This is a genomic window from Brinjal little leaf phytoplasma (assembly GCF_978563805.1).
Genome location: NZ_CEAFKD010000001.1, coordinates 57,672 through 115,342, shown reverse-complemented (window position 1 = coordinate 115,342; position 57,671 = coordinate 57,672). Strand labels below are relative to the sequence as shown.

43 protein-coding genes and 1 tRNA gene (2 of these 44 cut by a window edge) are annotated in these 57,671 nt (G+C 22.6%); 10 read left to right on the top strand and 34 right to left on the bottom strand.

Annotation, left to right across the window (positions count from 1 at the left end; genetic code table 11):
• From ACTCUI_RS00505 to ACTCUI_RS00415, 19 genes are all read right to left on the bottom strand, one after another.
• Positions 1–851, bottom strand: the 5' portion of a protein-coding gene (locus ACTCUI_RS00505; protein WP_463430726.1) for an AAA family ATPase. It extends 811 nt beyond the left edge of the window; 851 of the gene's 1,662 nt are visible here — the first part of the coding sequence; it begins with the start codon at positions 849–851; its stop codon lies off the left edge, out of view.
• The gene (locus ACTCUI_RS00500; RefSeq protein WP_463430724.1) at positions 848–1,711 is read right to left on the bottom strand and encodes a 5'-3' exonuclease; all 864 of its coding nucleotides are present in this window, start codon (positions 1,709–1,711) and stop codon (positions 848–850) included. Before ACTCUI_RS00500 ends, ACTCUI_RS00505 begins: the two co-directional genes overlap by 4 nt.
• A gap of 57 nt (positions 1,712–1,768) precedes the next feature.
• A complete protein-coding gene (gene ffh / locus ACTCUI_RS00495) occupies positions 1,769–3,118 on the bottom strand; it encodes a signal recognition particle protein (protein WP_463430722.1) in 1,350 nt (449 codons plus the stop codon).
• A 10-nt stretch (positions 3,119–3,128) separates the two neighbouring features.
• Entirely contained in the window at positions 3,129–4,115 is a 987-nt protein-coding gene (gene ftsY / locus ACTCUI_RS00490; protein WP_463430720.1) for a signal recognition particle-docking protein FtsY, read from the bottom strand.
• 81 nt (positions 4,116–4,196) lie between these two features.
• Positions 4,197–6,134: a type I DNA topoisomerase gene (gene topA, locus ACTCUI_RS00485; protein ID WP_463430718.1), complete on the bottom strand. Its 1,938-nt coding sequence runs from the start codon at positions 6,132–6,134 to the stop codon at positions 4,197–4,199.
• A 56-nt stretch (positions 6,135–6,190) separates the two neighbouring features.
• Complete coding sequence (gene ylqF, locus ACTCUI_RS00480; protein WP_463430716.1) at positions 6,191–7,045, bottom strand: ribosome biogenesis GTPase YlqF; 855 nt, start codon at positions 7,043–7,045, stop codon at positions 6,191–6,193.
• 29 nt (positions 7,046–7,074) lie between these two features.
• Positions 7,075–7,818: a hypothetical protein gene (locus tag ACTCUI_RS00475; protein ID WP_463430714.1), complete on the bottom strand. Its 744-nt coding sequence runs from the start codon at positions 7,816–7,818 to the stop codon at positions 7,075–7,077.
• A gap of 96 nt (positions 7,819–7,914) precedes the next feature.
• A complete protein-coding gene (gene tilS, locus ACTCUI_RS00470; protein ID WP_463430712.1) occupies positions 7,915–9,186 on the bottom strand; it encodes a tRNA lysidine(34) synthetase TilS in 1,272 nt (423 codons plus the stop codon).
• Between the two features lie 40 nt (positions 9,187–9,226).
• Positions 9,227–10,981: an aspartate--tRNA ligase gene (gene aspS, locus ACTCUI_RS00465; protein ID WP_463430710.1), complete on the bottom strand. Its 1,755-nt coding sequence runs from the start codon at positions 10,979–10,981 to the stop codon at positions 9,227–9,229.
• Positions 10,982–12,250, bottom strand: coding sequence for a histidine--tRNA ligase (gene hisS / locus ACTCUI_RS00460; protein ID WP_463430708.1), 1,269 nt, complete (start codon positions 12,248–12,250; stop codon positions 10,982–10,984). It abuts the gene before it with no gap.
• A 6-nt stretch (positions 12,251–12,256) separates the two neighbouring features.
• Positions 12,257–14,497, bottom strand: coding sequence for a RelA/SpoT family protein (locus ACTCUI_RS00455; RefSeq protein WP_463430706.1), 2,241 nt, complete (start codon positions 14,495–14,497; stop codon positions 12,257–12,259).
• 84 nt (positions 14,498–14,581) lie between these two features.
• Positions 14,582–15,730: a tRNA 2-thiouridine(34) synthase MnmA gene (mnmA, locus tag ACTCUI_RS00450; RefSeq protein ID WP_463430704.1), complete on the bottom strand. Its 1,149-nt coding sequence runs from the start codon at positions 15,728–15,730 to the stop codon at positions 14,582–14,584.
• A gap of 36 nt (positions 15,731–15,766) precedes the next feature.
• Positions 15,767–17,533, bottom strand: coding sequence for a nitrilase-related carbon-nitrogen hydrolase (locus tag ACTCUI_RS00445; protein WP_463430702.1), 1,767 nt, complete (start codon positions 17,531–17,533; stop codon positions 15,767–15,769).
• Positions 17,534–17,655: 122 nt separating this feature from the next.
• On the bottom strand, positions 17,656–18,405 hold the full coding sequence (locus tag ACTCUI_RS00440) for a YitT family protein (protein ID WP_463430700.1): 750 nt from the start codon (positions 18,403–18,405) through the stop codon (positions 17,656–17,658).
• A 93-nt stretch (positions 18,406–18,498) separates the two neighbouring features.
• On the bottom strand, positions 18,499–19,587 hold the full coding sequence (prfB, locus tag ACTCUI_RS00435) for a peptide chain release factor 2 (RefSeq protein ID WP_463430698.1): 1,089 nt from the start codon (positions 19,585–19,587) through the stop codon (positions 18,499–18,501).
• A gap of 31 nt (positions 19,588–19,618) precedes the next feature.
• Complete coding sequence (gene secA / locus ACTCUI_RS00430) at positions 19,619–22,138, bottom strand: preprotein translocase subunit SecA (protein WP_463430765.1); 2,520 nt, start codon at positions 22,136–22,138, stop codon at positions 19,619–19,621.
• A gap of 289 nt (positions 22,139–22,427) precedes the next feature.
• Entirely contained in the window at positions 22,428–23,771 is a 1,344-nt protein-coding gene (locus ACTCUI_RS00425; RefSeq protein ID WP_463430696.1) for an FAD-dependent oxidoreductase, read from the bottom strand.
• A 144-nt stretch (positions 23,772–23,915) separates the two neighbouring features.
• Entirely contained in the window at positions 23,916–28,484 is a 4,569-nt protein-coding gene (locus tag ACTCUI_RS00420) for an exonuclease domain-containing protein (protein WP_463430694.1), read from the bottom strand.
• 186 nt (positions 28,485–28,670) lie between these two features.
• Positions 28,671–28,757, bottom strand: a tRNA-Leu gene (locus tag ACTCUI_RS00415).
• Between the two features lie 574 nt (positions 28,758–29,331).
• On the opposite strand from ACTCUI_RS00415, the gene pdhA reads away from it, so the two are divergent.
• The 8 genes from pdhA (at position 29,332) to acpS (ending at position 37,408) form a co-directional block, all read left to right on the top strand.
• Complete coding sequence (gene pdhA, locus ACTCUI_RS00410) at positions 29,332–30,432, top strand: pyruvate dehydrogenase (acetyl-transferring) E1 component subunit alpha (protein ID WP_463430692.1); 1,101 nt, start codon at positions 29,332–29,334, stop codon at positions 30,430–30,432.
• Between the two features lie 126 nt (positions 30,433–30,558).
• Positions 30,559–31,545 (top strand): alpha-ketoacid dehydrogenase subunit beta, encoded by a 987-nt coding sequence (locus ACTCUI_RS00405; RefSeq protein ID WP_463430690.1) that lies wholly within the window; start codon positions 30,559–30,561, stop codon positions 31,543–31,545.
• Positions 31,546–31,575: 30 nt separating this feature from the next.
• Positions 31,576–31,806, top strand: a complete 231-nt coding sequence (locus tag ACTCUI_RS00400) for a biotin/lipoyl-containing protein (protein ID WP_463430688.1) — start codon at positions 31,576–31,578, stop codon at positions 31,804–31,806.
• A gap of 39 nt (positions 31,807–31,845) precedes the next feature.
• Positions 31,846–32,595 carry a dihydrolipoamide acetyltransferase family protein gene (locus ACTCUI_RS00395; protein ID WP_463430686.1) on the top strand — a complete coding sequence of 250 codons (750 nt, stop codon included), beginning with the start codon at positions 31,846–31,848 and terminating at the stop codon, positions 32,593–32,595.
• Positions 32,596–32,638: 43 nt separating this feature from the next.
• Complete coding sequence (lpdA, locus tag ACTCUI_RS00390) at positions 32,639–34,018, top strand: dihydrolipoyl dehydrogenase (protein WP_463430684.1); 1,380 nt, start codon at positions 32,639–32,641, stop codon at positions 34,016–34,018.
• Positions 34,019–34,126: 108 nt separating this feature from the next.
• Positions 34,127–34,888 carry a TatD family hydrolase gene (locus ACTCUI_RS00385; RefSeq protein ID WP_463430682.1) on the top strand — a complete coding sequence of 254 codons (762 nt, stop codon included), beginning with the start codon at positions 34,127–34,129 and terminating at the stop codon, positions 34,886–34,888.
• Positions 34,889–35,028: 140 nt separating this feature from the next.
• On the top strand, positions 35,029–37,044 hold the full coding sequence (gene ligA / locus ACTCUI_RS00380) for an NAD-dependent DNA ligase LigA (RefSeq protein WP_463430680.1): 2,016 nt from the start codon (positions 35,029–35,031) through the stop codon (positions 37,042–37,044).
• A gap of 19 nt (positions 37,045–37,063) precedes the next feature.
• A complete protein-coding gene (acpS, locus tag ACTCUI_RS00375; protein WP_463430678.1) occupies positions 37,064–37,408 on the top strand; it encodes a holo-ACP synthase in 345 nt (114 codons plus the stop codon).
• Positions 37,409–37,444: 36 nt separating this feature from the next.
• Here acpS and ACTCUI_RS00370 read toward each other — a convergent pair whose 3' ends face one another.
• Entirely contained in the window at positions 37,445–38,374 is a 930-nt protein-coding gene (locus tag ACTCUI_RS00370) for a hypothetical protein (protein ID WP_463430676.1), read from the bottom strand.
• A 376-nt stretch (positions 38,375–38,750) separates the two neighbouring features.
• Here ACTCUI_RS00370 and ACTCUI_RS00365 point away from each other — a divergent pair, with 376 nt between their 5' ends.
• Together ACTCUI_RS00365 and ACTCUI_RS00360 are read left to right on the top strand one after the other, a co-directional pair.
• Complete coding sequence (locus tag ACTCUI_RS00365) at positions 38,751–39,269, top strand: DJ-1/PfpI family protein (RefSeq protein WP_463430674.1); 519 nt, start codon at positions 38,751–38,753, stop codon at positions 39,267–39,269.
• A 559-nt stretch (positions 39,270–39,828) separates the two neighbouring features.
• The gene (locus tag ACTCUI_RS00360) at positions 39,829–40,878 is read left to right on the top strand and encodes a GNAT family N-acetyltransferase (RefSeq protein WP_463430672.1); all 1,050 of its coding nucleotides are present in this window, start codon (positions 39,829–39,831) and stop codon (positions 40,876–40,878) included.
• 6 nt (positions 40,879–40,884) lie between these two features.
• Here ACTCUI_RS00360 and citX read toward each other — a convergent pair whose 3' ends face one another.
• From citX to uvrC, 14 genes are all read right to left on the bottom strand, one after another.
• Complete coding sequence (gene citX, locus ACTCUI_RS00355; RefSeq protein WP_463430670.1) at positions 40,885–41,427, bottom strand: citrate lyase holo-[acyl-carrier protein] synthase; 543 nt, start codon at positions 41,425–41,427, stop codon at positions 40,885–40,887.
• A 29-nt stretch (positions 41,428–41,456) separates the two neighbouring features.
• Positions 41,457–42,992: a citrate lyase subunit alpha gene (citF, locus tag ACTCUI_RS00350; RefSeq protein ID WP_463430668.1), complete on the bottom strand. Its 1,536-nt coding sequence runs from the start codon at positions 42,990–42,992 to the stop codon at positions 41,457–41,459.
• A 57-nt stretch (positions 42,993–43,049) separates the two neighbouring features.
• Positions 43,050–43,934, bottom strand: a complete 885-nt coding sequence (locus ACTCUI_RS00345) for an aldolase/citrate lyase family protein (RefSeq protein WP_463430666.1) — start codon at positions 43,932–43,934, stop codon at positions 43,050–43,052.
• 20 nt (positions 43,935–43,954) lie between these two features.
• The gene (gene citD / locus ACTCUI_RS00340; protein ID WP_463430664.1) at positions 43,955–44,260 is read right to left on the bottom strand and encodes a citrate lyase acyl carrier protein; all 306 of its coding nucleotides are present in this window, start codon (positions 44,258–44,260) and stop codon (positions 43,955–43,957) included.
• On the bottom strand, positions 44,253–44,915 hold the full coding sequence (locus tag ACTCUI_RS00335; protein WP_463430662.1) for a bifunctional 4-hydroxy-2-oxoglutarate aldolase/2-dehydro-3-deoxy-phosphogluconate aldolase: 663 nt from the start codon (positions 44,913–44,915) through the stop codon (positions 44,253–44,255). The genes citD and ACTCUI_RS00335 overlap by 8 nt, the downstream gene beginning before the upstream one ends.
• 148 nt (positions 44,916–45,063) lie before the next feature.
• Positions 45,064–45,945, bottom strand: a complete 882-nt coding sequence (locus ACTCUI_RS00330; RefSeq protein WP_463430660.1) for a triphosphoribosyl-dephospho-CoA synthase — start codon at positions 45,943–45,945, stop codon at positions 45,064–45,066.
• Between the two features lie 24 nt (positions 45,946–45,969).
• A complete protein-coding gene (locus tag ACTCUI_RS00325) occupies positions 45,970–47,439 on the bottom strand; it encodes a 2-hydroxycarboxylate transporter family protein (protein WP_463430658.1) in 1,470 nt (489 codons plus the stop codon).
• Between the two features lie 429 nt (positions 47,440–47,868).
• A complete protein-coding gene (locus ACTCUI_RS00320; RefSeq protein ID WP_463430656.1) occupies positions 47,869–48,171 on the bottom strand; it encodes a thioredoxin family protein in 303 nt (100 codons plus the stop codon).
• Between the two features lie 129 nt (positions 48,172–48,300).
• The gene (locus ACTCUI_RS00315; protein ID WP_463430654.1) at positions 48,301–49,236 is read right to left on the bottom strand and encodes an HD domain-containing protein; all 936 of its coding nucleotides are present in this window, start codon (positions 49,234–49,236) and stop codon (positions 48,301–48,303) included.
• A gap of 37 nt (positions 49,237–49,273) precedes the next feature.
• Positions 49,274–50,158, bottom strand: coding sequence for a CCA tRNA nucleotidyltransferase (locus ACTCUI_RS00310; protein ID WP_463430652.1), 885 nt, complete (start codon positions 50,156–50,158; stop codon positions 49,274–49,276).
• 34 nt (positions 50,159–50,192) lie between these two features.
• A complete protein-coding gene (locus ACTCUI_RS00305; RefSeq protein WP_463430650.1) occupies positions 50,193–51,074 on the bottom strand; it encodes a DegV family protein in 882 nt (293 codons plus the stop codon).
• Positions 51,075–51,507: 433 nt separating this feature from the next.
• Positions 51,508–53,484: an excinuclease ABC subunit UvrB gene (gene uvrB / locus ACTCUI_RS00300; RefSeq protein WP_463430648.1), complete on the bottom strand. Its 1,977-nt coding sequence runs from the start codon at positions 53,482–53,484 to the stop codon at positions 51,508–51,510.
• 26 nt (positions 53,485–53,510) lie between these two features.
• A complete protein-coding gene (gene uvrA, locus ACTCUI_RS00295) occupies positions 53,511–56,324 on the bottom strand; it encodes an excinuclease ABC subunit UvrA (RefSeq protein ID WP_463430646.1) in 2,814 nt (937 codons plus the stop codon).
• Between the two features lie 43 nt (positions 56,325–56,367).
• Positions 56,368–57,671 carry the 3' portion of an excinuclease ABC subunit UvrC gene (gene uvrC, locus ACTCUI_RS00290; RefSeq protein WP_463430644.1) on the bottom strand. 442 nt of this gene lie beyond the right edge of the window, so only the last 1,304 of its 1,746 coding nucleotides appear in the window; the start codon falls outside the window, past its right edge; the stop codon is at positions 56,368–56,370.

The following is a 57,671-nucleotide window of genomic DNA, read 5'->3' as shown; positions in this document are numbered from 1 at the left end:
GTTTTTAGAATCTTGTTTTTATTTAAAAAAAATTCAATAAGTTTTTTTATTTCTTTTTTATTAGGATGTCCTAAATAAATTTTTTTACCTAAGCGACCTTCTCTAACTAAAGCATCATCTAATAATTCTTCTCTATTGGTAGAACCAAAAACAATACCATATGGTTCATTATTGGATTTAAATCCATCTATTTCGCCTAATAGAGCATTTAATGTGTTTTCTGCTTCAATATTACCAGCATTTCCATCAGAACTTCTTTTTCTACCTATCGAATCTATTTCATCAATAAAAATAAAAAAATATTTTTTATTTTCTGTATTAGCTTCTTTTTTAGCAGTTTCAAAAAGTGTTCTAATACGTAAAGCACCTAAGCCTACATATTTTTCTACTAAATCCGAACCGTTAACAATAAAAAAAGGAGCATGTTTTTTAACAGAACCAGCTAAACATTTGGCTAAATAAGTTTTCCCTGTACCGGGCGGCCCATGCAACAAAAATCCTCTCGGAATATTTTCATTTGTGTTTTCGATATTTTCAATTAAGTCTTTTATATCTTTTTTTATAGAATCAGAACCACAAAAATCTTTATCAATTGTTAATTTATTATTTTGAACTTTTTTATCCAATGCCCATTGTGTGTTTGAATGATCATTTGAAAATAAATTTTTATTATTTTTCATTTGATTTATAAGTCCGAAAAATAGAAGAATCATTAAAATATTTAAAATAATACTACTAATTTTTTGAGCTAATGACAAAAAATCCTTTTTATTTTGTTGAATGAATATTTCAGGTTCTTTTTTTGGATTGAATTCTTTATTTGGTCTTGGAAATTGCGGTTCGAAATTCATAATTCAATATTTCCTTTTTTTAATTTATATTTTTCTAAAAAAGTTTTTAATAAAAATATATTTTTATTTTGAATTTTAGTTTGAGTATAATCAAAAGATAAAGGAACGAATTTGTTAATAGTTACTAAAACACGATTAAACAAAATTTCTTTTTTAAATTGAATCAATTTAGTTCTTATTTTTGAATTTATTTGTTCTAAATTATTAAAAATGTTTTCTAAATTATTAAATTTATTTAATAATTTAGTAGCAGTTTTAGGTCCTATTGAAGGAACACCTTTAATATTATCTGAACTATCACCTGTTAGACTTTTAAAATCAATTATTTGATTTGCTTTTAAAAAAAATTCATTTTCTAACATTTGAGAATTATAATAAATAACTTTTGTTAAACCTTGTTTAATTAAACCAACTGTAATATTACAATTTATTAATTGAAGTAAATCTTTGTCACTAGATAAAATAAGAACAGAAATATTATTTTGACTTGCTTGATTAGCGATGGTACCAATAATATCATCTGCTTCATAACCATCTTGAGAATAATGATGGATCCCTGATAACGTTAAATATTCTTTTATTAAATGGATTTGATTAATTAAAGATTCTGGCGTTTTTAGACGACCTTTTTTATAATCTTCATAAAGTGTATGTTTTTGCGTTTTATGTTTAGAATCGAAAGCAACGCAAATATGATTTTCGGTTTTTTCTAAAATTTTTTTAAACATATTGATAAAAACTATTAATGCGTTTATATCTTCGCCTTCATTTTTTTTCATTAATTTGACTTTTTTATAATAAGTAGCGTAATAAGCTCTAAAAACTAAAGAATTACCATCTACTAGAACTATTTTACGCATATTTTTATATTTCATCTCCGTAAATAAATGTTTATCAAAAAAATAAAAGTATTATTTTTAATTTAAAAATTTATTTAATAAATCTTCAGGATTATTTATTTCATTTGAATCTAAATTCCCTATTTGTTTAGATATTTGTTTTTGTTTTTGAATAAAAATTATTAAATTATTTATGTCACTCATTTGATTACCTGATCCTTTAATAATTCTTGCTCTTCTTCTATTATTTTCTTCAATTAATTTAGGGTTTAATTTTTCTTCTTTGGTCATACTTTGAATAATAGATTTAAATTTTTTAATAACATCATTTTCTAAAAAAGGCATTTGTTTTATTTTAGAACTGATCCCTGGCATGAAATTTAATATTTTTTTCATAGATCCTATTTTACTCAATAAATTAAGTTGTTTCATTAGATCATTATAATTATAATCATTTTCTAAAATTCTATTTAAAACCTGTTTATCTTGTTTTGTATTTATTTTTTCTTTTACATTTTCCATTAGAGTTAAAATATCACCCATACCCAAAATTCTAGAAATCATACGTTCTGGATGGAAAATTTCAAAATTATCATCATTATGTTTTTCTGAATAAGAAGTGAATTTGATAGGTAATTTAGTGACATATTTCATTGATAAAGCTGCCCCACCTTTAGCATCTGAATCCATTTTTGTTAAAATGATTCCTGTAGCTTTTATTTGTTGATGGAAATTTTTAGCTATATTAACAGCTTGCTGGCCTAAAAGTGCATCAGCTACAATTAATATCTCTGAAGGATCACATTTGTGTTTAATATTTTGTATTTCTTTTATCATTTTAGGCTCAATAGTTAAACATCCAGCTGTATCAATGATAACTACTTCAAAATTATTTTGTTTAGCGTATTTTATACCATTTTCAATAATATTTAAAGTTTTTTCATTTTCTTGAGAAAATACTTCAATATTAATTTTTTCTCCGATAGATTTTAATTGTTCTATCGCTCCGAATCTATAAGTATCAGCAGCAATTAATAAAGTTTTTTTGTTAAGTTTCTTTTGTATAAAAAAAGATAATTTTCCGGCCGTTGTTGTTTTACCGCTTCCTTGTAAACCTATTAAAAGAATAATATCTAAATTTTTATTTAAATTTAAAGCGGTATTTGTGTGACCTAAAATAATTGTTAAAATATTTTTTATAATTTTGATAATTTGTTCTTGTGGTTTAATCCCTTTAATAATTTCTTGTCCTAAGGTTTTTTGTTTTATTAATTCATTAAATTCGGTTATAACTTCGTAACTAACATCTGATTCTAATAAAGCTAAACGAATATCTTTCATTATGGCTTCAAAATCTTGTTCATTAATAAATTTTTTGCCTTTAATTTTGTTTATTATTTTAGAAAAACCATTACTTAAAAAACTCATTTTATTTCGTTTATAACCCTTTCTCATTGCTATTAATTTCAAAATTATAATCAAATAAAGTATCAATGTAATGATTAATATCAAATTCTATTAAATCATTCTTTTTTTCGCCAATGCCTATATATTCAGTGGGTAAATTATAAATATGTTTTGTAGTTAAAATTAACCCCCCTTTACCTATTCCATCCAGTTTAGTTAAAATAATACCTGTTAAAGGGACTACTTGGTTAAATACTTCTATTTGTTTTAATCCGTTTTGTCCAGTCATAGCATCTAAGATTAGAAAAGTTTTATGAGGGCCTTCAGGAAATATTTTACCGATAACTCTTTTAATTTTTTCTAATTCTTTCATTAAATTGACTTTATTTTCTAATCTTCCTGAAGTATCACATAAAATTATATCAAAATTATTATTGTTTGCGTAAGTTAAAGCTTCAAAAAATAGACTTGAAGGGGATATATTCCCTTTTTTATAAAAAATTTCGTTATTTGTTTTTTCTCCCCATATTTTCAATTGTTCTATAGCACCAGTTCTAAAAGTGTCACCAGCAACTAATAAAACTTTTTTGCCTTTTTCTTTAAATTGGAAAGCTAATTTTCCAATAGTTGTTGTTTTGCCTACTCCATTCGCGCCAACAAATAAAAAAACTTGTTTTTTGTTTTTTGTGCTATTTATATTTTTTTGTTTTATGCATTCATTACCTTTTTGATAAAAAGATATAAGTTCGTTTTTTATTAAAGTTAATAATTGTTCAGATTTTGAAATTTTTTTTTCTTGAATTTTTTGTTTGAATTGTTGAATCAAATAATAAGAAGTTTTTACTCCTATATCTGATTTAATAAATAAAATTTCTAAATCATTTAATAAAGATAAATCAATATTTTCTTTTTGTAAAACAACTTGAACCCATTGATTAAAATTATATTCTAATTTTTGTATTCCTAATAAATTTTGTTTATTTTTTTTTTTAAAAATTTTTTTTATGATATTAAACATAAATACACCTTTTTTTTATATATTATTTTAAAGAAATTTATTGAAATTTAAATTAATAATTTTGATTATTTGTTTTTGCTTTTATTTTTTTAAATTTATAATGTTTTTACATTTAGGAAAAGCACTACAACCTAAAAAATCACCATATTTTCCTTTTCTCTTAATTAAGAAAGAACCACATAATTCACATTTTTCTTCAGTTAATAAAATATTTTTGTTTTGTTTTTTTAAACTTATAATATTTTTACATTTAGGAAAAGCACTACAACCTAAAAAATCACCATATTTTCCTTTTCTTTGAGCCAAAAAAGAACCACATAATTCACATTTTTCTTCGGTTATAATTGGTTTAGGTTTTTCTATTTTTTGTTGTGCTATTTCACAAAGTTCTTGAAATTTTTTATAAAAATTTTGTAATAAATCTAATTTCTTTATTGTACCAAAAGAAATTTCATCTAATTTTTTTTCCATTTTAGCTGTATATTCCACATTTATTATTGAGGAAAAAAATTGATCTAAAGTTTTTTTTGTTAAAATACCTAATTCTGTACAAACCATTTTTTTATCTTCAATAACAACATAATATCTTTTTTTTAATATTTCAATAATTGAAGCATAAGTAGACGGTCTACCAATTTTTAAATTTTCTAATTCTTTAATTAAAGAAGCTTCTGTGTAATGAGAAGGAGGATTAGTCATTTTTTTTATTATTTGAATTTCTTTAGGTTTATATTCTTTATTTATTTCTAAAGGAGGTAACATAATTTTGTTAAATGGATTTTTTGATATTTTATAATAACCTTCAAAAATCATTTCATTTGTTTCTGTTAAAAAAAGATATTTATCTACTTCAAAGAATAATTGAGTTTTATTAATTATAGCTTCTGACATAAAACAAGATAAAGTACGTTCATAAATTATATTATATAAAGCTAATTCATATTTATTAAGATATTGTTTTAAACTTTCAGGAGTTTTATTTATGTCAGTGACTCTAATAGCTTCATGAGCATCACTAATATTTTTATTTTTTATATTTTTTGTTTTTTGTATATTACCTACATATTCAGAACCGTATTTATTTTGAATAAAATATTTAATTTTTTTTTCAAAATCAGAAGAAATTCTAACAGAATCAGTTCTCATATAAGTAATTAAACCCATTCTTGCATTATTTATATCAATTCCTTCATAAAGTTTTTGAGCTGTTATCATTGTATTTTTAGCGCTCATAGAAAGATTTTGAAAAGTATATTGTTGTAGAGTGGACGTAATAAAAGGTTTAGGAGGTGTTTTTTTGATTTTTGTATTTTTAATATTTTTTAATAAAAAATTTTTATCTTTGATTTTATTAAAAATTTCAAGCGCTTCTTTTTCTTTTATTTTATGCTTTTCAGTTTGAATTATTAAATTGGATTGAAAATGTTCAAAATGTGCTTTAATTAAGTTATATTCTTCTCGGATGAATTTATTACGTTTTTCTTCTAATTCGACAATTAATTTTAAAGCAACTGATTGAACTCTACCTGCTGATCGAGATTTAATTTTTCTAATGATTCTAGATAATTTAAAACCAATAATTCTATCTAACATTCTTCTAGTTTCTTGAGATTCTACTAATTTTTTATTAATACTACAAGGAGATTTGAATGCTTTTTGGACTACATCTTGAGTGATTTCGTTAAATAAAATTCTATTTTTATCTTTTTCATCTAATTTTAAAATTTGTGATAAGTGCCAAGCTATTGCTTCGCCTTCTCTATCTGGATCAGTTGCCAAAAAAACTTTTTTGTTTTTAGTTTTTTGAATTAATTCTTTTACTATTTGTTTTTGTTTTTCTATTATTATATAATCTGGTTTAAAGTTATTTTTAATATCTATACCCAAACGTTCTGTCCCTTTTAAAGATAAATCTCTAATATGTCCTTTAGAATGCAAAACTAAGATATCTTCACCGAGATAATTATTAATAGTTTTAGCTTTGGAAGGAGATTCTAAAATAATTACTTCTTTTTTCATAATATGAATCAACTTTCTTTTTTTAGATATATCTTTTTTTATTTTACTTTATATATCTATAAAAAATCTTTAAAATTAAGATCATAATTAATTTTCGGCATTTTATTACTTTGAATTTTTTTAAAAATCATTGATAATAAGTTATTTTTTTGGCGAAGATCATAATCATTGGAATAAATATTAGGATACATTTTATTTATTAAAATTTGTAATAAATCGTCTTTTTCTAATTCGAAATTCTTTAAATTAAAAATTGTTTTTAAATTATTAGGATATTTTGTTTTTAAATATTTTAATAAATAATCTATAATTTCTTCTTTTATGAATATATTTTCTTTTATACAACCACAAATAGCCAAAGAATAACCTATTTCTTTATATTTAAATTTAGGCCATAAAACACCTGGAGTATCTAGTAATTTCATATTATTATCTAAATTAATCCATTGCATTTGTTTTGTAATACCTGGCAAATTTGATGTTTTAGTAATTTTTTTACCTGCTAAACAGTTAATTAAGGTTGATTTGCCTACGTTTGGTACTCCTATAATCATAAATTTTAAAAATTTTTTTATTTTTTGTTTTTTATAATTTAAAATTTCTTTAATTTTAGGATATATTTTATGAGTATTTATTTTTTTTTTAGCATCTATGTTTAGAGTATGAAATATTTTTTTTTTATGAAAAAAATTTAAAAAAAAACTATTTTGTTCTAAATCTGCAAGAGAACTTTTATTGAATAAAATTAAAAAAGGTTTATTGTTTAAACATTTTAAAAGTTCAAAATTCATACTTGAAAAAGGAATTCTTGCGTCTAAAATAATCAAAATACAATCTACGAATTTTAAATTTTTTTGAATATCTTTCAAAGTTTTAGACATATGGCCTGGAAACCATTGAATATTTATCATAAATTTAAAACCATTCTTTATTATTTTTATTATAAATTATTTTTTTTTATCTCTATCTCTTCTTCTAATTCATTTAAAATGTCATTTATATTTTGTGTTGGTGTGAACATTTTTTTACTATAGATTTGATAAATTTCTTCTCCTATAATTAAAATAATTGCACATCCAATCTTATCAAGAATTTTACTATAAGCGAGTTTAATAAAAATTTTTTTCGCCCAATGAAAAGGATTAAAACAATTTAAAGTATTAGATACAAAATTTAATATTTTATTAGTTTTTTGATATTTTTTCAGATATTTTTTATCTATTAATTTTTGTTTTAAAACAAAAATTTGTCTTAAAGTCATTTTGCGAAAATAGAATATAATTTTTTTATCAAATAAATTTTCTAATCTGTCATGTAAATATTTTATTAAAGTTAAACCTTCTTCGATAGTAATTTCTAAATAAGGAAATGGCGAATTAGGATAAAAAATAGAAGAAGCTTCTAAAATTAAATTTTTACAATTATTTAACAAAGACGGCATATAATCGTTTGGATTCTTTTTAATATCTTTTCGAAATATTTTTTGTTTTTTTTTTATTAATTTATTCATTTCTTCGTTGGATAATTTATCATTTTTAATATCTTTTATTTTATTTTTTTGCTTATTTAAGTTTTTTAAAACAGAATATAAATATAATAAACTGAATATTGTAAAACCAATGATTAAACCCGCAAAAAAAGCAGTAAATATTTGAAATTTTATTAACCAATCTGTAGCTATCACAAAAACTCCTATTTATATAATTCTAAAAAATATTTCTTAGTTTCTTTTATTTTTTAAAAAATATTTTGAATTTAAAGCAATTATATTATATATTTGTTATTTTTCTTTTTTTAAACCAAAATAAAGATATTTTTTTTGACCGAGCGTAGAATTTAAATATAAATTCGGAATCCAAATAATAATATTTTGTTGATCAACAATTAACCAAATTTTATCTCTTTCCATTAAAGGAATTTTTAAATTAATAAAAAATTTTTTTAATTTTTGTTTTCCGAAAGAAAATCTTAAAATATCACCTGGTTGTCTTTTTCTTAAAAAAAAAGGAGGTTTGATATTGTTTGGATCATATAATATTTTTTTAATTAAAAAACAAAAAGATAAAAAATTTTTCTTATTTGAATAATATAACAAAGATTTTAAACATTTATTATTTTTTTCTTGTTTTCTTTGTTTTTTTTGCCAAAAAAATTTATTATATTGTTTTATAAATAACCATTCAGATGATAATGAATCCCAAGTTATATTAGGTTTTTGATCATTTTGTAAACCTTTGATAATATTATTTATTAAATCAAAATTTTTATTAATTTTTTTTTCTTCTAATAAAAATAAAATGATATCTTTTTGAATAACAATATCTAATTTTAAAAAAGATGTTAAATTGAAACAAAAATTATTTTGATTTTGTTCTAAAAAATCATGAGTTTTTTTTCTAATAAATATGTTTATTTCTGTCATTTGAAGATGAAATTTTTTAATATTTTTTAAAAAATTATTCATTTCTTTGAAACAAGGTATAATTTGATTTCTTATCTTATTTCTAGTATATATATTTAAATTATTAGTATAATCTTCGAAAAAAGTAATTTTTTTGTTAGAAGCATAAGATAAAATATCCTGTTTGGAAATATATAATAATGGTTTTACAAAATAAAAACCATTATTAAAATATGATGTTTGCATTCCGCTATATCCTAAAACAGAACTACCACGAGCGATTTTGAATAAAATAGTTTCGGCTAAATCATCTAAATGATGTGCTGTGATTATATAATTGGTTTTATGTTTTACAGCAATTTGTTTTAATTTTTCTTGTCTTAATAATCTAGCTTTATTTTGGAAATTTTTTTCTTCTATGTTTAATTCGAAATAATAAAAAGATATTTGTTTTGAACAACAATATTGTTCGATTAAAATTTTATCTTTTAAGGAGTCTTTTCTTTTTAAATGGTTAAAATGTACCACGATTAAATTATACTTGGAATGATATAAATAATCCAGTAATACCATAGAATCCACTCCTCCACTTACAGATATAATATATGTATTTTTTTTATCGAATTTTAAACATAGAGAAGAAAAAATCATAATATTAGGTCCTTTTTTTTAAGACTTTGAAATTATTGTATTATTTATATTTATTTTCTATTTTTTTTAATTTTAAAATTTCTAATTGTTTTTCGTCAATTAAAGTAGGACTTTGCATCATTAAGTCTTGTCCGCTCTGAGTTTTAGGAAAAGCAATTACATCTTTAATATTATTTGTTTTAGTAAATAACATGACTAAACGATCTAATCCTAAAGCGATACCGCCATGAGGAGGAGCGCCATATTTTAAAGCTTCATTAAAAAAACCAAAATTTTGTTCAATCTCTTCTTTTTTTAAACCTAACTTATTAAAAATAAATTCTTGAACTTTATATTGATAATTTCTTAACGAACCACCACCTACTTCATGACCATTCCAAATTAAATCATAAGTTTGCGCTTTAACTTTATCAGGGTTTTCATATAATTGTTGGACATTTATAGGAGCAGTAAAAGGGTGATGCATAGAATAATATTTCATTTCTGATTGATCAAATTCTAATAAAGGAAAATCGACAACCCATAATAAAGATTCTTTTGTAGGGTCATATAAATTTAAATTTTGAGCTAACTTATTTCTTAAATAACCTAAAGATTTTAATATAATGTCATTATTTCCATTATCTAATTCTGGATTGTTTTGTGATATAATAAAAAAACAAATTTCTTCTTCTAAAAAAGAATTTTTTGTAATAAAATTACTTAAATAACCTTTTAATACATTGTTTTGTCTTTGTATGATTTGTAAATTTAAAGAAAACATTTGTTGAATTAAATTTTTATATTCATCAATTTTTTTTCTGGAAAAAAATTTTTTGTATTCTTTAATACTTATTTTAATACCTTTAATTATTTTTGTATTATTGTTTTCATGTATGAATTTAGTATCAAAATAAGGTGTTAAATTTTCAATTAATAAATCAAATCTTAAATCTGGTTTGTCTGTTCCATATAAATTTAGAGCTTCATTATAAGTTATTTTGGGTAAAGGCGTTTTTAAAGTTTTGTCGAAAATAGAATGAAAAAGATTTTGCATTATTTCTTCTATTAAAGTCATAATTTCTTCTTTAGTAAAAAAAGAGGTTTCGATATCTATTTGAGTAAATTCTGGTTGTCTATCAGATCTTAAATCTTCATCACGAAAACAACGTGCTATTTGAAAATATTTTTCAAAACCAGCAATCATATATAATTGTTTAAATATTTGCGGTGATTGAGGCAAAGCATAAAACTTGAAAGGATGAATACGGGACGGAACTAAATAATCTCTAGCTCCTTCAGGGGTAGATTTAGATAAAATAGGGGTTTCTAACTCTAGAAACTCATTGTCTAAAAGAGTTTGTCTTATGTTTTGGGTAATTTGATGACGTTTTATTAAATAATTTTTTTGTTCTGTTTTCCTTAAGTCTAAATAACGATATTTTAAACGGTGCTCTTCTGATGCTTCTGTTTGTTCAAAGACGTTTAAAGGTAAAGTATGAGCTTCTGAAAGAATATTAATTTTTTCAATTAAAATTTCTATTTCTCCTGTTTTTAAATCCAAATTTTTATTTATTCTTTCTTTTACCCAACCTATAACTTCGACTACAGTTTCTATTTTCATAGAAATTATTTTATCATATTTTGGATGATTTTTATCAGCAACTAATTGTATGATTCCTGAAAAATCTCTTAAAATTAAAAATATTTTTGCACCAATATTTCTTTTTCTGGCCAACCAACCTTTGATTAAAACTTTTTGTTCTTTTTGTTTTAAAGTTATTTCGTTATTAGAAAAAATATATTTTGTTTTCATTTATAAGTTTAATCCCTCTTTTAAAAAATTGATTATTTTATTTTTATTTATAGTAAATGTTGTTTGATCAGAAATATTTTTAATATTAACTTTATTATTTTCCATTTCTTTTTGCCCTATAAAAATAATATATTTAGGTTTTAATTCTAATATCTTGCGTAATTGTTTTTTAAAATTGAATATTTTATAGTTCATTTCGGATTTTATATTGTTTTGTCTGATTTTTCTTAATAAGATAAGCGTATCTAACATAATCATTTCATTTAAAGTAAATAAATAAACATCTAAACCATATTTTGTTTTATAATTTTCAAAAAACATATTTTCGTCTAAAATATCCATTAATCGTTCTATTCCGAAAGCAAAACCAATACTCTTAATTTCATAACCACTAAATTCTTTTATAAGATTATTGTAATTACCACCACCACCTAAGATATATTTTTGTTTATTTATATGAGAGAAAATAGAAATTTCGAAAACAAGATCAGTATAATAATCTAAACCTCTCACTAATTGAAAATCTATTTCAAAATTAATTTGGGCTTTACGTAAAATATCTAAAGTTGTTTGAAATTTGTTTTTAGATTCATGAGTCAAATAATTAAATATAATAGGTGCTTCTTTTAAAATTTTTTTAGTGGAACATTCTTTGCAGTCGAAAATTCTTAAAATATTTTGATCTTTTCTTGTTAGGCATAAATTACATAATTCATTTTGATGTTTTGTTATATAAGGTTTAAAATCATTTAAGAAACGGTTACGTGATTCTAAATCCCCTAAACTATTAATTTTTATTTTAGCTTCTTTTAAATTAAGTATATTTAAAAGATCACTTAGTAAAAAAAATATTTCTATTTCTGATAAAAAATTTTGAATTCCAATAACTTCAACTCCAAATTGATGAAACTGACGATAACGTCCTTTTTGGGGCCTTTCGTAACGAAAAAAAGGACCATAATAGTAGAATTTCGTTAAATCATTTGTATTATAAAGTTTATTTTCGACATAACTTCTAGCAATAGAAGCTGTTCCTTCTGGTCTTAAAGCAATATTTCTACCTTTTTTATCTTTAAATTGAAAAATTTCTTTCATAACCATTTCAGAATATTGAGCAGAACGTTGAAATAATTCACAATATTCTAAAATAGGTGTTCTGATTTCTTGAAAATTATATTTTTCCAAATATATTTTAATTTTATTTTCTAAAATTTTCCATTTTTCAATTTCAAAGAATAGTAAATCTCTAGTACCTTTAATTTTTTGCATAATCTTTTAATTGATTCCTCTATAAATTTGATAAATATTAGGTAATTGTGATAAAGTAGAAATTAATTTTTCAATTTCTTTAATATTATGAATTAAAATTTTTAATTTAATTTTTGTTTCTGATGATTTATCATTAACAATATTTATTTTTAAAATATCAATTCCTAATGCGTTAATTTTTTTATTAATATTTATTAAAAGTGTAGAATTACGAGAACCTATTAAAAAAATCCAAGCAAAATATTTTAATTTAGGATTATCATTGTACCAATGAGCATCAATAATTTCGTTTGAATCATATTTTGTTATATTAGGGCATGTTTTACTATGAATATTAATACCTTTTCCTTTAGAAATAAAACCTATAATATCTTCGTTAAATACAGGAGTACAACAATTAGCTAATTTTAATTTAATATTTTCTACTCCTTCAATAAAAACTCCACTATTATTGCAATAAGATACTTTATTATTATAATTTTTTATTATTTGTTTTTCGCAAATATTTTTATTTTTTTCTAAGGATAAATTAATTTTATTAATTACATAATTACAATTAATTTTTGTATTAGCGATAGCAATATATAAATCATTAATATTTTGAATATCTTGTTTATGACAAAATTTAGTTAAAAAATTTTTATCAATTGTAAAGTTTATTTTTTTATTATTTAATTCTTTTTTTAAAATCTCTTGACCTGTTTTGATTAAATATAGATTTTTTTGTTTTTCTTGATTTAAAACTTTTTTGATTAATTTTTTAGCATAAGTAGTTTTGACAATTTTTAACCATTCTTTGTTAACACGAAATAAATTTTTATTAGTTGTGATAGAAATAATATCGCCATTTTTTAAAATATAATCTAAAGGAACAATTTTCCCGTTCACAATAGTTCTAGTCATTCTATATCCAATAGAGGAATGAATAAGAAAAGCGAAATCAATTGGTGTTGAACCTTTCGTTAATTCATAAACTTCTTGTTTAGGAGTAAAAACATAAATATTTTCGGTTAAAATATCATTTTTAATAGCATTTACAAAATTTTCAGGATTTTTATTTAAATAATCATCGGAATCTTGAGTTATTTTAATTAATTCTTTATACCATCTTAATTTTTTAGCGATTTCCAATTGTTTATCTTGTTTGGAATATATTTTATTTTCTTTATATCCCCAATGTGCAGCAATCCCTTTTTCGGCAATTTCATCCATTTCTTTAGTTCTTATTTGTAATTCGAATAAAGTACCATCTTTAGATAGAACAGTATTATGCAATGATTGATATAAATTAGGTTTAGGAACGGCAATATAATCTTTAAATCTTAAAGGTAAAGGTGAGTAATGAGAGTGAATAATGCCTAAGCAACGATAACATAAATCTACTTCGTTTACAATAATACGAATAGCCAATAAATCAAAAATTTCTTCTAATCCTACTTGTCTTTGCTTCATTTTTTTATAAATGCTATAAATATTTTTGCTTCTACCGCTAATAGAAAAATTTGTAATATTAGATTGATTAAACAAAATTTTAATATTGTTAATTATTTCTTGAATAGATTTCTCTCTTTGATTTTGTTTCATATTGATTAAGTTAGATATTTGATAATATTTTTCAGGTTGAATATAACGAAAAGAGAGATCTTCTAATTCTGATTTTATTTTAAATAAACCTAAACGATGAGCTAAAGGAACATAAATAGTTAAAGTTTCTTGTGAAATGCGTATTCTTTTATCAGGTTTCATTATTTTTAAAGTTTTCATATTATGAAGCCTATCAGCTAATTTAACAAGTACCACTCTAATATCATTTGCCATAGCTAAGAACATTTTTTGTTGATTTTCGATTTGTCTTTGTTGTTGATTAAATATAAGTTTAGTTAATTTAGTGGTTCTTTTTACTATATGCGCTATATCTTCACCTACATATGATTTTAGTTCTTCAAAAGTTAAATCTGTATCTTCTAAAACATCATGCAGTAATCCTGCCATTAAAGTATTAGGTTCACTTTGTAAATCAGCTAAAATTTGAGTCACATGAATAGGATGAATAATAAAATTTTCTCCCGTTATTCTTTTTTGATTTTTATGTTTTTCTTTAGCCAATAAATAAGATTTATTTATTTGACTTAAAATATTTTCATTTTTTATATATGACTTAATTTTAGATATTAATTCTTGGAATATTTTTTGTTCTTCTTGATTTAATTCATTTTTGTTATTAGATTGATCTTTCGATAATAACACACAAAAACCACCTTAAAAATTTTTTGAATGTTTTTTAAAAAAAAAGAAGAATAAATTATTTATAACGAATCATAAAATAAAAACTTAAGCGTATAATAATTTTTTATTTTGATAATAAACTTCCTTTATTACGCCAGCACCTAAACAAAAATCTTCTTTATAAAAGGCACAAATTTGTCCAGGTGTAACTAATTTAATCTTTTGTGGATAACAAACTTTAATTATATTTTCGCTTAAAAATATAATTTCAACTTCTTGATCAGGCTGACGATATCGAAATTTAGCTGATATTTTCATTTTAGCATTTTTTTTATAAAAATAACATCCACAATCTCTCCAAACTATATTTGTAACCAAAGCTGCATCACTATATAAATAAGGACTTTCAGGATTTTGATCTACATAAAGAGTGTTAGTTTTTAAATCTTTACCTACCACAAACCAAGGATTTGGATTCTCTTTTGTTACTTTTAAATTTAATCTTTTTCTTTGGCCGATAGTATATTTCATTACACCTTCATGTTCTTTTAAAAAAACACCGTTTGTATCTTTGATAGGTCCTTTTTGTGATTTTATATAATTATTCAAAAAAATAAAAAAATTTCTTTCTCCGATAAAACAAATACCGGTAGAATCTTTTTTATTAGCAGTGATTAGTTTTGCTTGAAGAGCTATTTGCCTTACTTGTTCTTTTGTTATTTCACCTAAAGGAAAAATAATTTTATTTAATTGTTCTTCTTTTAATTGAGATAAAAAATAAGTTTGATCTTTGTTTTTATCTAAAGCTTTAGCTAAAATTTTTCTTTTATTTTTATGAATAATTTTGGCATAATGACCCATAGCTATATAATCAGGTTTAAATCGCTCTACATATTTGGTAAAAATTGAAAATTTAATTTTATTGTTGCATAATACATCAGGATTAGGAGTTAAATTTTGTTTTATATCATTTAAAAAAGAAGTAAAAACTTGATTCCAATAATTTTCTGAAAAATCAACTTTATGACATTTAATTTGTAATTGTTCAGCGATTTTTAAAGCATCATTAAAATCTTTTTCTTGAGGGCAAATATTATTGTTAACAAATGGGTTTCCTTTGATATCATAATTTAAACTACTATCCCAATTACGCATAAAAACACCTTCGACGTCATAACCTTGTTTTTTTAAAAGAAAAGCAGCTACACTACTATCGACACCACCGGATAAACCAATAATTATTTTTTTTTTCATATTTTACCTTTGAATTTGAATTATTTTTCCATTTTTTTATTGTTGTCTTGTAATATGATTTGGAATTTTGAATTCTGTACGATAAGATAAACCACAAGATACAATTTTAACACCAGGAGAAATTTTATTTCTTTTGTGTTGGTTTTGATAGAAATTTGTAATATATTGCGAAACTAATGTAAAACTTTCGTTATAAGAACAAAGAAAAGTTTTTTCTAATAAGAAAATTATCTTGTCTTTAGATAAACCATTATTTAAATGATGATATAAAATAAAATCTTCTATAATAACTTCACGATTTAAAAATGTATTTATTTTATTTAAATAAAAATTTTTAATATTTTCTTCAATAAAGATTTTTTTATCTTTAAAATGAAATAAAATCAATTCTGTCATTAAAGTGTTAGGTACGCCAGCATTTATGTTATAAACAAAACTATTAGACGGACAACTATAATTTATTTTGCCATATGCGATATTAGATAAATTATTACTTAGTAAAATTAATTTATCTAAATTATTTTTTAAAAGCGATTCAGAATTATTTATATTTTCTTTATTTATAAATTTAATATTAGTTATCCCTAAGTTGTTTAATAATTGTTTATCAAAAGATAAACTTTGAGGATCATGATAATAATCTAATTTATTTATTATAATTTCTAAATCTTTGAAAGATTTTTGATTATCATTCAAATATTGAGCAACAACTAAAAGCATCAAAATATCATTTAGTGTATTTTTCATTTCTAATAAAATTTTAGAGTTTTTTATATGATAAATTTGAGATTTTAAAGATAATGTTTGAATTGTATTTGATAATTTTAATTGTTTGTTTAATTCTTTTGGGTTATCCCTTAAAAAAGGTTTAGGATTTAATGGTTTTTCGAAATCATATGATTCAGTTTCTTTTAAATCGAAATAAGATTTTACAAAAGGCCATTCTTGTCCAATTGTTTGATCTGCATAACTTGTATCAATTCTTCTTTGATGTTTAATGCAATCTATAAATACATCAACTACTAAACTAATATCTTCTTGTTCTGTTAAATTTTTTTCTCCAATAATTTCTCCTAAAACAGCAGCAATTTTATGATTAGAAAAAAGAGTATCTGTAGAAGATTCTGTTATCCCACTGCTAGTATAAAAATATCCTCCTATTTGTTTACGGGAATGATTTAAAACAGCTAATTTACGCATTTGATCTTTTCCAATATGTTCTGTTGAAGAAGATAAATTAAAAATCAAATGAGCTCCGTTCAAAACCATTTTATCGCTAGGGGATATAATAGTCCATAAATCTTGACAAATTTCAACGCCAAACACAATATTAAATTTTTTATTAATGAATAAAATATCTCCTATAGGAACTTTTTGTCCTAATAAATCAATTATTTCATTATTTATATATTGCCCTGAGTGAAACCATCTTTTTTCATTAAATTCTTTATAATTAGGTATTGTTTTTTTAGGTACAATTCCTAAAATTTTTTTACCTTGAATAATAATAGCTACATTAAATAAAATTTCTTTGAATAAAAAAGGCATTCCAATTATGAAAACACCTGGGAAATTATTATTATTAATAATAAAATCAAGAGAAGATAAGTTTTCTTCTAAAAAATTAGTTTCAAAAAACAAATCTCCCGCCGTATAACCACTTAAGCATAATTCTGGAAATAAAACAATACTTGCTTTACTTTTATTTAAAATTTCAATAATGCTTTCAGCATTTTTTGCAGAATTTCCTACATATAAATTAGGACTAGACATTTCTACTTTAATAGACCCGTTTTTATACATTATAAAAAAACCTTTCTAATTTTGTTTTTCATTTTTCATTGGATTTTGAAGGTTTATAAAATAATTTTTTAATGTTTTTCTATTAATTTTTACTCAAAATAATAATTGTACGATTTAAAAATTTATTTATTTTTATTTTTTATGATAAGATTATCTCTTTTTTCCATTACAAAACCTACTATAATTATAGATAAAAGAGAACAAAATAATTTAATTAAAAAAAATCCAATTTGTACATCGAGGAAAGAAGAACACAAAACGATTATTCCATCAGTAAATAATAAAGTTAAAACAAAATTTATACCATAAATATCTTTTAAAATTTTTTGACAAATGTCCAAACCACCTGTATTATAACCTAAATTACGAATATTACTTAAAGTATATCCAATTAAAAAACCACCTAAAGTACCAGATATTATATATGAAAAAATGCTTTTTATTTTATCATTATTTTCGTTGAAATCTAATTGAAACATCGATAAAATACGTTCTACATCATTTTCTTTTATATAAAGATCTAAAAGAAAAAAAATCCCGCTTAAAAAAAAAGCTAAAAAAACTGTTTTTTGACAAAATTTTTTGCCAAAAAATTTATAAGCTAAAAATGCAGTAATTAAATTATAAAACAGATGTAAACTAACAAAACATGAGTTAAAATTGTTTTTATTTGATTTTAGACTTGGCACAATATATTGAATAATTTGTGTTGTTAATAAAGAAAAACCATCTAAACCCCCATTATTTAACCTAGGAACTATAATAAAAAAGAAAATAGAGAGAGCCAAAATTATATCATTTAATATAAGCAAAAACCATTTATAATACTTATTATTATAATTTTTATTTTTTTTAAAAATATTTTTTAACAAATGAATTTTTTCCTTTATGTTCAATTTAATTTTTTTAAAATAAAAAACTAATAAATAGTTTCAAAAAAAAAAACATTTATATTTCGATATTATTTATTTTTTTAAAAAAGAATTTATAAATTCATCCAAATTTCCGTTCATAACTGAATCAATTTGAAAAACTTCACAATTAGTACGATGGTCTTTTACCATTTGATAAGGATGAAAGATATAACTTCGGATTTGATTACCCCAACTTATATTTTTTTGATCTTCTTTTAAAATATTTTCATTTTCTTTTTGTTTGGAAGTTTCTAATTCTAATAATTTAGTTTTTAGAATTTGTAAAGCTTTTTCTCTATTTTTTATTTGGCTTCTTTCGTTTTGACAATTAACCACTATATTAGTAGGTAAATGTGTTATTCTTACCGCAGAATCAGTTGTATTAACATGTTGTCCGCCGGCTCCACTACTTCTAAAAACATCAATTCTTAAATCTTCGTCTTTTATATCAATTTTAATTTCTTCTTTTATATCAGGTAAAACTTCGCAAGAGACAAATGAAGTGTGTCTTCGCAAATTAGAATCAAAAGGTGAAATTCTGACTAATCTATGAACTCCCATTTCTGACTTTAAATATCCATAGGCATAAGAACCTTTGATTAATAAACTAACTGTTTTAAGACCAGCTTCTAATCCTTGTTGTAAATATAAAATTTTGACTTGAAAGTTTTTTCTTTGAGCATATTTTTGATACATTTGAAAGAGCATTTCGCACCAATCTTGTGATTCTGTTCCTCCTGCTCCAGGGTGCAAAGTTAAAATAGCATTGTTTTCGTCATAAGTTTTATTTAATAAAATACTAATTTCGAAATTTTTAATATCCTTTTGAAGTTTATTTAAGTCTTTTACTAATATGGAATAGTCATCATCATTTTCTTTTATTAAATCTAATAAAGTAATTAAATCATTTAATTTTGTATTTAAATCTGTAAACCGATCTATTTGTTCTTGTAATTTATGAAATTTTTTTGTTTGTTGAGTGATATGAATATTATTTTGATCCCAGAAAGAACTTTCTGTCATTGATTTATTAAATTGATTAATCTTATTTTTTTGTTCTTTTATATTTATTTTATATTCTAGATTTAATAAAATTTTTTTTAAATTTTCTAAAATTTTATTAATTTCATATTTTTCCATATGTTTCAATAAATCCTTGTATCAAAATATTTTAATTCCATGGTTTTTTAACTGATTTATATCTTCTTTTTTGTTGTCTATTCATAATATTTTTTTTTAGATTATTTTTATTCACAATAGATTCTTGTTTATTTATTTCTGATAAATCATTTGGAGCAAAAGAAAATTTTAAAATAATATGTGTTATTTCCGACGAAATATTTTTAATCATTTCGTTAAAGAAATTACGTCCTTTATCTTGATAAACTGTTAAAACATTTTGTTGTCCATAACTTACAAAATTAATACTTTGTCTTAAAGTATTCATATCTGAAATATGACGTTTAAAATGATTATCAATAGTTCTAAGCATGATAAATTTTAAAGTTTCGAAATAATAATCTTTATTTTCAATAATTAAGTTTTTTTTATGTTGCGCTAAAATATTTTTTATTTTTTCATGAACTAATTCAGTTATTTTTTTTTCCAGATTTTTTTGATTTTCTTTTTCTGTTATTTTTTTTAATTCTTCTAAGTTAAAGATATTTTTAGGAAAAAATAAGTTCTCTAAATAATTTATGAAATTAATTAAATCTTCATCTTTATTTTGTGTCATTTTATTGAATAAAAAATATTTTATTTTTGTATTTATTGTTTTTATTATTATATTTAAAGCTAATTCTTCTGTGTTTTCAGTTTGTAAAATTTGTTTTCTTTGTTTATAAATAATGTCTCTTTGTAAACCTAATACAGAATCGAATTGTAAAATAAATTTACGATAATTAAAGTTAGAAGCTTCGATTTTTTTTTGTATATTAGTGAAAAATCTAGTAAAAATTTTGAAAGAAATAGGTTTATTGTCGTTTTGTATATTTTGATTTTTTTGTAAAAAGGAAATTATTTTTTGAATTTTATTCCCGCCAAAACGTTGTATTAGTTCATCTTCACCTGATACAAAAAAAACTGAAAATCCTGGGTCTCCTTGTCTTCCTGCACGACCTCTTAACTGATTATCAATTCTTCTGGATTCATGTCTTTCAGTTCCTAAAACTGCTAAACCTCCTAATTCTACTACTCCTTTACCTAAACGAATATCTGTTCCACGTCCAGCCATATTAGTCGCTATTGTAATAGAACCTTTTTGCCCAGCTTTAGCAATTATTTCTGCTTCTTTTAAATGATTTTTAGCATTTAAAATTTCATGAGGAATTTTTCTTTTTTTTAAATTTTTAGAAATTTGTTCAGAAACTTCAACAGTAACAGTTCCAATTAAAACAGGTTGTTTTTTATTATATCTTTTTTCTATTTCTCGAAATAAAGATTCCCATTTTTCGTCTAAAGTAGCAAAAACAAAATCAGGAGCATCTTCTCTAATCATTACTTTATTAGTTGGAATTTCGATTACTTTCATATTATAAATGCTAATAAATTCTTTTTCTTCTGTTTTGGCTGTGCCAGTCATACCAGATATTTTTTTATAAATACGAAAGAAATTTTGATAAGTGATAGTTGCGCTAATTTCTGTTTCTGGTTCTATATCGCAACCTTCTTTTGCTTCTAGAGCTTGATGTAATCCATCACTAAATTGACGCCCTTGTAAAATTCTACCTGTGAATTGATCGATAATTAATATTTTATTCTTATCTACTAAATAATCTTTATTTTTGTCCATAAGAAAAAAAGCTTTTAAAGCGTTTTTGATACAATGTAATAAAGCATAATTATTTCCGCTATATAAATTTTTAATTTGAAAAAAAGTTTCAGCTTTTTTAATACCTTCTTCTGTTAATTCAATTGTTTTAGATTCTAAATCGATTATATAACTTTCTTCTTTTAAAGTTTTAACAAAACGATCAGCATCTCTATAAAATTTTATACCTTGTTTTTTTTGACTAGAAATAATTAAAGGAGTTCTAGCTTCATCTATTAAAATTGAATCTACTTCATCGATAATGGCGTAATTATATTTTTTTTTCATTAATACATTATCAAAATTTGTTTCGATGTTATCTCTTAAATAATCAAAACCTAATTCACTATTAGTAGAATAAAGAATATCACAATTATAAGCTAATTTTTTTTCTTCAATAGTTTTTTCTTTAATATTTAAACCAACGGTCATTCCTAAAAAACGAAAAACATCACCTATTTCACTTTCGGCTTCACGACGAGCTAAATATTCGTTAACAGTAACAATATGAACGCTTTCGCCGCTTAAAGCGTTTAGATAAGCAGGCATAACTGAAGTTAAAGTTTTACCTTCACCTGTTTTCATTTCAGCAATTTTACCTTCATGTAAAACAATTGCGCCTAAAAGTTGAACATTGTAAGGAGTTAAACCTGTTACTCTTTTACAAGCTTCTTTTGCTAAAGCAAATGCTTCTACTAATAAATTATCTAATGGAGTTCCTTCTTGATAAAGTTTTTTTAATCTTTCTGTTTCTTTAGGGAAATCATCATTATTTAATTTTGAAAATAAATCATCAAAATGGTTAATTTTGTTAACTGTTAAATTAGCCTTTTTTAGATATTTTTTAGAATAATTGAAAAAATTTTTTAAAAAACAAAAAATCATTTTATATGATGACCTTTCTTTGCGATAATTCTAAATTTAATTTTTTGATCTAAAAATAAATATAAATTTTTTAGAAATTTTTTAAAAAAAATATAAAATTTTATATTTTTTAAGACATAAATATAAAATTTAAATGTTTTTTAAAAATTTTAAAATCGAAATATTTATAATTTATTTTTAGTTTGAATTGGATTTTGTTTCATTTATTTAAAAAAATAAAATAAAAAACTATGTTTATATTTAGTAAACATAGTTTGTTTATCTATTATTGCTTATCTATTTATTTTTATTTTACAGATTCTAAATATTTTAGCCCTACTAAATTTAATAAATTCCATGGTTTGCTAAAATATGGATGAAAAGAAAAGTCTTTGAAGGCTAAAGCATCTACAGTAGTTTTTTGTTCTATAAAAACACTTAAAGTATTCATTTTTTCAGTTAAATCTGTAGTAGATAGGATTTGTCCTCCTAAAATAATACCTGTTTCTTTTTCAAACACAATTTTTAATAATACAGCATCATATTCAGGCATAAATTCAGGTCTGTTAGCATCTTTTATGGTAATTGAATCATAATTAATGTTTAATAGTTTTGCAGCGTGTTCGTTTAAACCTGTAGAAGAAATACTTAAATCATTAATTTGAATACAACTTGTCCCTTGAGTACCTAAATATTTGTAAATATTTTTTTTAATGTTTAATCCTGCAATAGTGCCAGTTCTTACAGCGTTCGTAGCTAAAGGAATATACATATTTTTTTTATTTAATGGATTATAAACAATATTTATATTATCGCCGCAACCATAAACATCAGGATGAGAAGTTTGCAAATATTCATTAACTTTTAAAGCGTTATTAGAATCTAATTCTAAAATATCTTTTGCTAAATCTGTATAAGGTCTAAAACTAATACATGTGATAACCATTTCTGTTTCATAACTGTTTTTATCAGTTATAACATGAGTAACTAAATCGTTTCGAGTTTTAAATTCAACTACTTTTTGACCTAAAGCTAAATTAACATTATGTTGTTGTAAACTATCTTCAGCTATTGAAGTAAATTCTTTATCTAGATATTTAGGCATTATTCTATCTTCTATATCTATTAAAGTTACTTCTTTTTTTTGTTTTGAAAAAGCTTCGGCTAATTCTACTCCTATGTAACCAGCCCCTACGATTGTTATTTTATTAACATTTTTTCCGTAATCTATAATATTATTGGCATGTTCTAAATTTTTAGATAAAAAAACATTTTTAGATTGAATTCCTTTTATTTTAGGTATAATTGGCCAAGAACCTGTAGACAAAATTAATTTATCGAAATGATCAATAAATTCTTTACCAGTTTTTAAATCTTTTGCTAAAATATTTTTTTTCTCTAAATCAATTTTAATAACTTCATGTTTTAATTTTACATCAGCACCTAAATTAGATAATTCTTCGGCACTAGAATAAAATAAACCTTTTCTATCTTTTACTACTCCACCAATATATAAGGCTATTCCGCAAGATAAAAAAGAAACATTGTCATTTTTTTCATAAATACTGATTTCGATATCTTTATTTTGTTTTAATATTGTTCTAACCGCAGCTGTTCCTGAATGATTACAACCAATGACAATTACTTTCATTAATATATTTTATTTAACCTCATTCCAAATAATTTTGAATTTTATTTCAAAATAAATATAAAACATTTCAAAAAATATTATTCACTATAATTATAACTTAATTTAAATAATATTACAAATTTGTTTATTTTTTAAATAAAAAAATTATTCTAAAGGTAATTTTTCTACTAATTTAAGTTCTTCTATTATTTTTTTGGCAATAGTTTTATTTAATTTAACTCTTTTACAAAAATTTAATTGTGTAAATAATTTATTTTTTCTTTCATTAACTATATTGGTAGCAGCTTTTTCACCTAATCCATCTATTGCAATAAAAGGCATTATTAAAGAATTATTATCATGCATCACAAATTCAAAAGCTTCTGATTTATTTAAATCAATTGGCAAAAAATTAAAACCTCTTTTGATCATTTCCGAAGCAATATTTAAAGTATTTAAAATATTTTGTTCTTTTGCAGTATTTTTTTCTTTTTTGTTTGCATTTATTAAATATTGAATTTTTTCATCAATTTTATCAGGTGTTTGTAACATTACATCATAATCAAATTGTTCTAGTCTTGTCGAAAATACACCACTATAAAATAAAAGAGGATGATAGACTTTGAACCATGCAATTCTTAAAGCCATTAAAACATAAGCAGTAGCGTGTGCTTTCGGGAAAAGATATTTTATTTTGGTTAAAGAATCGAAATACCAATCAGGAATATTTGTACTTTGTTTTAGTGTATTTATAATTTCTTTCCATTTTTTAGGTTCAGAATGTTGTTGACCTTTACGTACTAATTCCATAATTTCGAAAGCCTTTAAAGGCTCTACATTTTGTTGAATTAAGTATAGCATAATATCATCACGACAACCAATAATATCATTAAAAGAAATATTCATTTTACTATTATTTAAATAATAAAAATCTCCTTCTTTATTTAAAATATCTTTAGCATTTTGATTCCAAACATCAGTTCCATGAGATAAGCCAGATACTTTTACTAAAGTTCCGAAATTAAATTTTTGTTTTTCTTTTATATAAATATCTTTTAACATTTTTTTTACAAAATCTGTACCAAATTCTGGGATAGCAATTGTTGTAATAGGTGTTTTGTCATCTTTTGTTAATAATTCGTTGGAAAAAAGTTTATAAATTTTAGGATCATCTACCGGAATATTTTGATAAGAATCGAAAGAAAATTTATTTTGATTTTGTTTTACATAATCCATAAAAAATTTAATTAAGATAGGATCATCATGCCCTAAAATATCCATTTTAAATAAATTATGCTCAAAAGAATGATAATCAAAATGAGTAGTTTTCCAATTAGATTCTATATCATTTGCTGGGAATTGAATTGGGGTAACTTCATAGATAGAAATATCTCGTGGCACAACAATAATACCTCCAGGATGTTGACCTGTAGAACGTTTAACACCTTCGATTATGTTAGCTCTTCTATAAATTTCCCAATTTCTTGTTTGATTTTCTAAATTTTTGTCTTTAATAAAACCTTTTACATAACCAAAAGCAGTTTGTTTAGCTACTGTTTGGATTGTTCCTGCTCTAAATACACAATTTTCTCCTAATAACTCTTTCATATAATCGTGTGCTTTGGATTGATAATCACCTGCAAAATTTAAATCTATATCAGGTGTTTTATTACCTTCAAAGCCTAAAAAGGTCTCGAAAGGAATATTTTGGCCATCTTTTGAAAAGTTATTGGAACAAAAAGGACATTTTATATCTGGTAAATCATAACCTGATAAAATATTTGTTTCAAAATCTGAATAATTATTCAAATCTGATTTTTCATATTTTTTTTTATATTGCAGTATATATTCTTTGTATGCTTGTGTTTCTTTTTGTTCTTTGGTTATTTGTGGAAAAAAAGTGTATTGACATTGTTTACAAAGATAATGAGGTTTTAAAGGATTTACTTCTGTTATCCCTAACAGAGTTGCTGTAAAAGAAGAACCTATAGAACCACGCGAACCTACTGGATAACCCTTTTCTATTGAATTTTTGGCTAACAAATGAGCTAAGTAATATATAGGAGAAATACTATTGTTATTATTTGTATCTTTATCATCCCTGATAATACTTTTTAATTCTTTTTTTATTCTTTCATCTACTAAAGGATGTGGTTTAATTCCATATAATTTTTGTAATTTATTTTGAATTAATGTTTGTAATTCTTTTTTAATACTTGGGATTTTTAAGTTTGTAGAGAAATTGTCATCTTTTAATGAGAATAATTGTTTAGGAAAAATTTGAATTCTATCAATTTTATCATTTAAGATATGAGTATTATTAATAACTAAATCTTCTTTAAGTTTTTGATCTTTTATAAAATCAAAAGCATTTAACATTTCTTGAGTAGTTAAAAAATGATTATCTGGTAAATTATTGGTTTTATATTTAGATAATTTATGTAAACCCCCACCAATTAATTTAGCATTAATATAAATTTCTCTATAAATTTTATCGTAAGGATTTAAATAATGAACATCTCCGGTAGCAATAATTATTTTATTTTGTTTTTGAGCTTCTTTAATAATTTTTAAAATTATTTCTTGAATAACACTTTTATCTTTAGATGATTCATCGCCTGTTAAATCATAAATAATATGTTTATAACTTTCTATAGGCTGAACTTCTATATAATCATAAAAAGAAATTACTTCACTTAATTCTTTATCATTTTTATTTAAAGCAGTTTCAAAAACATTGCCTTCGTAACAACCACTTCCTATTAATAATCCTGTTCTATATTTCTCTAAATTAGATTTTAATATTCTAGGTTGTTTATAAAAATCTTTAGTTAAAGAATCACTTATTAAATGAAATAAATTTTTATATCCTATTTGATTTTGAACCAAAATATTAATATGATAAGATCTTTCAAATTTTATATCTAAACTACCTTTTAAATCATAAAAATATAAAATATTTTGTTCTTCTAATTTTTTAAACATTTCTAATAAAACAAGTGCTGTTATATGAGAATCAAATAAAGCTCTGTGATGTCGACTTTCTAAATCACTTTTCACCTTAAAATATTTAGCTACTCTTTTCAAAGAAAAAAATTTTAAATTTTGATTAAAATATTTTTGGCTTAAATATAAAGTATCTATAAAAGGTTGATCTTCGAAAGTTATTTTTAATTGTTTAGCTTTTTCTTTTAAAAAACCGATATCAAAAGAATAATTGTGCGCAACCAAAACACAACCTTTAATAAACTTGATAAATTTGGTTAAAATTTCTTTAATTTTAGGTTTATTAATTAAATCTTCATCTTTGATCCCTGTAAGTTCTGCAATATTTTTATTTAATTTAATTTCTGGATCAATTAATTCATCAAAAATTTGATCTGTTATTTTACCATTTTCTATTTTGATAGCTGATATTTCAATAATTTTATCTCTATGTTTAGAAAAACCTGTAGTTTCAATATCTAAAACAATATAATTGTGTTTTTTTAAAAGAAAATTAGCAAAGTTAGGGTTTTGTTCTTGATTGGTAATAAAAATAGGTTTTTCTTCGATAAAATTGGATTCTAATCCTAAAATAGGTTTAATATTTTTACCACGAGAATATTTATTAATGTCAGGATAAGCATAAAGACCATTATGATCTGTAAATGCAATTGCTTTATGACCCCATCGTTCTGCTGTTTCAATATAATCTTTAACACTATTTGTTGCATCTAAATTAGACATTTTGGTATGTACATGAAATTCAATTCTTTTTTTACCTGGATAATCATCTATTCTTTTTAAATGCAAAGGAGTATGTTCTAAAACTTTATATTCATCTATATCAAAATAAAAACTATCTTTTTTATAAGTATCTTTAACAAAAGAAGATAAAATTTCAATCAAAATTCCTTCTTGAAAATCTTTTTCTATTTGTTTATATTTTTCTGTTTTAGGATTAAAAAATTTTTTTAAAAATATAGAATCTGTTTTTGTATCGGTTTCCATTAAATAAAAAGAAAATAAAATTTGTTTATTTTTAGTTTCTTTTTTAGATATTTGCTGAACATAACCTTTTATCCAAAATTTCTTTTTTTTACTTATGAATTCATAAGCTTCTTGATAAGTTAAAGGAATATCTTTAAAATTTAAAAAAAATTTATTATTATATATTTTTTTTGTTATTTTCGGTAAATTTATTTTTTGTAAATTTAAATCTAAATCAGAATTATATTCTTTTTTTAATAATTTATCTAATTTTTGAATTGTATTTTTTATTTTTTCTTCGTTATATTGTTGACTATTTTCATTAAATTGAATTTTTATTTGACATATTTTATTTTGGAAATCAATTTCTTGAATTTCTGGAACTCTAATATAACTATCAGATAAAATATAAAAATCGTCTTTTTCATTTTTTTGATGAATAATTTTGTTCAAAAGATATTTAAATATTTCGGACCATATTTTTTCATCTTTTATATTTTTTAAATTTATAAATGAAAATTGAATGTCAATCTGAAAATTTTGAATAAAATCTTTTACTTCGTTATATAAAAAAGTTTTAACTTCTTGTTTGAATATTTCTGAAGAACAAATGTTTAAGAAATTTTGTTCTCCTGAAATTTCTAAAATCCATTTATTATTTTTTTTATCAACAAGTGTTTTATAAAGTTTGTAAGTTGTTTTGTTTTTATTATTAAAACTTTGTATAAAAGAATTAAAATTATTGTTAATATTTAGATTCATTATTTATTTACTCTTATAACTATTATTTTTTAAAATTTATTATTATTTAACTAATAATTATTTTATATATAAGAAAGTAATTTATAGTATAAAAAAATAAACACATGAATTTTTTTCATGTGATTATTTTTCTTATATTATTTGATATTAGCTTTATTTATAAAAAAGTTAATTTGGTACTATTTTTGGTACTGATGGTCGGATTCGAACCGACATGAGTTTAAGCTCGTTTGATTTTGAGTCAAATGCGTATACCAATTTCGCCACATCAGCCTCACAACAAATTTATTTATTTGTTTTTATTTATTACTTAAGGATAAAACCTAAAATGAATAAATAAAATGTTACATATACTATACTATTTTAACATAATATTTTATAATAATAATTATTATATATTTATAATTTTAAGCAAAAATAAATTAAATATTGTAAATGGTTAGTGAATTGTGAAAATCCTAGATTAAAATAAGTTATAATTATTAAGTAAGTTTTTAATATAATAATTATAAAATTTATAAATTGCACCTATAAAATTATTTTGATTATAAATTATTTTTAAATGTTTAGATAAATTTTTATAAACGGCATAAATAGTTATTTATATATTATTTTTTTGATTTTTTTAATTGTAGAATTGGATATATATGTTTTATATAATTTTGAGCATTTTTCATTTATTTTATTATTATGTTTATAATTGAAATATGTTTTGTATAAAAAAAATGCAAAAATGAAATACGAATTTAAATTAAATAAAAATATGCGCATTTATATTTATGTCATAGTAATATAAATATAATAATTTTAATTATTATAAAAAAATTAGTAAAAAGGGCTTTTGTTTATGGAAGAAATATTTGAATTATATAATCCTTTAAAAAAAGAAAAACTGCAAATTTTAGATGTAGAAGGTAAAGTAATTAATCCAGATTTAGAACCTAAAATATCTAAAGATGAATTAATGAAAATGTATAAAACAATGGTTTTATGCAGAATTTCTGATTTAAAAGCTGTTCAATATCAACGTCAAGGCAGAATGTTGTCTTATGTTGTTAATCGAGGTCATGAAGCTTCACAAGTAGGAACTGCTTCTGCTTTACAAAATCAAGATTGGATTTCGCCTTATTTTAGAGATATAGGTTTATATTTGTATCGTGGTATTTCATTAGAAAATATATATCTTTATTGGTTTGGTAATGAAAAAGGTTCTAAAATGGACCCTAATAAACGTATTTTACCTGTTAATATTATAATAGGTTCTAGTGTTACTATAGGATCAGGTTTAGCTTTAGCAAGTAAAATCCAAAATAAAGATGAAGTCACTTTAGCTACGATAGGTGATGGTGGTACCGCTCATGATGAATTTTATGCAGGTTTAAATTTTGCTTCCGTTTTTAAAGCTCCTTTGGTAGTTGTTATCCAAAATAATCAATATGCTATTTCTACTCCTAGAAAAATCGCTTCTAATTCTGAAACTTTAGCTCAAAAATGTCATGCTTTCGGAATTCCAGGTATGTTAGTTGATGGTAACGATGTTTTAGCGGTTCATACAGCTGTTAAACATTTTGCCGAAAGATCACGACAAAAAAAAGGTCCTGGTTTATTAGAAATTGTAACTTATCGTATGGGGGCTCATACAACTAATGATAATACAGCTTTATACCGTTCGAAAGAAGAAGAGAATGAATGGCAATTAAAAGATCCTATCGTTCGTTTTCAAAAATATTTATTAAATAAACAAATTTTAATACAAGATATGATAGAACAAATAGACAAGGAAACAGAAGAATATGTTTCTCAAGTTCATAAAAATATTATGTCTTATGGTGCTAAAGTAGAACCTATTGAAATTTTTGAGCATATTTATAGCGAAATGACTCCTGAATTAAAAAAACAATATTCTGAATATGAAGAATTTTTAAAAATAAAAAATCAAAAAAAATAATAAATATTTATTTTTATATGTTTTTATAATTTTTTTTATTGCATAATAAAAAAAGTGATGTTAATCATATAATTATTCATCTAATTTATGGATAAATAATATAAAAAGGAAAGTCAATAAATAATAATGTCAAATAAAGTTTTAATGAATTTATTACAATCTATTAATCATACTTTAGATATTCAATTAGCAAAAAATCCAAAAATAGTTTTATTCGGTCAGGATATTGGTAAATTAGGCGGAGTTTTTCGAGTAACAGCTGGTTTACAAGATAAATACGGAATAGAACGTGTTTTTGATAGTCCAATAACAGAATCTGGTATTGTGGGAAATGCTATAGGAATGTCTATTAACGGATTAATTCCGATTGCAGAAATTCAATTTGATGGTTTTGTTTACGTAGGTTTACAAGATCTAATTGCTCATGCAGCTAGAATGAGAAACCGCTCTAGAAATAGTTTTTCATGCCCTATGGTATTAAAATTCCCTGTAGGAGGAGGAGTCAAAGCTTTAGAACACCATTCAGAATCTTTAGAAGTTATTTTAGGTTCGATTCCAGGTTTAAAAGTAGTTGTTCCTTCGAATCCTTATGATGCTAAAGGACTTTTAATCGCCGCTATTAATAGCCCGGATCCTGTTATTTATATGGAACCAAAACTTTTATATCGTGGTAAAAAAGAAGAAGTACCTTTAGAAGAATACGAAATAGAAATAGGAAAAGCTAAAGTAGTTAAAGAAGGTAATGATATTACTCTAGTTGCTTGGAGTTCTGCTGTTCCAATTTCTAAATTAGCTATAGATGAATTAGATAAAGAAGGTATTTCTATAGAATTAATAGATTTAAGAACTATTAATCCAATAGATAAAGACACAATTTTATCTTCTGTTAAAAAAACAGGAAGATTATTGGTAGTTCATGAAGCTACTCAAACTTATGGTCCAGCTGGAGAAATAATAACTTTAGTTAATGAGCATGTTTTTGATTCTTTAAAATCAGCTCCTCAAAGAGTTACAGGTTTTGATATTATTATGCCTTTAGCTAGAGGAGAATATCATCAAAATTTAAATCCTGATAAAATTATTTACAAAATTAAAAAAATATTCAATAAATAAAAAAAATACTAAGAAAGGTGATTGTTTATAATGTTTGAATTACGTTTTGCAGATATAGGAGAGGGAATCTCGGAAGGAAAAATTATTAAATTTTTGTTCAAAGTAGGAGATCAAGTTGAAGAAGGACAAGATTTATTAGAAGTCGAAACTGATAAAGTTTCTGTTTTTATTCCTTCTGTTGCTACAGGTAAAATTAAAGAAATTTTTTTCAAAGAAGGCGATGATATTGAAGTCGGAGATTTATTATTAACAATCGAATAATTTTTCGGTAATTTAGAAAAAGGAAAAAATTCTAATATAATGGAAAACAATAATAATATAAAAAGTGATAATAAAAACACAGAAAACGAAATAGAAATTTGTAAAATTTCAAAAATAAGAGAAGTAATATCTAAGAAAATGGTTGTTGCAAAAACAGAAATTCCTGATGTGACTGTTACAGAAGAAATAGATATTACTGATTTAGTTTTTTTAAGAAAAAGATTAAAAAATGAATTAGAACCTCAAGGTATTAAATTAACTTATATGGCTTTTATAGCTAAAGCAGTTATTTCTGCTTTGATGGAATTCCCTTTGTTTAATTCTAGTTTTGACTCTGCTAAAAATGCAATAATTATAAAAAAATTTATTAATTTAGGTATTGCAGTAGATACTCCTCGTGGTTTAATGGTTCCTAATATTAAAAACGCTGATAATTTAAATATCATTGAGTTAGCTCAAGAAATTAATAAATTAGCTAAAAATTCTCAAGAAGGTAAATTAACATTGAAACAACTCCAAAACGGAACTTTTACTTTAAGTAATTTTGGTTCTATTGGTGGTTTACAATGCACACCTATTATTAATTTGCCTGAATTATCTATTTTAGGGATTGGTAAAATTATTAAAAAACCAGTAGTTAAAGATAATAATATTTGTATTGCTGATATTTTACATGTTTCTTTAACATTCGATCATCGTGTTATAGATGGTGCTGATGCTTCTAGATTTTTAAATAAAATTACTTCAGTATTAACTAATATTGCAGAATTAGAAAAATACATTTATTAAAAAAATTCGATAAAATTTGTAAAAGAAGACAAAGAGCAAATATATGACAAAATACGATATTTTAATTATTGGTGGCGGTCCAGGGGGTTATGTTTCCGCTATTAAAGCAGCTCATTTAGGTGCTAAAGTTGCTTTAATAGAAAAACATAAAGTTGGTGGTATTTGCCTTAATTATGGTTGTATCCCAACTAAAGCATTTTTAAAAAGCGCTAAGGTTTTCGATATTGTTAAAAATATTGATAATTATGGTATTAATAAAATAAATGATATTTCATTTGATTGGTTATCTATTTTGAATCGTAAAGATAAAATAGTTAAACAATTATATAATGGTATTCTTTTTTTATTAAAAAAAAATAAAATTGATTTATATAATTCTTTTGCAGAAGTTTTGACTCCAAATTTAGTTCAAGTAGGGGATAAACGATTAGAAACTAAAAAGCTTATTATTGCTACAGGTTCTAGTGCTTTTATACCTCCTATTACTGGAGCTAAAGAATCTTATGAAAATAAATTTCTTTATACTAGTAAAGAATTAGTACAATTAGAAAAATTTCCTAAGAAATTAATTATTATCGGTGGGGGAGTTATTGGAGTAGAATTCGCAACTCTTTTTGCCAAATTAAATTCTGAAGTTATAATTATAGAAAAACAAAAAAATATATTAAGTAATATAGATCATGATATTATTAAGCTTTACGCTAAAAAATTAAAAAAAGATCGTATTAAAATTTATACAGATTCTAAAGTAGTAAAAATAGACAATAATAAAGTTCATTATGAAATGGATAATCAAATATATCAGGATGAAGCAGATTTAATTTTGATGGCTGTCGGTACTAAACCTAATTTAGATGGAATTCAAAATTTGAATTTAAAAACAGACAGAATTGGTGTAGTTACCGATAATTTTTTAAGAACTTCTGTTGAAGGAGTTTATGCTATTGGAGATGTGAATGGCAAATATATGTTAGCTCATGTTGCTAGTCATGAAGGTATTATAGCTGTTTCTCATGCTTTAAACTCTCAAGAACATCTTTTTCCTATGGATTATAATTTAGTTCCTAATTGTATTTATGGCTTCCCTGAAATATCTACTATAGGCATTACCGAAGAACAAGCAAAAGAGAAGAAAATAAATTATAAAGTTTCAATGTTTCCTGTCAGTGCTATAGGAAAAGCTTTAGCGGACGGAGAAACTGATGGCGTTGCTAAATTAATTATTGATAAAGATAACTCAAAAATTTTAGGCATGCATATATTATCTTGTAACGCTACAGAATTAATTAGTGAAATTGGTGTTGCTATAAACCTAGAAGGAACAGTTTATGATATGATTAAAGTAATCCATCCTCATCCTACTTTATCAGAAATAATTTCAGAAACTTTTTTAGGAGCAATAGATAAACCTATTCATCTTTAATTTTGTTCAAATAAATCTTTAACATATGCATTATAAAACCCAATTTTTTGGGTTTTTTTATTTATTAAATAGTAAAAATTAATTTGTTAAAAGAGAAATAAAAAAATTATGTTAATTGATACACATGTTCATTTAAATTTTGCTGATTTTGATAAAGATTTAAATAAAGTTCTTGAAAGAGCTTATAAAAATGATATTCAATATTTTATTGTACCTGGTGTGGATAAAGCAACAAACGAAAAAGCGATTGAATTAGCTTCTCGAAATAAATTTATTAAAGCTGCTGTCGGAATTCACCCTTGTCATTGGTCAAATGAAGATCCTTTGAGTATTACAAAATATTTTAGGCATCCACAAGTAGTAGCTGTAGGGGAGATCGGTTTAGATTTATATCATGAAAAAAGTTCTTTATTAATTCAAAAAAAAAATTTACAAATCCAAATTAAATTAGCTTTAGAGCATAATTTACCTATTATTTTACACGCAAGAGAATCTTTTGATGAAATATATTCAATGTTGTTGCCTTATAAAGGTAAAATTAAAGGAGTATTTCATTGTTTAACTAGTCATCTTATAGAAGCCCAAAAAGCTATAGAATTAGGTTTTTATGTAGGATTAGGAGGTATTATTACTTATAAAAATGCTATTGAAGCGCAAAAAATCGTTCAACAAATTCCTTTGAATAAAATTTTATTAGAAACAGATGCTCCTTTTTTAACTCCATTTCCTTTAGATAAAAATAAAACAAATGAACCTGGCTTTATGAAAATTATAGCTGAAAAAATATCTTACTTAAAAAATATAAGTTTAAAAGAAGTTGCTAAACAAACAACATATAATGCTAGTGAATTATTTAATTTAAATATATAATACTTTTATTATTTAAGTAATTTTTTATAAAATAAAAATAATTTTTATATTATATATAATGAAAGAATATTTTTTTGTTCATTTTGTAAATTTTTCAAAATTAATTATATGTTATAACATTAGATAAAAAGGTTATAAAAATGACATTTGAAATAAAAAATAAAATTAGAACTTTAACAGATAAAATTTGTAAAGCTAATTATGAATATTATCAATTAAGCAAAACAGAATTAACAGATTCGCAATATGATGCATTATTACAAGAATTAATTTTATTAGAAAAAGAATATCCTGAATATAAATTGTCTTATAGTCCTACTTTTAAAGTAGGTGGCTTTTTGAGTTCTAAATTTGAAAAAGTATCACATGATGTACCAATGTTATCTTTAAATAATGTTTTTGATTTTAAAGAATTAAAACTTTTTTGTGATCGTTTATCAAAGCAACAAATTCCTTTTTGTTTTAATTTAGAACTTAAAATAGACGGAGTTGCTATTAGTTTAAAATATAAGAAAGGTATTTTATTTCAAGCTTTAACAAGAGGAAATGGTTATTTTGGTGAATTAATAACTGATAATATAAAAACTATTAAAAATATTCCTTTAAAATTACCAGAAAAAATAGATTTAGAAGTAAGAGGGGAGATTTTTTTTGATCATGATTCATTTGAACAGTTAAATAAAGAACAAAAAGATCAAAATAAATTTTTATTTTCTAATCCTCGTAATGCAGCTTCAGGAACTTTAAGACAATTAAATTCTGCTATAGTATCTAATAGGAAATTATCTTCTTTTATTTATTCTATCATTAATCCCCCTTCTTTTATTAGAACACAATATGAAGTTTTAATGTTTTTAAAAAAAATGGGTTTTTCTGTAAATCCTTATTTTAATGTTGTTTATTCTTTTGATGAATTAAAAGAAAAAATTAATTATTATGAGAAACTTAAAAATAATTTACCTTATGGTATAGATGGAGTTGTTATTAAAGTTAACGAATTAAATTTACATAATTTAATAGGAAATACAAGTAAATATCCTAAATGGGCTATCGCTTATAAGTTTAATTCTTTGAAAGGCGAAACTGTAGTTAAAAATATTAATTTTCAAATTGGGAGAACAGGCGTTTTAACTCCTATTGCTGACGTTCAGCCTATTATTTTAGATGGTAGTTTATTATCTAAAATATCACTTCATAATTATGATTATATTCAAAGAAAAGATATTCGTATTAATGATTTTGTTTTAGTACATAAATCAGGGTCTATTATTCCAGAAATTTTAGAAGTTGTAAAACATAAAAGAACTAATCAAATACCTTTTCAAATCGTGAATAATTGTCCTTTTTGCGGAGAAGTTTTAACTAAAAAAGAAAATAAAGTAGATTATTTTTGTTTAAATAATGATTGCGAAGAAAAGCAAATAAAAAAAATTATTCATTTTGTCTCTCGGGAAGCTATGGATATTAATACTTTAGGTAAAAAAACTTTAGTTACTTTTTTTCAAAAAGGGATAATTAAGAAAATTTCTGATTTATATTTTTTAAAAGATAAGTATCCTCAATTGAAACAATTGTTTGGTTTTAAAGATAAAAAAATAACTAATATTTTAAATTCTGTAGAAAAAAGCAAGAATCAATCTTTTTATAGAATTTTATTTGCTTTAGGAATTGATCACGTAGGTATAAAAATATCTAAATTATTAAGTAATAAATTTCAAAATATTCAGAATTTACAAAAAGTTACTTTTGAAGAATTAATGCAAATCCCTGAAATAGGTCCAGAAATTTCAATTAGTATATGTCAATATTTTCAAAATAAGGAAAATATTGAAGAAATTAATTTATTACAATCTAAAGGCATTGTTTTTGGTTCTTCAGCGCAAAATTCTGAAATTATTCAATCTAATAATAATATATTACAAAATAAAAAAATAGTTTGTACAGGGGTTTTAAATAATTATTCAAGAAAAGATATAACTACTCTTTTAGAAAAATATGGTGCTTTTGTTTCTAAAAGTATTTCTTCTAGAACTGATTATTTGATTGTGGGTGAAAAAAATAGTGATTCTAAATTAGAAAAAGCGCGTTTATTAAAAATTAAGATAATAGATGAAAAAGAATTGAATTCTATTCTGAGTTCAATTAATGAGCATTAAAATTAATAAGGATGTAAAAATGAAAAATATTGGCATTGATTTGGTTGAAATGCAAGAAATTGAAAAAATAGGCATAAATAAAATAGCTGATAGAATTTTATCTGATGCAGAATATTTGATATATAAAGATATTAGTAATTTCAAAAGAAAAATAAGTTTTTTAGCAGGTAGATGGGCAGCTAAAGAAGCTATTTTTAAAGCTTATCAAAAAGGTAATTTACAAAATAATTATTGTGATTGGTCTATTTTAAATGATTCTATTTCGGGATTTCCTTATGTTATTCATTCTTATTTGTCAGCTCAAATTATGATTTCTATTTCTCATAGCACAAATTATGCTTTAGCTTTTGTTATTTTGTTATAATTTGGATTGTTTTAAAAAAAAAAAAAAAAAAGAGTTTTATAAACTCTTTTTTAACAAAAATTTTTTATTTTCAATTTTTTGACAAAAATTATTTTTATTTTTCTTTTTCAAAAATATATAAATTAATATATAAAAAATTAAATTAAAAATTAATATAATAATTTGCCATTTTTTTATTTTTTTTTGCTCATTAAATAAAGTGATAATTTTATCATCATTATTATTCGACATTTGTTTTTTTTCTGCTGTATCTTTTCGGAATATTTCTATAAAAAAATTTTTTAATTTAATTTTTAATTTTTGACATTTTTCAGAAATATCTTGACAATAATGTATTACATACTCATATTGATTATTTGTATTTTCTCTATTATGCATATTATTATTGCTTTCCTCAACGATATCATTTGCTGCTTTTAATGTTGATTCGGATTTTTCTAATAAATAAATTATTGTGTTTTCTTGTGTTTTATTTCCTATTTCATTATTTATTTCTTTTTTTAAATTTATTGCTTTTTCTGTATCATAGAAAAAATCATTTGTTTTATCTATCATTCTATTGATTTCTGCAAATTCTTTTTTTGCTATTTCTCTATGAACTAAAGCTTTATATTTTTTGATATTAGTTATGCTTTTTTTATAATTTTGAAGAGAATTTTGTAATAAAGTATAAGTCTGTTCTAAAAGGGTTTCATTTGTTTCTGTTTGAAATTCTTTTTCTGCCGCTTTAAATTGACCTATAGCTGTATTTGAATCTTTTTCATTTTCTATCATTTTGATTGCTTCTGTTAATAAAATATTTTTATTAACAGAATCATCAACTTTATTTTTTATTGATTTAGCAATATTTAATTCTTTTTCGGCATCTTGTTTTATTTTGAAAATCTGTTCTCTTATTGAATTAATTTTTTCTTCTTCTTGTATTTTTATTCCTTTGATAGCGCTAAAAAAACTAATTAAGATCAAATATATAAAATAATATAATAAGAAGTAAAAATAAATTTTATTTTTTTGAAAATACTTTTTTTTTAATGATTGAATTTTTTATTCATTCTCTTTTCTATTCTTTTTATTTTATTTTTTATTTTAAAAAGATAAAAGTTAAAAAGGATATTTATATATTCAATAAATAAAAAATATCCAAATAATTATATCATATTTTTTCTTTAATTTTTATTTTATAAAAATAAAAAAAATATTAATAAAAGCAAAATTATAAAATTTTATTATATGCGAAGTTTATTATAAATAATGATAAAATAAATTTGGTCAATTTAATAGAGGTTAATTTTTTCTATTATTTTTTTGTTTTTAATAAAATGCCATAAAGAGGTTGTTTTTTATGAAAAAAGGATTAATGTTTTTATCTGATGGTTTTGAGGATTGCGAAGCTTTAGCTACAAGATCATTTTTAAGAAAAAAATTTTTAGATGTTAAAACTTTTACTTCTAATGTTTCTTTAAAAGTTTTATCTTCTCAAGAGCTTATGGTAATATCGGATTTATATATTGACGAAATTAAATTATCTGAATATGATTTTTTAATTATTCCGGGCGGTCCATATGTAAAAAAAATGTTAGATGACAATGATTTAAATTTAAATAAACTTTTCAAAATTATAAAATATTTTGCAGAAAATAAAAAAATTATTGGCGCTATTTGCGCTGCTCCTGCTTTTTTAGGTAAATTAAATTTATTAGAGAATCATAATTTTATTTGTTATCCTGGTTATGACAAATACATAAAAGGAAATTATTGCCCTTTAGAAAGAGCTATTACTAGCGATATTTTTATTACTTCTCGCTCTCCAGAAACAGTTTTTGATTTTGTTAATCATTTATTAAATAAAATTAAAAAATAAAATATTTTAGATCGTTATAAAGATGTTTTTTAATGAATTTGATAATATAAAAAAAGACTAGTTGAAAAAAACCATCCTCCTCCTAGTCTTTTTTTATATTTTTGATTTAATAATTCAATTTTTTAATGTTATATTGTTTTTTTGAACTAGAATTTGATGATAGTGTTTTTACGAAGAATTAATTATAAATATTTTTAATAAATAAATATTAATAATTAATTCAAATATCTAAAAAAATATTTGAAGCCTAAAAACTCAGTTTTATAATTTTCTAAATTTTCAACTAATTAACTTAGATAATTTTTTTAGATTAGATTAATTAGTTAGAATATATAATTTTCAAAAATTAATATAAACATTTATTAATTTCATAAAATATTCTATAAAAATTTTATTTTTTTTGGCGAATTATGGCTTTTTAAATTTAATATTTGATTTAAAATTTATATAAAATAAACATTAAAATGAAAATTAATATTTTATTTAAATGTTTATTTGATTATTAAATTAAATATTAAATTTAAATATTTAAAATAAAGAAAGGGTATAGCTTTTTATTATGTTTTTTCCAACGCCTAAAATTGTTTATCCTAACGATAATAAAGAAATTATTGCTAAAATAGAAAAACTTTTATGTGAAGAAAATTTAAAAAATGATTTTATAGAAGAATACGCGATTATTTTATCTGATGAAGATGAATTAATTGCTGTAATTGGTCGTTATTTAAATAATTTACGTTGCTTAGTGATAAAAAAAGAATATCGAAATTACAATTTAGCTAATATTTTAATAGATTTTATGATTAAAAGAATTTATAAAAATCATTTTAAAGAAATTTTTGTTTTTACTAAACCTATTAATTTCAAAATTTTTCAAAATTTAGGTTTTCGAATAATATATAATAATGATGAATTCGGTTTTTTAACAAATAGATTCGATCTTTTAAATAAATATTTAAAATATTTATTGAATGAAAAAGAAGATAAAGAGAATAGCAGTGTTATAGTTATGAATGCCAATCCTTTTACCAAAGGACATGAATATTTAATAAAAAAAGCTTGTGAAAATAGTTCTTTTGTTTATGTTATTATGGTTAGCGAAGAAGCATCATTATTTACATATAAAGAACGTTTAGATATGATCAAATTAGCTATTCAAAAATTTTCGAATGTTAAAATTTTAGAAGGAAGCAATTATTTAGTATCAAAAAATGTTTTCCCTTCTTATTTTTTACCTTCTAAAGAAGAAGTTGTTAAGCAACAAATAATTTTAGATTCATTTATTTTTGTTAATTATATAGTTCCTGCTTTAAATATAAAAAAAAGATTTGTAGGCGAAGAACCTTTTTCAATCACTACTAACTTATATAATCAAATTATGACAGAAGTATTTAAAACAAAAGAAATAGAATTAATTATAATACCAAGAAAAAAGTATCAAGACAAAAGTATTTCAGCGACTCAAGTAAGAAAATTATTTATTCAAGGTAATTTTGAAGAAATATCTCAATTAGTACCAACATCTAGTTTGAATTATTTAAAAAACTTAAATTATTCAAAATATAAAGAAAACAAAGAATTATTAAAATTAGTCGAAAAAAAATATTAATTTTTATTAAATTTGAATTTTATTGGACAAAAATTTTTTCATTTTCACTTTGATAAAAGTCAATAAATCTTTTAAATTATGGTTTTTTTCAATAGCACAAATTTTAGCCGCTTTATTACATAAAAAACATTTTCTTGGGGCTTGTTGCAAAAATTCTCTTTTTATATATTTATATTCTATATTAATTATGTCAATATCTACAAATATTAAAATAGTTTTTTTTTGTTCTAATTCAATTAATTTTTCTTTTGTAAATTTTAATAAATTTTCATCTCCGGTATTCAAAACTATATTTAAATAAATACCTGAATAATCTTTTAAAAATATTCGCTTTTGATTTAAATGTATAATGTTTAAATTTTTTAAAAAAGGTAGCAATAATTTATTAATTATTTTTTTTAAAAAAATATCATATAAAGGTTTATTTTTATTTTGGCCTGGAATATTTAAAGTTACAGTTATTAAACCTTTTTGATATTTTTTTAAAATTTTTTTTTGCTTTAGATATCTTATCTCTCTAGACTTTAAAATATTATTTTTTAAATCCATATTATTTTCGATCGAATATATATTTAATTTTATAAAATGAATGGTTTTACTTTATAAATAACATCTGTTAAAGTTTTATCACGGTATTCAACTAAAGCAACAATTTTGTTTTTATCATAATCTATTGGTTCAGGTTCGCCGGTAATTTTATATGCTAAATCACTTAAATATTCTATACTTGTCAAAGGAACTTGAGCATCAGTCAAAATTTGAATTAAATCTTTTCTTAAAGGATTCACAGCTATACCTATATCAGTAACCACAATATCAATTGTATTACCTGGAGTTACTATTGTATTAACTTTATTTGTTATAGAAGGGATTCTACCTCTTATTAATGGAAGAGCTACTATAGAAATATCACTACCAAAAGCCACATCAGAATGACCTCCCGAAGCCCCCCTTATATAACCATCAGAACCAGTTAAAACATTGCAATTAAAATTAATATCTATTTCTAAAGCACTTAATATTCCGAAATTTAACTTATTAACGGCACAGCCTTTAATAAAAGGATTTGCATAAAAAGAAGCAGATATTTCTAAATGTTTTTCATAATTTTCTCTGATAGATTTTATAGCACCTAAGTCAAACGATTGAACATCTAATAATTTATCCACTAATTCTTGTTTTAAGAATTCCACTTCTGATTGAACAATACCACCTAGAAAAAAAGAAGCTTTAATATTTTTTTTCAACATTTCTTCTTTCAATATCATTAAAGATGCTTGTGAAGCGCCACCTGTTCCAGTTTGAAAAGAAAAGCCATTTTTAAAGTAAGGAGTGTTTTTAATTACTTTAATAATATTGTTAGCTATTTTCATTTCTTTTGGATTAAAAACATTATGAATTTCTCCTGATGCAATTTTAGAAGAATCACCAATACGATCTACTTTTACAACAAAATCAACATAGATTTGAGGAATAGAAATAGGACTGTTCGGGTAAGAAACTAAATTATCGGTTATAATAATTACTTTATTAGCATATTGTGCATCAACCAAAGCGTAACCTAAAGAACCAACAGAAGAAAGACCTTTTTGATTACTACCATTAGCATTACCCATTTCATCACTGCTAGAAGCTGCTAAAAAAGCTATATCAATTTTAGAATCTCCATTTGCAATAGCTCTTGCTCTTCCTCCATGAGAACGTATAATCGCTGGTTTTTTCAAAATCCCTTCTGAAACTAAATCTCCTAATTTGCCTCTCAAACCTGATCCTTCTAAACCAGTAACTATTCCTTTTTTAATATATTCAACAAAACATTCGTGGGCTCTAGTAAAAGAAGAAGCAGACACAGTCAAATCTTTTATATTTAATTTATCAATGATTTTCATAACCTGTTCAACTGTTTGATCTCCGTGTCTAAAATGATGATGAAAAGAAATAGTCATACCATTTTTTAAACCACTTTTTATAATCGCTTCTTCTAAAGAAGGAATTATTTTAGTTTTTTCTATTCTGCCTGACGAAGATTTATTTTCTTGAGAAGCCAAATTTTTATATTCTAAATTATAATTTTGTTTAATTTTATTTAAAACTTCATTATCTATATTTTTCATAATTTCATTTTAACCTTTATTTATATTTTTTTATTTTTCTTTTTTTAATAATATTCATTAAATTAAAGGGTTTTTTATATTTGCTCTCATTAAAATATTTTCTGCATGTTGTATAACAGGTTTATCTATCATTTGTCCTTCTATAGAAAATACACCTTTATTAGATTGTTTGTGTTCTTTGTATGCATGTAAAATTTTTAAAGATTCAGATATTTCTTTTTTATCGGGAGCAAAAATATTATTAATAATAGGTAATTGATTAGGATGAATAGCTGATTTACCATTAAATCCCAATTCTTTTGCAAATTGAGTTTCTTGGGCTAAGCATTTTAAATCTTGAACATTGCTATAAACACAATCAAAAGCATCAATATTAGCGGCTCTAGCAGCATGAACAATCATTTGACGTGCAAACAATAATTCATGTCTTGAATTTGTTTTTACAGCTTGTAAATTTAATAAATAATCAATTCCGCCTAAAGCAATTCCAACAACTCTTTTGGACGAAGTCGCTATTTCATAAGCGTTTAAAATACCTTTTGCACTTTCTAGTGCGCAAAATAATTTAATTTCTTCTTTTCTATTAAATTGTTTTTCTAATTTTTCTATATCACTTATAATTTTTAAAACATCTTCTTTGGTTTCTATTTTAGGCAAACGCAATATATTTGTTTTAGATTCTGATACCATAACTTTTAAATCTTCTTCGTAAAACATTGTATCAAAATGATTAATTCTGACAGCTACCTCGATATTGTATTGATTATAATCAAAAAAATTAATCATATTTTTAGTTAATTCTCTAGCAGAATCTTTTTCTTCAACACTGATAGAATCTTCTAAATCAAACATTACAGTATCAACTTCATAAGAAATAACATCTTTAAATAAAGAAGAAGTATTACCCGGAACAAATAACATAGTTTTTCTATTTTTTTTCATTTTGCCCATTTCTCTCTCTATTAACTTTTTTTATTATTTTCTTTTTTCATTCTATCTAAAGCTGTAACAATTCTAGATTTTATAACTTCATCAATTGCACCTTGATCTTGGATTATTAAATTACAAGATGAAATCTTTCTTTCTTCAAGAATATCTAAAGATAATTTTTTTATTCTTTTCCCGAATTGACGAATAAAAGGAGATTCTATTGAAATATTTATTTTATTTTCTTTATTAGGTTCAATAGTTACTAAACAATCACTTGATGCTAAAGATCCACAAAATACTATTTGATCAGAATTGATATTTTCATAATTATTACTCATTTAAAGATCTACCTCTTTTTTGAATTATTTTTTGAATAATTTGTACATATTTAGATGCTAAATTAGATATTATTTTTTCATCTACTATATCAGAAATACCACCTAAAATACCAGTAATACCTACAGCTAAAATACCAGCATCAAAATAATTTTCAATATTATTTAAATTAATTCCTCCAGTTGCTAATATTTTAAAATTAGGAAAAGGACTTTTTATTAATTTTAAAGTTTCTGGGGTTAAAGAAACAGCAGGATAAAATTTAAATATTTGTGCTCCGCTTTGAGTAACATGATACATTTCGTTAACAGTCATAACACCTGGTATGTATAAAATATCATTATCTAAAGACCATTTTAAAATTTCTTCATTATAAACAGGAGATACTAAATATTTAGCTCCTTTTTCTATAGATTTTTTTGCTTCTTCTAAAGTTAAAACAGTTCCTGCGCCAATATAAGCTTTAGGATATTTTTTACTATTTTCTTTGATTAATTCATAAGCATTAGGAACAGTTAAAGTTATTTCTGCAAAAAGAAAACCATTTTCTAATGTATTCTTTAATACTTTTTGAGCATCTTTATAAGTTTTAGTTCTTACAATAACACTTAGAGGATTTAAACTTAATTGTTTTATATGTTTTTTAATATTTTCCATTCTAAAACGACCTTTTTTTTATTTTTGAAATTAAAAATTTAAAAAAATACTAAACAAAAAAAGTAAGAATTTTGATAACTTTTTAAAAAAATGTTGATATAATTTTAAAAATTTCTGTTTTTTTTATAAAAGAGGATGTTTATTGCATTTAATTATAAAAATAGAATAAAAATAAAGTTATGACAGAAAGATCAGCGCATCCTCCAGGCGATATATTTTCTTTTTTGTAAAAATTATTGTGTTTTATGATTTTTTTTAAAAACAATTCAAAATTTATGTTTTCTAAAATATCAATTAATTGTCGAAAATTTTCTTTTATTTCTTGATTTTTTTTATAACCTATTTTAGAAATTAAAGTAGTATCATTAATTTCTTTTAAATAAAAAATTAATAAACATAAATATAATTCGTTTTTTTTTAAATTAGGATATTTATCGCAACATTTTTTTAAAAAAGGTAAACCTTTGGCAAAAATGTTGTGATATCCTGATAAAGCTTCTCCACGAGCTCCTAATATGCCATAGTCTTGGAATATTTTTTCACCTTTAGTTTTGTTTCGAAAAAATAAAAAATCATTTTCTAAAGGTTTTGTAAATTTTTTGATTTTATCGCTCCAACAAGAAAAATCAATATTATTAATTAAACTATAAAAAGTTATATAAAAAACTATACCAAAAGAAAAAATTAATCCTTTGTGAGTATTTATATTATTAGTAGCGCGAAACATTCTTTTTTCTTGTTTAATACCTAATTGTCTTAATTTATTAAAGTTGAGTTCTTTCAAATTGATGCATAAATCACTTATTTCTTCAAAATAATCATAAAAAGTATCTTTAGAACTTAAAAAAGTTTCGATATTCATATCCAAATGACAACCAGAATCTCGAAAAGAAACAAGTCCTAAAGATGGATAACATAATAATTCTGTTTCTATTGAATTGATTGCTATATCTATTAGAAAATGTTTTATTTTGTTTTTATCAAACAAATCAATTCGAGATTTATTTTTTGAATCAATTGAATATTTCATAATATTTAATATTTTTTAATTTTTTTAGACTAATTTATAAAAAATAGGGAAAATAATGCTGGCAACAATAACAATAATATCTCCACCTATACGAGTAGATATTTGAGCAAAAGGCATTAATTGTTTTGAATCAGAAGCTTCTAAAATAGCTAGATTACCCGCACCACCGATACTATTAGCGCAAAGTCCAGCAGAAATAGAAGATTGAACAGGATAATAACCCATTTTATTACCTAGAAAAGCGGCAGCTGAAGCTGTAGTAATAACACAACATAAACAAGTTATTATAAAAGGTAATTCTTGACATTTATTTATGAATGTATTAAAATTAAGTCCTATACCAACTATAATTAACATAGCATCTGAAAAATGTGTTGTTACAAATTTAGAAGCTTGATTAACTCTTTCAACATAATAAGAAGGAATTAAATCAGACAATTTTAATAAGAAAATAATTAATACTAAAAAAACAATAACTGGTGGAACCAAATTAGATGCATTTTTTAATACACTTTGTAATAAAAGAACAGTTGAATATCTTAATAAGGAACTTAAAATGTATAAAGCAAAAACAATGATGAAACCAGTTTTTATCTTATCATCACTAATATTTTCTTCTTTAGATTCTGTTTTTTTTATGTTAGTATTTTTATTTTCAAACAATATTTCTTTTTCAAGTTGTCCTGTAGGCGAATTATATTTACTGTTTTTAAAAAAAGTTTTAATTAATCCACTTACAATAACACTCATAATACCTCCAACTATTAAGGAAGGCATAATAATTGATGAAAATTTTTCTTCAAACGCAGCATTACCTTGACTCATTATTTTTGTAAGAGGAACTATTCCACATGTTATTCCCCCACAAGAAATAGGAATAAAAATAAAACAAATAGCATTTACAAATGAACGATCTGGACTAATTCCAGGTATACCTAAATCTTTTATAGGTTTCAATAAAAAACCTATTGTCCCAACTACTGAAGCAGATATAAATAAAGAAATGACAACTAATGGTAAAAATTTTTTAATAGCATTTTTTAAAACATTTTTATTAATACTTAAAAGGCTACCAGCCACTAAAAAAGCAACAAAAAATTGAGAAAAAGCCATCAAACCATCTTGATTAACAAAATTTCTATTATCTTTAAATATTTTTGTGAATCGAGTCCACTCGCTAGATTTTATTATTGGAAAGGTAAAAATAAACGAAGGAACAAGTAAACATAAAATAGCTCCACCACCTATGTTTCGTAAGATAGGAGTATTTTTTCCTATTGCTTTGAATATACCACTCAAAACCATTGAAAATAATAATATACATATCATTTTATGCCATATTTGAGGATTAAAGTCTTCTTGTTTTGTTTCGGTTAGTGTGATTCTTTCACGGAAACCTAAATAAGCCGTGATACAAAATATAAATAAAATACCAAAAATTATATGAATAGGCAAACCTAAAATATTAATTTTTTTATTTTTATTATCTGTCATAATAATTTCTATAAATAACCCATCTTTCTAAAATTTTTTTCCATATTAAATTGAATTCAATAACATTTATTTAGTTTCATTTATAATTTGAATTCCATTTATTATTATATTAACAATGTATACAAATATGTTAGATTTTGTTACAAGTAAATTTTATTTTTTTTTATTAAATTTATTATTTTGTAAAATTAAATTTTTTTATAAGAAAGTTATTATTTTTTTGAATAATTTATTTTTTTTTATTTTCTTAAATTGATAAAATGATAATTAATAATAATTTTTATTTTTTTCAATAAACATTATTTTTGATTTATTTTAATTAAAAAATTTTAAAATTATTTTTTTATAATTCCGAAATATTTTTTTATAATTTATTAATTTTTTTATCTTAATAATGGTAGTTTTTAAAAAAGGCATCAAAAAAATAAATTACTTAACAAAAGATATTAATTCTTCTTTTGAACAATAACCTATTTTTCTTTTTATTTCTTTCCCATCTTTAAATAAAATTAAAGTAGGAAAACTTTTAATATTATATTGATTCATATAATCAGGATATAAATCACCATCGATTTTGATTAATTCTATGTTTGGATTTTCTTGAGAAAAAACGTCTAAAATTGGCATTAATTTTTGACAAGGTCCACACCAAGAGGCAAAAAAATCAATTAAAATTGTTTTTTTTTGATTAATTATAAAGCCTAAATCTATATTTTTTTTATTTTTGTACATTGTAAATTCTCTAAAAAACCTTTCTTTATATATTTTGGGGAAAAGCAATAATTTTTGATTATTTTTTATTATATTTTTCGGAATAATTAAAATTATTTTACGAAGAAAATTAAAAATTTACGAAGAAAATTATAAATCAGGATTATAAAAAGATTTACCATTTATAACAGATAAATTTTCGGTAAATTCTCCTTTCTTAGTTTGTTCTATTTTTTCATTTAAAGCGTGAAATTTAGAATCTATATCGTCTAAATACCACAATAAAAGAGCTTCTCCAGTTTTAGGTTCTTTTGATGAACCATATTTCAACAAACCATGGTGAGAAATTAATAAATGTTTCAAAAGCAAAATTTCTTCTGTATTTTGTAAACCTAATAAAAGAGCTTCTTCATGAATATTATTAACTCCCAAAATTAAATGCCCTAATAAAATTCCTTCTTTTGTATAACTTTTAGATAAAAAATTAAATTCTGATATTTTAGCCATATCATGTAAAATGATACCACAAGTTAAAAGATCTTTATTCAAAAAAGGATATATTTCAGTATAATGTTTAGATATTTTTAACATATTAAGAGTATGATATCCTAAACCTCCATAGAAATCATGATGCATTTTACAAGCTGCTGGTGAAATTAAAAAAAATATTTTATTTTTGGAATATAAACTATGAGTTATTTTTTTTAAAACAGGATTTTGAACATTAGATGAAAACATAGTTATTTGTTCATCCATCATATCAAACGAAACAGGTGAACATTTGAAAAAATGATTATAATAATAATATATTTGTTTTAAATCTAAAATTTCTTCTATTATATTAAATTTTATACATGTTAAAAATTTTTTTTCTTTTTTTGTTTTGTATTCTGTTTCAAATAAGTATATTTTTTCTTTTTCAGGTGTTTCAAAAGAAGAATCTAATTTAATATTAATATTAAAATTTTCTGTTAATAAAAGATCAACATTAAAAAAATTTTCTCCTTTATTAATGCTAGTTATTTTTCCTACAAAAGACATTTTTTTATTTATTTGTTTATCTTTTAAAAATAAAGTTTGATTCATATTTTGTTACCTCTTTTTGCAAGAATATAATTTTGATTCATATGAAATAATCAATTTTTTTATTGTTGTAATATAACAACATTAATTTTTGAAATCTTTTTTTTTCTTCTTTATTGAAAACAAAAGAATTTATTATGTTAGGATTCAAAATAAAAGACAAATCTAAAAAAAATTCTGGAGTTATTTTTTTAATTTTTTTTTCAATTACAAAAAGAATTCCTTCTTTAAATTCTTTTAAAAAAGAAATAGCATTAGTCTCTTTTAAAGATAAAAAAGCTTTTTGAAAAAACTTTTGTTTTGTTATTTTTTTTAATTCTCTAATAATCTCATGAGGTTTTATATTGGTTATTAAAAAAATATTATTTGTTAAAGTTTTTTTAGTTTCTTTTTCTATTTCGAAATTAGTTTTAGCTTGAAGATGAAAAATACGCATCATTCTCAAAGCGTCTTCTGTTAATTTTGTATAAGGATCTCCGATAGTTTTTATTTTTTTTTGTTTTAGGTCATCTAAACCCTTTAAATAATCAATAATTTCGTTTTTTTCATTCATTAAGAAACTATTAATAGTAAAATCACGCCTTTTTAAATCTTTTTTAATATCTTTGATAAATTCGATATAAGAAGGGTTTCTGTGATTCAAATAAGGCCCTTCTTTTCTATAAGTAGTAACTTCAAATTTTTCTTTTTCAAAAATAATTTCAAAAGAACCATATTTTATATTTTTCTTTTTACAAAATAAAAATTGCTTTATTTCTTCATAATGAGCATTAGTAGTTATATCAATATCTTCTATAGGTTTTTGTAAAATTATATCTCTAACTGTTCCGCCTACAATAAAAGCTTCAAATCCTTTTTGTTTTATTTTTTTTAATATTTTTTGTGCTTTTTGGATTTTGATTTTTTCTTGATTACAATTTTTCATCAAAAAAATTATACCTTTTTAATTCATTTTTGTATTAAGATTTCAAAATTATTATTCCAACTCCTAAAGCATTATCTCCTATATGAGCACCAATGGAAGGAGTTGAAGGTATTTCTACAATATTCTTTAAATTAAATTCTTTTTCTAAAAGCGTTTTAAATTTTTCTTTAAAAGAAGTATGGCCAGCAGTTAAAAGATGAATTAAAAATTTTTTATTAGCCGTATATTTTTTAATTTTATTCAAAATAGAAGCAAAAACTTTATCTATAGTTATTCTTTTTTCAATTAAAATAATTTCTCCTTTATCATTAACTTGTAGAATAGGTTTAATTCTTAACAATCTACCTAAAAAACCCTTTGTTTTGCTTAAACGGCCATTTCTAATTAGTTGTTGTAAAGAACCTACTATAAAAAAAATAGTATTATTTTGTTTTATAAAATCTAAATGTTGGATAACTTCTTCTATAGAAGCTCCTTGATCAAATAAACGCCTCGCTTCTAAAGCAAAATATCCTTCAGAAAAACAAACAGTATTAGTGTTGTAAACGATTATGTTTATTTTATCTTTTAATTGTTTTTGTACTTGGCAAATAGTATTATAACTACCGCTTAATTTTTTAGAAAGAGTCGTTACAAAAGCTGTTTGATAGCCTTGTTCTGCTATATCATTAAAATAACAAAATAATTCACCGATAGGAGGTTGAGATGTTTTAATATCTAAATTATTATTTTTACTTAAAATATTATAAAAATCTTTAGTTTCAATAGTTTTGCCATCAATATATTCTTGTTTATTTATATAAATTCTAATTCTAACTAGATCAATATCTCCGATATCATACAAACAATGATCTAAACAACTGGTAGATGTCGAAACTACTTTTATATTTTTGTTTTTTTTATTTATTTTATTCATTTATTATCTGATCTTTATTTTCGATTATATATAAATTGTCATCAATATTTTGATACAATCAAATATTTTTATTTTATATAAATATTTATTATTATAACAAATTTCAATTCATAATATTTAATTTTTAATTTTAGAGACTATATCATAGGATCTTTGCTTTATTATAAATTTTTTTATTTTATGTTTGAAATCATTTATTTAAAATAATTTACAAATTTTTATAATAGCGCGATCTTTTTTATTATCTTTTTTTCCTTATTTATTTCATGAAAGCAAAAACAGTCTAACTTGTAATATTAATAAAAAAATATTTTCAAAATTGATTATATTTTTAAATATTTAAAATTTGGGACCTATTTTATGATTAACGATATTATTAAATTTGGATTTTTTTGTATTTGTTTATGTACAAAAAAATTTTATTTTTTTAACACTAAATTTCATTTTTATTTTTTTCATTTTCTAATTTTATAATTAAATTTCTATAAAAAACTGCTTTTTCAAAATCTAATTTTTTAGAAGCTTTTGTCATTAATTTTTTAAGTTCTTTTAAATTATAATTTTTGTGAGATTTATTATTATCAAATAATAAAGATTCTATTTTTTCGTTTTTATCTTTATTAATGTCTGTTGTTTGTTTTTTATTTTTATGAATAACAGATGGTATAAGATTATTCTTTGAGTTATAATTTTTTTGTATGCGACGGCGGCGTAGTGTTTCTTTAATAGCTATTTTCATAGCAGTTGTCATTTCATCTCCGTACATGATAACTTTTCCTTTAGTATTTCTTGCCGCTCTACCTATGGTTTGGATTAAACTTTTTTCACTTCTTAAAAAACCTGTTTTATCAGCATCTAAAATAGCTACCAAAGAAACTTCCGGCAAATCCAATCCTTCTCTTAATAAATTTACACCAATTAAACAGTCATAAATACCTGATCTAAGTTTTTTTAAAATAATCATTCTTTCAAGAGATTTTATTTCACTATGTAAATAAGTTGCTTTAATCCCTATTTTTTTTAGATAATTAGTTAACTCTTCACTCATATTGATAGTTATTGTTGTGACCAAAGTTCTTTCATTTTTTTTTGCTCTTTTTTTTATTTCAAAATATAAATCTTCAATTTGGTTTTTGGTAGGTCTCACTTCTATTTCTGGATCTAAAATAAAAGTGGGTCTAATAATTTGTTCTATAATAGGAATTTTTTTTTCGAGTTCATAATCTCCTGGAGTGGCCGATAAATAAATTACTTTGTCTAATTTTTTTTCAAATTCAGAAAACATTAGAGGTCTATTATCTAAAGCACTAGGCAAACAAAAACCATAATTTACTAAATTTTGTTTTCTAGAATGATCGCCAGCATACATTCCTTTAATTTGAGGGATGGTAACATGGGATTCATCAATAATAGTTAAAAAATTTTTATTAAAATAATCAATTAAAGTTGTAGGGGTTTCTCCTTTTTTTTTCAGAGATAAATGACGAGAATAGTTTTCAATACCGTTGCAATAACCTATTTGTTGCAACATTTCGATATCATTTGTTATTCTTTTTTTAAGATTTTGCATTTCTACTAATTTATCTTTTTCTTTAAAATGTTGAATACGTTCATTTAATTCTGTTTGAATTCTTTTAATAGTTTCTTTTATTTTTTGTTTATTCGCTATATAAAGAGAAGCTGGAAAAATAGTTATATTGTTTAAATTTTTGATTATATCTCCTTTTGAAATATTAAAAATTTGTATTTGTTCAATTTCTTCGTTATCAAATATAATTCTGATACCTTTTTTATTTTCTGAAGATAAAATAATTTCTAAATTATTACCTCTAATTCTAAAAGTACTTCTGTCAAATTCAACATCATTTCTTTTGTATTGCATTTCTACTAATTGTTTTGATATATCTTTTAAAGAATAAGTTTGTTTTTTTTCTAAATAAAGAACAGATAATTTATAATCATTTATATCTCCGATACCATAAATACAAGATACAGAGGAAATAACAATAACTTTTTGGCCATAAATCAAAGAATTAATTGTTCTATGACGTAATTGATCTATTTCTCCATTTATTTTAGATGTTTTTTTAATATAAGTATCGCTAGAAACAACATAAGCTTCTGGTTGGTAATAATCATAATAAGAAATAAAATATTCTATTTTGTTTTCAGGAAATATTTCTTTTAGTTCGTTATATAATTGCCCCGCCAAAGTTTTATTATGAACGATAATTAAAGTGTTTTGATTTAATTTTTGGATTACATTGGCTATGGTAAAAGTTTTTCCTGTGCCTGTAGCACCTAAAATAATTTGTTCTTTGATCTGTTTTCGAAAGTTAGAAAGTATTTTTTCGATAGCTATAGGTTGATCACCGCTTGGTTTGTATAAAGTTTTAATCTTGAATGTCATATAATTTTGACCTTATTTTTTTGTATTTATTTTAGATTTAATATTTTTTTTAAATATTGTCCTGTATAACTTTGAGGATTTCGGCTTATTTCTTCAGGGGTTCCTTCAGCTATTATATATCCTCCATTAGGCCCTCCTTGAGGCCCTAAATCGATAATATAATCAGCATTCTTAATTACATCTAAATTATGTTCGACCATAATAACGGTAGCTTTTTGGTTTTTAATTATATAATGAATTATATCAATGAACTTTTTCACATCTTCTGAATGTAATCCTATAGTTGGTTCGTCTAATATATAAATAGTATTTCTATTTTTTTTTTTAGCTAATTCATGAGCTAATTGAATTCTTTGAAGTTCCCCATCTGAAATAGTTGTAAATTCTTGACCTAAAATGATGTGTTCTAAACCTATTTTTTTTAAAATTTTTAGTTGAAATTTAATAATCGTAAAATTAGCAAAAAATAAAAAAGCTTCTTTAACTGTCATATTTAAAATATCAGCAATATTTTTGTCTTTGTATTTGATTTGCAATATTTCTTTATTAAATTTTTGACCATTGCATTTTTTGCATTTAATGAAAACATCAGGCAGAAAATACATATTTTTTTTCTTCATTCCTTGACCATAACAATATTCGCAACGTCCTTTGATATTATTGAAAGAAAAATTATTTTTAGTATATCCTTTTATTTTAGCTTCTGTAGTATTTGCTAATAAATTTTTAATATTATCAAAAATTTTAGTATAAACCGCCAAATTACTTTTATTTTTTTTTCCTATGGAAGAAGGAATAATTTTAATAATTTTTGGAATATTATTATATTTATTTAATAATATATTTTTTTTATTTTCTAATTTTTCTAAAAAATTTTGCTTTTGAAGATCCAAAGATAAAATTTTTTGTAATAAAGTTGATTTCCCTGAACCTGATACACCTGTAATAATTGTAAAAATTTCTAAAGGAAAAATAACATTAATATTTTTTAAATTATTGTCGTAAATATTTTTAATTTTAATTGTTTTATGATGATTAATTAGGTTTCTTTGTTTTGGAACATCAATTATTTTTTTGCCAGAAAGATATTGTCCTGTTAAACTTTGCTTATTTTTCATAATTTCTTGAGGAGTGCCATAAGCTATTATTTCTCCGCCTTTATTTCCTGATAATAATCCCATATCTATAACATAATCAGCTGCTAAAATTGTATTAAGGTCGCGTTCTATTACTAAAACTGTGTTTCCTAAATTTTTAATTGTTTTTAAAGATTTGATTAATTTTTCGTTATCTTTAGGGTGTAATCCGATGGAAGGATTATCTAATGTATATAAGACTCCTGATAATTTTTTACTAATTTGATTCACTAATTTAATTCTTTGTATTTCTCCGCCAGATAAATTTTTACTATAATGATTTAAAGTTAAATAATCTAAACCAATATTTTTTAAAAAATTAAGTCTATTTAATATTTCTTGAAAAATTAAATTTGATATTTGTTTTTCTTCATTGGTTAATTTTAAATTTTGAAAAAAAACTAATAAATTTTCTATAGTTAATTGAGTTAACTCATAAATATTTTTGTTTTGAATTTTGAATAGTAAAGCTCCTTGGTTTAAACGCGCACCTAAACATAGATTACATTTTTTTTGAGACATAAATAAATCGATAAACCAATTAATATTATTTTTATCATTTTCTAAATTATAATAATATTCTAAAACATTAATAACTCCCATATCCAGAGTATTAAAATTATCATTTTCTTTAGAAAGTTTATCTTTATTTTTATAAAGAAGAATATTTAATGATTGAGCATCTAATTTTTCTAAAGTTACATTCATATCAATGTTATTATTTTTACAAAAAGATTTTAAATCATGTATTTGAGTATATAATTCTTTATGGCATAAATAAGGTATAATACCTCCATTGTTTATAGATTTATCTAAACGAACGATTAATTTTGGATCTATTGTATTTTTGATCCCTATTCCTTTACAATTAGTGCAAAATCCATAAGAATGCTTAAAAGAAAATAATTTTATATCTCTTTTTGGAATAACCAAATCATTATCAATTTTAGAATAATTACGATAAAATTTAAAAATTTTGGAATCTTGAAATATAAAAACTTTATCAGAAACCAAAGAAAAAGATAATTCTAAAGAGTCATATAATCTTTCTTTGTTATCTTTCTTTATTTCTAAACGATCTATAATTATATAAATGTTATGATTTTTTTCTGGTTCTAATGAAGGTAAATTTTTATTTAAAGATAATATTTGATCATCGATAATTAAATTTAAGAAACCATCTTTTTTTAATTTTTTTAAAAGTTTTTGATGTGTTCCTTTTTCCCCTTCTATACATGGCGCTAAAATAAAAATTTTAGAATTTATTTGAAATTTTAAAATTTTTTCAGCAATTTCTTCTAAATTTTGATTTTGGATTGGTTCGTTTGTGATGGGATGGAAAGGGATAGAAATATTAGCGTACAATAATCGTAAATAATCATAAATTTCTGTCATAGTCCCTACGTTAGAACGTATGTTATGAGACATTATTTTTTTTTCAATGTGAATAGATGGGCACAAACCTTCGATTTGATCAACATCTGGTTTTTTAAAATTGCCTAAAACTTGCCTTAAAGAGGAATCAAGAGATTCTATATATTTTCTTTTACCTTCTTGATATAAAGTATCGAAAACTAAAGAAGATTTACCTGAGCCTGAAACACCAGTGACTACAATAAATTGAAATTTAGGAATATCTAGATTAATATTTTTTAAATTATTAACTCTAGCACCTCTAATTTTTATCATTGGATTATTGTTCATGGATATATTAACATTACTTTCTTATTTTTATATTTGAATATTTTTATATATTTTTTTTAAGCTTAATAAACACATTATAAGGAATATTTAATTTTTGAAATTCTTCATAAGGAGCTGCTTTGATTTCTTCTATATCTTTAAAATGTTCTAATAATTTTTGATATTGTTTTATTCCTATTTGTGGAACATAAGATAAAAAATTTTTTATGTTTTTTTGTTGAGTTTTTTTATGAAAATATAAAGCAAAACGATGTACTTCTGTGCTTAATTGCAATAAAAAACGAAATATTTTATTTTCGGAATTTAAATAAAAAGTACCTTTTTCTGTGATTAAAGTTTCTAATTGGTGTTTTTTATTTTTTTTCAATGCTCCTAACAAAATATTTAAATTCATGTCCTTTAAAGTTTGAAAACAAACATTAAATTGTCCTTGCCCTCCATCTATTAAAATTAGATCAGGTAAGGGAGCTTTCATATTTAAAAGCTTTTTATAACGTTTTTGTAATATATATTTAAAAGAACTGTAGTCATTTTGAAATTCTTTTTCTATGTGAAATTTACGATAACTTTTTTTGTCAAATTGAAAATTTTTAAATACAACCATAGCTGATACAAAAGATTGTTCAAATAGATGTGAATTATCAAAAATTTCAATATAATTAACAGTTTTATTTAGGAAAGTCGATAATTCATAAATATTATCTTGCATTATTTGGAATTTGGATTTATGAATTAAATTATTTTTCAAAAGGTTTTGTTTAGCATTTTTTAAAGATAATTGATATAAATGAAATTTATTATTTTTTTTCAAAGGAATAGTTATTTTTGTTTTTAATAATTTTTGAATTTTTGATTTTTCTTTATTTAATTCTGAACCTAAAATAATTTCTTCAGGAATAATTTGTCCTTGATAGTATAAATTTAAATAAGTAATAATGTTGTTTTCTGCATCTCCTACATAAGATAAAATTATTTGATGATGATCAAAAATATTTCCTTTATTTAATCTTAATATGTATAAAGATATTTCGTTTTGATTAAAATAACTAGCAATAATATCACAACTTTTATTTTTAATTATATTATTAATAAATTGTTTTTCTGTTATTTTTGTTAAAGAAAATAAAATTTTTTTATATTCTAATGCTTTTTCAAATTCTAATGCTTTACTAGCTTGTTGCATAGATTTTTTTATTTTTGTAATAATTTCTTTGCTATTACCTTTTAAGAATTTAGTTATGGCATCGATATTTTTTTGATAATCAACTTGAGGATTATGACAAGGTCCTAAACATTGTTGGATATGGTAATAAACACAGGCTTTTTTATCTATAGGATGACACCTTC

Coding starts and splice junctions, on each gene's coding strand:
- ACTCUI_RS00500 (WP_463430724.1), bottom strand. CDS start 1,711: ATGCGTAAAATAGTTCTAGTAGATGGTAATTCTTTAGTTTTTAGAGCT.
- ffh (WP_463430722.1), bottom strand. CDS start 3,118: ATGAGTTTTTTAAGTAATGGTTTTTCTAAAATAATAAACAAAATTAAA.
- ftsY (WP_463430720.1), bottom strand. CDS start 4,115: ATGTTTAATATCATAAAAAAAATTTTTAAAAAAAAAAATAAACAAAAT.
- topA (WP_463430718.1), bottom strand. CDS start 6,134: ATGAAAAAAGAAGTAATTATTTTAGAATCTCCTTCCAAAGCTAAAACT.
- ylqF (WP_463430716.1), bottom strand. CDS start 7,045: ATGATAAATATTCAATGGTTTCCAGGCCATATGTCTAAAACTTTGAAA.
- tilS (WP_463430712.1), bottom strand. CDS start 9,186: ATGATTTTTTCTTCTCTATGTTTAAAATTCGATAAAAAAAATACATAT.
- aspS (WP_463430710.1), bottom strand. CDS start 10,981: ATGAAAACAAAATATATTTTTTCTAATAACGAAATAACTTTAAAACAA.
- hisS (WP_463430708.1), bottom strand. CDS start 12,250: ATGCAAAAAATTAAAGGTACTAGAGATTTACTATTCTTTGAAATTGAA.
- mnmA (WP_463430704.1), bottom strand. CDS start 15,730: ATGAAAAAAAAAATAATTATTGGTTTATCCGGTGGTGTCGATAGTAGT.
- ACTCUI_RS00445 (WP_463430702.1), bottom strand. CDS start 17,533: ATGTATAAAAACGGGTCTATTAAAGTAGAAATGTCTAGTCCTAATTTA.
- prfB (WP_463430698.1), bottom strand. CDS start 19,587: ATGGAAAAATATGAAATTAATAAAATTTTAGAAAATTTAAAAAAAATT.
- ACTCUI_RS00425 (WP_463430696.1), bottom strand. CDS start 23,771: ATGAAAGTAATTGTCATTGGTTGTAATCATTCAGGAACAGCTGCGGTT.
- ACTCUI_RS00420 (WP_463430694.1), bottom strand. CDS start 28,484: ATGAATCTAAATATTAACAATAATTTTAATTCTTTTATACAAAGTTTT.
- pdhA (WP_463430692.1), top strand. CDS start 29,332: ATGGAAGAAATATTTGAATTATATAATCCTTTAAAAAAAGAAAAACTG.
- ACTCUI_RS00405 (WP_463430690.1), top strand. CDS start 30,559: ATGTCAAATAAAGTTTTAATGAATTTATTACAATCTATTAATCATACT.
- ACTCUI_RS00400 (WP_463430688.1), top strand. CDS start 31,576: ATGTTTGAATTACGTTTTGCAGATATAGGAGAGGGAATCTCGGAAGGA.
- ACTCUI_RS00395 (WP_463430686.1), top strand. CDS start 31,846: ATGGAAAACAATAATAATATAAAAAGTGATAATAAAAACACAGAAAAC.
- lpdA (WP_463430684.1), top strand. CDS start 32,639: ATGACAAAATACGATATTTTAATTATTGGTGGCGGTCCAGGGGGTTAT.
- ACTCUI_RS00385 (WP_463430682.1), top strand. CDS start 34,127: ATGTTAATTGATACACATGTTCATTTAAATTTTGCTGATTTTGATAAA.
- ligA (WP_463430680.1), top strand. CDS start 35,029: ATGACATTTGAAATAAAAAATAAAATTAGAACTTTAACAGATAAAATT.
- acpS (WP_463430678.1), top strand. CDS start 37,064: ATGAAAAATATTGGCATTGATTTGGTTGAAATGCAAGAAATTGAAAAA.
- ACTCUI_RS00365 (WP_463430674.1), top strand. CDS start 38,751: ATGAAAAAAGGATTAATGTTTTTATCTGATGGTTTTGAGGATTGCGAA.
- ACTCUI_RS00360 (WP_463430672.1), top strand. CDS start 39,829: ATGTTTTTTCCAACGCCTAAAATTGTTTATCCTAACGATAATAAAGAA.
- citX (WP_463430670.1), bottom strand. CDS start 41,427: ATGGATTTAAAAAATAATATTTTAAAGTCTAGAGAGATAAGATATCTA.
- citF (WP_463430668.1), bottom strand. CDS start 42,992: ATGAAAAATATAGATAATGAAGTTTTAAATAAAATTAAACAAAATTAT.
- ACTCUI_RS00345 (WP_463430666.1), bottom strand. CDS start 43,934: ATGAAAAAAAATAGAAAAACTATGTTATTTGTTCCGGGTAATACTTCT.
- citD (WP_463430664.1), bottom strand. CDS start 44,260: ATGAGTAATAATTATGAAAATATCAATTCTGATCAAATAGTATTTTGT.
- ACTCUI_RS00335 (WP_463430662.1), bottom strand. CDS start 44,915: ATGGAAAATATTAAAAAACATATAAAACAATTAAGTTTAAATCCTCTA.
- ACTCUI_RS00330 (WP_463430660.1), bottom strand. CDS start 45,945: ATGAAATATTCAATTGATTCAAAAAATAAATCTCGAATTGATTTGTTT.
- ACTCUI_RS00325 (WP_463430658.1), bottom strand. CDS start 47,439: ATGACAGATAATAAAAATAAAAAAATTAATATTTTAGGTTTGCCTATT.
- ACTCUI_RS00320 (WP_463430656.1), bottom strand. CDS start 48,171: ATGTACAAAAATAAAAAAAATATAGATTTAGGCTTTATAATTAATCAA.
- ACTCUI_RS00315 (WP_463430654.1), bottom strand. CDS start 49,236: ATGAATCAAACTTTATTTTTAAAAGATAAACAAATAAATAAAAAAATG.
- ACTCUI_RS00310 (WP_463430652.1), bottom strand. CDS start 50,158: ATGAAAAATTGTAATCAAGAAAAAATCAAAATCCAAAAAGCACAAAAA.
- ACTCUI_RS00305 (WP_463430650.1), bottom strand. CDS start 51,074: ATGAATAAAATAAATAAAAAAAACAAAAATATAAAAGTAGTTTCGACA.
- uvrB (WP_463430648.1), bottom strand. CDS start 53,484: ATGACATTCAAGATTAAAACTTTATACAAACCAAGCGGTGATCAACCT.
- uvrA (WP_463430646.1), bottom strand. CDS start 56,324: ATGAACAATAATCCAATGATAAAAATTAGAGGTGCTAGAGTTAATAAT.